The sequence below is a fragment of the Roseateles cavernae genome (assembly GCF_040187885.1).
Classification (GTDB): Bacteria; Pseudomonadota; Gammaproteobacteria; order Burkholderiales; family Burkholderiaceae_C; genus Roseateles_E; species Roseateles_E cavernae.
The window spans coordinates 1-57,384 of sequence record NZ_JBDPLH010000016.1; the positions used below are offsets into that span (position 1 = coordinate 1).

General features: G+C 69.4%; 44 protein-coding genes and 1 tRNA gene (1 of these 45 only partly in view). 21 read left to right on the forward strand and 24 right to left on the reverse strand.

The window, feature by feature from the left end:
* Positions 1-63: 63 nt before the first annotated feature.
* The 3 genes from ABGI63_RS24310 (at position 64) to ABGI63_RS24320 (ending at position 3,143) form a co-directional block, all read left to right on the forward strand.
* Positions 64-1,152 (forward strand): patatin-like phospholipase family protein, encoded by a 1,089-nt coding sequence (locus ABGI63_RS24310; RefSeq protein ID WP_349745144.1) that lies wholly within the window; start codon positions 64-66, stop codon positions 1,150-1,152.
* A 35-nt stretch (positions 1,153-1,187) separates the two neighbouring features.
* Positions 1,188-1,261: transfer RNA gene (locus tag ABGI63_RS24315), tRNA-Gly, on the forward strand.
* Positions 1,262-1,373: 112 nt separating this feature from the next.
* A complete protein-coding gene (locus ABGI63_RS24320) occupies positions 1,374-3,143 on the forward strand; it encodes a bifunctional diguanylate cyclase/phosphodiesterase (RefSeq protein WP_349745145.1) in 1,770 nt (589 codons plus the stop codon).
* A 16-nt stretch (positions 3,144-3,159) separates the two neighbouring features.
* Here ABGI63_RS24320 and ABGI63_RS24325 read toward each other — a convergent pair whose 3' ends face one another.
* Both ABGI63_RS24325 and ABGI63_RS24330 read right to left on the reverse strand, forming a co-directional pair.
* Positions 3,160-4,101 carry a diguanylate cyclase domain-containing protein gene (locus ABGI63_RS24325; protein WP_349745146.1) on the reverse strand — a complete coding sequence of 314 codons (942 nt, stop codon included), beginning with the start codon at positions 4,099-4,101 and terminating at the stop codon, positions 3,160-3,162.
* Positions 4,098-9,314, reverse strand: a complete 5,217-nt coding sequence (locus ABGI63_RS24330) for a PAS domain S-box protein (RefSeq protein WP_349745147.1) — start codon at positions 9,312-9,314, stop codon at positions 4,098-4,100. Before ABGI63_RS24330 ends, ABGI63_RS24325 begins: the two co-directional genes overlap by 4 nt.
* A 154-nt stretch (positions 9,315-9,468) precedes the next feature.
* Here ABGI63_RS24330 and ABGI63_RS24335 point away from each other — a divergent pair, with 154 nt between their 5' ends.
* Positions 9,469-10,398 (forward strand): diguanylate cyclase domain-containing protein, encoded by a 930-nt coding sequence (locus ABGI63_RS24335; protein WP_349745148.1) that lies wholly within the window; start codon positions 9,469-9,471, stop codon positions 10,396-10,398.
* On the opposite strand, the gene ABGI63_RS24340 is transcribed toward ABGI63_RS24335, so the two are convergent.
* Positions 10,399-11,889, reverse strand: a complete 1,491-nt coding sequence (locus tag ABGI63_RS24340) for an NAD-dependent succinate-semialdehyde dehydrogenase (protein ID WP_349745149.1) — start codon at positions 11,887-11,889, stop codon at positions 10,399-10,401.
* Positions 11,890-12,034: 145 nt separating this feature from the next.
* On the opposite strand from ABGI63_RS24340, the gene alaS reads away from it, so the two are divergent.
* Positions 12,035-14,665: an alanine--tRNA ligase gene (alaS, locus tag ABGI63_RS24345; RefSeq protein ID WP_349745150.1), complete on the forward strand. Its 2,631-nt coding sequence runs from the start codon at positions 12,035-12,037 to the stop codon at positions 14,663-14,665.
* Positions 14,666-14,738: 73 nt separating this feature from the next.
* On the forward strand, positions 14,739-15,440 hold the full coding sequence (locus ABGI63_RS24350) for a UPF0149 family protein (RefSeq protein ID WP_171018281.1): 702 nt from the start codon (positions 14,739-14,741) through the stop codon (positions 15,438-15,440).
* A 15-nt stretch (positions 15,441-15,455) separates the two neighbouring features.
* Here the strand turns inward: ABGI63_RS24350 and ABGI63_RS24355 are convergent, their stop codons facing one another.
* Entirely contained in the window at positions 15,456-15,938 is a 483-nt protein-coding gene (locus ABGI63_RS24355; protein WP_269841052.1) for an SET domain-containing protein, read from the reverse strand.
* 263 nt (positions 15,939-16,201) lie between these two features.
* On the opposite strand from ABGI63_RS24355, the gene ABGI63_RS24360 reads away from it, so the two are divergent.
* Positions 16,202-16,723, forward strand: coding sequence for a GNAT family N-acetyltransferase (locus ABGI63_RS24360; RefSeq protein WP_349745151.1), 522 nt, complete (start codon positions 16,202-16,204; stop codon positions 16,721-16,723).
* Here the strand turns inward: ABGI63_RS24360 and ABGI63_RS24365 are convergent, their stop codons facing one another.
* The 4 genes from ABGI63_RS24365 to ABGI63_RS24380 all read right to left on the reverse strand — a co-directional run bounded on the left by ABGI63_RS24365 (position 16,724) and on the right by ABGI63_RS24380 (position 22,221).
* Positions 16,724-19,255 carry a chemotaxis protein CheW gene (locus tag ABGI63_RS24365; protein WP_349745152.1) on the reverse strand — a complete coding sequence of 844 codons (2,532 nt, stop codon included), beginning with the start codon at positions 19,253-19,255 and terminating at the stop codon, positions 16,724-16,726.
* 223 nt (positions 19,256-19,478) lie between these two features.
* Positions 19,479-19,748 carry a hypothetical protein gene (locus ABGI63_RS24370; protein WP_349745153.1) on the reverse strand — a complete coding sequence of 90 codons (270 nt, stop codon included), beginning with the start codon at positions 19,746-19,748 and terminating at the stop codon, positions 19,479-19,481.
* A gap of 128 nt (positions 19,749-19,876) precedes the next feature.
* Entirely contained in the window at positions 19,877-20,872 is a 996-nt protein-coding gene (locus ABGI63_RS24375) for a cytochrome d ubiquinol oxidase subunit II (protein WP_349745154.1), read from the reverse strand.
* Positions 20,869-22,221 (reverse strand): cytochrome ubiquinol oxidase subunit I, encoded by a 1,353-nt coding sequence (locus ABGI63_RS24380; RefSeq protein WP_349745155.1) that lies wholly within the window; start codon positions 22,219-22,221, stop codon positions 20,869-20,871. The genes ABGI63_RS24375 and ABGI63_RS24380 overlap by 4 nt, the downstream gene beginning before the upstream one ends.
* A gap of 171 nt (positions 22,222-22,392) precedes the next feature.
* Here ABGI63_RS24380 and ABGI63_RS24385 point away from each other — a divergent pair, with 171 nt between their 5' ends.
* Genes ABGI63_RS24385 through ABGI63_RS24395 form a run of 3 tightly spaced genes read left to right on the forward strand, consistent with a single transcriptional unit; the run spans position 22,393 to position 24,283 of the window.
* A complete protein-coding gene (locus ABGI63_RS24385; RefSeq protein ID WP_349745156.1) occupies positions 22,393-22,851 on the forward strand; it encodes a carboxymuconolactone decarboxylase family protein in 459 nt (152 codons plus the stop codon).
* Positions 22,848-23,705, forward strand: a complete 858-nt coding sequence (locus ABGI63_RS24390) for a dienelactone hydrolase family protein (protein ID WP_349745157.1) — start codon at positions 22,848-22,850, stop codon at positions 23,703-23,705. The genes ABGI63_RS24385 and ABGI63_RS24390 overlap by 4 nt, the downstream gene beginning before the upstream one ends.
* Positions 23,702-24,283, forward strand: coding sequence for a GNAT family N-acetyltransferase (locus ABGI63_RS24395; RefSeq protein ID WP_349745158.1), 582 nt, complete (start codon positions 23,702-23,704; stop codon positions 24,281-24,283). The genes ABGI63_RS24390 and ABGI63_RS24395 overlap by 4 nt, the downstream gene beginning before the upstream one ends.
* A gap of 4 nt (positions 24,284-24,287) precedes the next feature.
* Here ABGI63_RS24395 and ABGI63_RS24400 read toward each other — a convergent pair whose 3' ends face one another.
* From ABGI63_RS24400 to ABGI63_RS24435, 8 genes are all read right to left on the reverse strand, one after another.
* Positions 24,288-25,238: a 2-hydroxyacid dehydrogenase gene (locus tag ABGI63_RS24400; RefSeq protein WP_349745159.1), complete on the reverse strand. Its 951-nt coding sequence runs from the start codon at positions 25,236-25,238 to the stop codon at positions 24,288-24,290.
* Positions 25,235-26,179, reverse strand: coding sequence for a sugar kinase (locus ABGI63_RS24405; RefSeq protein ID WP_349745160.1), 945 nt, complete (start codon positions 26,177-26,179; stop codon positions 25,235-25,237). The genes ABGI63_RS24400 and ABGI63_RS24405 overlap by 4 nt, the downstream gene beginning before the upstream one ends.
* A complete protein-coding gene (locus ABGI63_RS24410) occupies positions 26,176-26,928 on the reverse strand; it encodes a sugar phosphate isomerase/epimerase family protein (protein ID WP_349745161.1) in 753 nt (250 codons plus the stop codon). Before ABGI63_RS24410 ends, ABGI63_RS24405 begins: the two co-directional genes overlap by 4 nt.
* Complete coding sequence (locus ABGI63_RS24415) at positions 26,928-27,677, reverse strand: amino acid ABC transporter ATP-binding protein (RefSeq protein WP_349745162.1); 750 nt, start codon at positions 27,675-27,677, stop codon at positions 26,928-26,930. The genes ABGI63_RS24410 and ABGI63_RS24415 overlap by 1 nt, the downstream gene beginning before the upstream one ends.
* A gap of 17 nt (positions 27,678-27,694) precedes the next feature.
* Positions 27,695-28,489, reverse strand: a complete 795-nt coding sequence (locus ABGI63_RS24420; protein WP_349745163.1) for a transporter substrate-binding domain-containing protein — start codon at positions 28,487-28,489, stop codon at positions 27,695-27,697.
* A gap of 35 nt (positions 28,490-28,524) precedes the next feature.
* Entirely contained in the window at positions 28,525-29,178 is a 654-nt protein-coding gene (locus ABGI63_RS24425) for an amino acid ABC transporter permease (RefSeq protein ID WP_137943344.1), read from the reverse strand.
* Positions 29,179-29,200: 22 nt separating this feature from the next.
* Positions 29,201-29,872: an amino acid ABC transporter permease gene (locus ABGI63_RS24430; protein ID WP_137943345.1), complete on the reverse strand. Its 672-nt coding sequence runs from the start codon at positions 29,870-29,872 to the stop codon at positions 29,201-29,203.
* A gap of 126 nt (positions 29,873-29,998) precedes the next feature.
* Complete coding sequence (locus tag ABGI63_RS24435) at positions 29,999-31,063, reverse strand: LacI family DNA-binding transcriptional regulator (RefSeq protein WP_349745164.1); 1,065 nt, start codon at positions 31,061-31,063, stop codon at positions 29,999-30,001.
* Between the two features lie 144 nt (positions 31,064-31,207).
* Between ABGI63_RS24435 and ABGI63_RS24440 the strand changes: the two genes are divergently transcribed.
* Both ABGI63_RS24440 and ABGI63_RS24445 read left to right on the forward strand, forming a co-directional pair.
* The gene (locus tag ABGI63_RS24440; RefSeq protein WP_349745165.1) at positions 31,208-33,253 is read left to right on the forward strand and encodes a hypothetical protein; all 2,046 of its coding nucleotides are present in this window, start codon (positions 31,208-31,210) and stop codon (positions 33,251-33,253) included.
* Between the two features lie 122 nt (positions 33,254-33,375).
* Positions 33,376-34,347 (forward strand): MBL fold metallo-hydrolase, encoded by a 972-nt coding sequence (locus tag ABGI63_RS24445; RefSeq protein WP_349745166.1) that lies wholly within the window; start codon positions 33,376-33,378, stop codon positions 34,345-34,347.
* 26 nt (positions 34,348-34,373) lie between these two features.
* On the opposite strand, the gene ABGI63_RS24450 is transcribed toward ABGI63_RS24445, so the two are convergent.
* Positions 34,374-35,084, reverse strand: coding sequence for a response regulator (locus ABGI63_RS24450; protein ID WP_349745167.1), 711 nt, complete (start codon positions 35,082-35,084; stop codon positions 34,374-34,376).
* A 5-nt stretch (positions 35,085-35,089) separates the two neighbouring features.
* The gene (gene baeS, locus ABGI63_RS24455) at positions 35,090-36,487 is read right to left on the reverse strand and encodes a sensor histidine kinase efflux regulator BaeS (RefSeq protein ID WP_349745168.1); all 1,398 of its coding nucleotides are present in this window, start codon (positions 36,485-36,487) and stop codon (positions 35,090-35,092) included.
* Between the two features lie 137 nt (positions 36,488-36,624).
* Here baeS and ABGI63_RS24460 point away from each other — a divergent pair, with 137 nt between their 5' ends.
* The 5 genes from ABGI63_RS24460 to ABGI63_RS24480 all read left to right on the forward strand — a co-directional run bounded on the left by ABGI63_RS24460 (position 36,625) and on the right by ABGI63_RS24480 (position 43,625).
* A complete protein-coding gene (locus tag ABGI63_RS24460; protein ID WP_349745169.1) occupies positions 36,625-37,827 on the forward strand; it encodes an efflux RND transporter periplasmic adaptor subunit in 1,203 nt (400 codons plus the stop codon).
* A gap of 3 nt (positions 37,828-37,830) precedes the next feature.
* Positions 37,831-40,971 carry an efflux RND transporter permease subunit gene (locus ABGI63_RS24465; RefSeq protein WP_349745170.1) on the forward strand — a complete coding sequence of 1,047 codons (3,141 nt, stop codon included), beginning with the start codon at positions 37,831-37,833 and terminating at the stop codon, positions 40,969-40,971.
* Positions 40,968-42,320 (forward strand): efflux transporter outer membrane subunit, encoded by a 1,353-nt coding sequence (locus tag ABGI63_RS24470; protein WP_349745171.1) that lies wholly within the window; start codon positions 40,968-40,970, stop codon positions 42,318-42,320. Before ABGI63_RS24465 ends, ABGI63_RS24470 begins: the two co-directional genes overlap by 4 nt.
* A gap of 77 nt (positions 42,321-42,397) precedes the next feature.
* Positions 42,398-42,880, forward strand: a complete 483-nt coding sequence (locus ABGI63_RS24475) for a DUF456 domain-containing protein (protein ID WP_349745172.1) — start codon at positions 42,398-42,400, stop codon at positions 42,878-42,880.
* Between the two features lie 43 nt (positions 42,881-42,923).
* On the forward strand, positions 42,924-43,625 hold the full coding sequence (locus ABGI63_RS24480; RefSeq protein WP_349745173.1) for a tellurite resistance TerB family protein: 702 nt from the start codon (positions 42,924-42,926) through the stop codon (positions 43,623-43,625).
* A 6-nt stretch (positions 43,626-43,631) separates the two neighbouring features.
* Here ABGI63_RS24480 and ABGI63_RS24485 read toward each other — a convergent pair whose 3' ends face one another.
* Both ABGI63_RS24485 and ABGI63_RS24490 read right to left on the reverse strand, forming a co-directional pair.
* Complete coding sequence (locus ABGI63_RS24485; protein WP_349745174.1) at positions 43,632-43,988, reverse strand: carboxymuconolactone decarboxylase family protein; 357 nt, start codon at positions 43,986-43,988, stop codon at positions 43,632-43,634.
* 11 nt (positions 43,989-43,999) lie between these two features.
* A complete protein-coding gene (locus ABGI63_RS24490) occupies positions 44,000-44,215 on the reverse strand; it encodes a YgaP family membrane protein (RefSeq protein WP_349745175.1) in 216 nt (71 codons plus the stop codon).
* A gap of 143 nt (positions 44,216-44,358) precedes the next feature.
* On the opposite strand from ABGI63_RS24490, the gene ABGI63_RS24495 reads away from it, so the two are divergent.
* A complete protein-coding gene (locus tag ABGI63_RS24495) occupies positions 44,359-44,790 on the forward strand; it encodes a GNAT family N-acetyltransferase (RefSeq protein ID WP_349745176.1) in 432 nt (143 codons plus the stop codon).
* Here ABGI63_RS24495 and ABGI63_RS24500 read toward each other — a convergent pair whose 3' ends face one another.
* Positions 44,791-45,429: a dioxygenase family protein gene (locus ABGI63_RS24500; RefSeq protein WP_349745177.1), complete on the reverse strand. Its 639-nt coding sequence runs from the start codon at positions 45,427-45,429 to the stop codon at positions 44,791-44,793.
* A gap of 27 nt (positions 45,430-45,456) precedes the next feature.
* Positions 45,457-47,025: an ABC transporter substrate-binding protein gene (locus tag ABGI63_RS24505; RefSeq protein WP_349745178.1), complete on the reverse strand. Its 1,569-nt coding sequence runs from the start codon at positions 47,023-47,025 to the stop codon at positions 45,457-45,459.
* Between the two features lie 163 nt (positions 47,026-47,188).
* Here ABGI63_RS24505 and ABGI63_RS24510 point away from each other — a divergent pair, with 163 nt between their 5' ends.
* The 3 genes from ABGI63_RS24510 (at position 47,189) to ABGI63_RS24520 (ending at position 49,746) form a co-directional block, all read left to right on the forward strand.
* On the forward strand, positions 47,189-47,926 hold the full coding sequence (locus tag ABGI63_RS24510; RefSeq protein ID WP_349745179.1) for a GntR family transcriptional regulator: 738 nt from the start codon (positions 47,189-47,191) through the stop codon (positions 47,924-47,926).
* A gap of 82 nt (positions 47,927-48,008) precedes the next feature.
* The gene (locus ABGI63_RS24515; protein WP_349745186.1) at positions 48,009-48,944 is read left to right on the forward strand and encodes a tripartite tricarboxylate transporter substrate binding protein; all 936 of its coding nucleotides are present in this window, start codon (positions 48,009-48,011) and stop codon (positions 48,942-48,944) included.
* Positions 48,937-49,746, forward strand: a complete 810-nt coding sequence (locus ABGI63_RS24520) for an amidohydrolase family protein (RefSeq protein WP_349745180.1) — start codon at positions 48,937-48,939, stop codon at positions 49,744-49,746. Before ABGI63_RS24515 ends, ABGI63_RS24520 begins: the two co-directional genes overlap by 8 nt.
* Here the strand turns inward: ABGI63_RS24520 and pbpC are convergent.
* Entirely contained in the window at positions 49,737-51,845 is a 2,109-nt protein-coding gene (gene pbpC / locus ABGI63_RS24525; protein ID WP_349745181.1) for a penicillin-binding protein 1C, read from the reverse strand. The two genes, ABGI63_RS24520 and pbpC, sit on opposite strands and share 10 nt — an antisense overlap.
* Positions 51,842-57,384 carry the 3' portion of an alpha-2-macroglobulin family protein gene (locus tag ABGI63_RS24530; protein WP_349745182.1) on the reverse strand. Its footprint extends 328 nt past the window's final position, so only the last 5,543 of its 5,871 coding nucleotides appear in the window; its start codon lies off the right edge, out of view — the gene reads right to left on this strand; its stop codon occupies positions 51,842-51,844. Before ABGI63_RS24530 ends, pbpC begins: the two co-directional genes overlap by 4 nt.

Consider the following 57,384-nt stretch of genomic DNA (forward strand, 5'->3'; position numbering starts at 1 on the left):
GATTGCGAAACGGGACTTACGAGCTGAAATTCAACAGCCTGCTAGGCCCGCTATGCTCGGCCGATGAGCCAGAAGCCCGCTGCAATCCCCCGCCCCCCTGGCCAACTTGTCTTGGTCCTGCAAGGCGGCGGCGCGCTGGGGGCCTATCAGCTGGGCGTCTACGAGGCCTTGCATGAGGCCGGGCTGGAGCCCGACTGGGTGGTGGGCACCTCGATAGGCGCGATCAACGGCGCGCTGATCGCCGGCAATGCACCGGAGCTGCGGCTGCAGCGTCTGTGCGAGTTCTGGGACCTGGTCGGCCAGCCAGCGCCCTGGGGGCCGGCCTGGAACAATCTGGCGACCGTGAGCCGGGACATCCCGGGTTTCTTCGAGCCCGGCCCCGGCAGCCTTTACGGCCCGCAGACCCGACTCGGCCTGGAGCGCGCCGCCTACTACAGCACCGCGCCGCTGCAGCAGACCCTCGCGCGACTGCTGGACTTCGAGCGCCTGCAGCAAGCCGCGCCGACCCGGCTGACGGTGGGCTGCGTCAGCGCCCGCAGCGGCCAGATGCATTATTTCGACAGCCGCGACCAGGCGCTGGACGCCCGCCACATCATGGCCTCCGGCGCGCTGCCGCCGGCCTTCCCGGCGGTGCGCATCAATGACGATGAGCCCTTCTGGGATGGCGGCATCTACTCGAACACGCCGCTGGAATGCGTGCTCGACGACAACCCGCGGCGCGACTCGACGATCTTCTCCATCCACCTCTGGAATCCCGAAGGCCCCGAGCCCGAGAGCATCTGGGAGGTCGGCAACCGCCAGAAGGACATCCAGTACGCCAGCCGCATCGACGCGGCGCTGGCCCGCCAGCAGCAGATCCACCACCTGCGCCACATCATCCGCGAGCTGGGCCGCCAGCTGCCGGCCGAGCAGCGCCGCAGCCCTGCCGCGCGCGAGCTGACGGCATGGGGCTGCGGTACCCAGATGCATGTGCTGCGCCTGCTGGCACCACGCCTGCCCGGCGAGGACCAGACCAAGGACATGGACTTCAGCCGCGCCAGCATCGAAGCGCGCCGCGCGGCCGGCCTGGCCGACACCCGCGCCGCGCTCCAGGCCCGACCCTGGACACGCCCGGTCGACCCCAGCGAAGGTGTGCATGTGCATGACTGCTGAGCAGCATCTGGCACTGGGCTAGAATTCGCGCCGACGCGGGTGTAGTTCAATGGTAGAACTTCTGCTTCCCAAGCAGATAGCGTGGGTTCGATTCCCATCACCCGCTCCAACGGCAAAAGCCTGGTGACTCCCAAGTCACCAGGCTTTTGCCGTCTGGGACGAGCATCAGCCCAGGTCCAAGCCCGCTTAATATCGCTCCCATCCCGACTGCGGAGCCCCTCATGCAATTCCCCCTGCCAGCCCAGGAACTCGAACGGCTGAAAGACTTGCAGGCACTGGGCCTGCTGGACAGCGCCCGGGATCCGGCTTTCGACGATCTGGTCAGCCTGGCGGCCGAGTGGTGCGAGGTGCCGATCGCGGCGATCAGCCTGGTCGACGCGAACCGCCAATGGTTCAAGGCCCGCTGCGGGCTTGATGCCGGCGAGACGCCGCGGGACCAGTCCTTCTGCACCCACGCGATCCTGAAACCCGATGAGCTGATGCAGGTTCGCGACGCCCTGCTCGACCCGCGCTTTGCCGACAATCCGCTGGTGACCGGCGAACTCGGCATCCGCTTCTATGCCGGAGCTCCGCTATTGAGCACCAAGGGCTATGCGCTGGGTGCGTTGTGCGTGATCGACCGCAAGCCGCGCGAGCTGACGGCGTCGCAGCAGCGTGCGCTGATCATTCTGGCGCGCCAGGTCGGCATGCTGATCGAGTTGCGCCGCAAGCGCTCTCAGCTAGAACAGCAGGAGAGCTTTTTGCTCACCGTGATCGAGTCGCTGCACGAGGGCGTGGTCATCAGCGACAGCAGCCGCCGGCTGACGCTGGCCAACCAGAGCGCGAGCGAGATCCTGGGCCTGCCGCTGCACAAGGATATCGGCAAGGTGCCGACGCCCGACCCCAGCAGCTGGCGCGATATGGAGGGCCGGCCGCTGCGCCCGGAGGACATGCCGGCCGAACGCACGCTGCGCGGTGGTGAAGTGCTGAGCAAGGTCTATACCCGCTTGCGGCGCCGTGACGGCAGCGATCGGGTGCTTGAGCACAACACCCGGCCGCTGAAGCGCAATGGCGGCATCGACGGCGTGGTCGTGTCCTTCAGCGATGTGACCGACAAACTGACGGCACTGCAGCAGCTGCGCGACAGCGAGGCCCGGCTGCGCGGCATTACCGACAATGTGCCGGCCCTGATCGCCTATGTGGATGGCGCGCAGCGGGTGCGCTTCTGCAACCGCGTGGCACTCGAGTGGGGTCAGCGCAGCGCCGAGCAGGTGCTGGACCATCCGCTGGAATCGATGATGGGCGCCACCGAGTACGCCAGCCACCGCGAGCATGTGCTGGCCGCGCTGGCCGGGCAGCGGCGCGAGTTCGGCTTCTGGTCGGCGGTGCCGGGCGAGCCGCGCTTTCTGCAGTTCAGCTATGTGCCGGACTGCTGCGACAAGGGCAATGTGCAGGGCTTCTTCGTGCTCGCCAGTGATCTGACCGCCATGAAGAACCTGGAGATCCAGCTGGCTGCGGAGGCTCGCTTCGATGCGCTGACCGGTCTGCCGAACCGGCGCCATTTCCACGAACAGCTCGACCAGGGCCTGCTGCGCGCGCAGCGCCACGGCACGCGGCTGGCCCTGGGTTTTCTGGATCTCGACGGCTTCAAGCTGATCAACGACCAGCACGGCCATGCAATCGGCGATGCGGTGCTCAAGGAATTCGGCCGGCGTCTGCGCGCCAGCGTGCGTCAGACCGACTTCGTCGCCCGCCTGGCCGGCGACGAGTTCACCGTGCTGCTGGAGGACGTGCAGCAGGCCCATGAGCTGGCGCCGCTGGCAAGGAAGATCCTGGCCGCGATACGCGCCCCCTTCGAGCTGGCCGGCGGCCTGCAACTGCCGGTGCGCACCAGCCTGGGCCTGGCGCTGGCCGGTTCGGGCGAGCGTGCCGCCGCGCTGGTCGAGCGTGCCGACGCGGCGATGTACCGCGCCAAGTCGCAGGGGCGCGACGACTACGTGATCGTCGGTTAGCGACCGTGGCCAGGCCCTAGATCGCCACGCTGCACACCCGCGCGCGCCCTTCGGCCTTGGCCCGGTAGAGCTGGCGATCGGCCAGCTCCAGCATGCCGGCGACGCTGTGGCGAGCGCCCGGCACGCCGCACACCATGCCCAGGCTGATCGTCAGCACATCGGCCACCTCCGAGGCGGCATGGGGACTGCGCAGGCCGCGCACCGCCTGCTCCAGCATCTGCGCCACACGTTGCGCGCCCTCCATATCGGTCTCGGGCAGCAGCACCGCGAACTCCTCGCCGCCATAGCGGCACAGCAGGTCGCCTGGTCGCTTGAGGCCGCTGCGCAGCGCCACCGCGACGCCGCGCAAGGCATCGTCGCCGGCGAGATGGCCGTAGCAGTCGTTGTAGCGCTTGAAGTAGTCAACGTCCACCAGCAGCATCGCCAGGCTGCTGCCATTGCGCAGCGCGCGCTGGAACTCGGCCTCGCCGCGCTCATCGAAAAAACGCCGGTTGTGCAGTCCTGTCAGCCCGTCGACGAAAGCCTGCTGGCGCAGCAGGTCGGACTGCAGCTTCAGGGTCAGATGGGTCTTGACGCGCGCACGCACCACGGCCGGGTTGAAGGGCTTGCTGATGAAGTCGACCGCCCCGCCTTCCAGGGCCCGCGTCTCGCTGGTGGCGTCCTGGTGGGCGGTGACGAAGATGATGGGCATCGCGGCCAGCTGGGCGTCGGCCTTCAGCCGCCGGCAGACCTCGTAGCCATCCATGCCAGGCATCTGCACATCGAGCAGCAGCAGATCGGGCTGCTGCTCGCGGCACAGCGTCAGCGCCTGCTCGCCCGAGGTGGCCATGAGGACCTGGCAATCGGCCGCGAACACCTGGTGCAGCGCCTGGATATTGAGCGGCTGGTCGTCGACCAAGAGCAGCCGCGGCGGACGGCCCAGCAGGTCCTTCAGGTCGATGGCGATGTCGCTGCTCATGGGGCAAGGTCTCCGATCATGGCTTCGCAGTATTGCAGAGCACGCGGAAAATCCAGCGACGCCATCGCCTCATCGAGTTCATCCAGGCTCAGCGTCATGCCATGGCGGCTGCGCAGCTGCTCCAGTGCGTCGAGCGCGGCCAGATCGGACCGGCGCAGAAGCAGAGCCAGCGCGCCCAGATCCTCCAGCGCCTGCGCACGGTCCAGGGGGCCTGCCGGCGCCGCCGGCGCCGCGCGGGCGCTCAGCACCTCGGACACGCGGGCCATCAGCGCGAGGCTGTCGCGCATGCGCTGCGCCAGCTCGGCCCGCCAGGCCGGCCCGGGCAGACGGCCTTGCTGAAGCTCGGTCTCACCGTGGCGCGCCAATGCGGCCAGCCGGTCCGCACCCAGCGTGGCAGCCAGGCCGCGAAAGCCGTGCAGCGTCGCGGCAGCAGCCGCCCGCTCGCCACGCTGAAGTTGCAGGTCAAGCTGATCCGGCAAGGCCGCAGCGCTGGCGGCGAAGGATGTCAGCATGCGCGCATACAGCTCGGTCTTGCCCATCAGGCGCTGCAGCGCGCCGGTCAGGTCCAGGCCCGCAGCCGCAGCCTGCCGGCCCAGCGTCTCGGGCACGCCAGTGACAACGACCGGGGCCGCCGCAGCGATGGCACTGCGCCCGGTATAGCGGCACAACAGCCGCACCAGCGCCTCGATCTCGAAGGGCTTGCCGACATGCTCGTCCATGCCGGCCGCGTGGCATTCGACCCGGTCGGCATCGCTGGCATTGGCCGTCATCGCAATGATGGGCAGACCGGCATGGGCCTCCTGAGCGCGGATGTGGCGGGTAGCGGTATAGCCGTCCATCACCGGCATCTGCACATCCATCAGTACCGCGTCGATGTGCTTGCCAGCGGCCAGCACATCCAGCGCCTGCCGTCCATCGCCGGCCAACAGCACCTCGGCGCCTTCGTCCTGCAGCAGCTCGCGGGCCACCTGCTGGTTGTTCACATTGTCCTCGACCACCAGCAGGCGCAGGCCGGACAGGCGCTGCGCACCCGACACCTGTCCCTCCACAGCCGGTGTCGGCTCCGGCGCAGGCAGCTCGGTCGGTGCTGGCACCGGCAGGCTCAGCTCGAAGAAGAACTCGCTGCCCTGACCAGGCTGGCTTTGCAGTCTCAGTTGCCCGCCCATCAGCTGAACCAGATGCTGACTGATCGCCAGCCCCAGGCCGGTGCCACCGAAGCGACGCGTCGTCGTCGCTTCGGCCTGGGTGAAACCGGTGAAGATCTTGTCCTGGTGCTCGGGCGCAATGCCGATGCCGGTATCGCTGACACGCAGCTCCAGCCTCTGCAGACCGGCCTCAAGCCCGAGCGCCCGCAAGCTCAAGTGCACCGAGCCGGCAGCGGTGAACTTGATCGCATTGCCGCCCAGATTGACCAGCACCTGCTGCAGGCGCAGGGCATCACCCGTCAGCCAGTCCGGCAGTTTCGGATCAAGCTCGCAGACGAGGCTCAAGGGCTTGCCATCCAGATAGGCCTCGAGAATCACCCGGGTGTCGCGCATCAGCCTTGTCAGATTGAAGGGCTGAAGGTCCAGACCCATCTTGCCGGCCTCGATCTTGGAGAAGTCCAGGATGTCGTTGAGCAAGCCCAGCAGCGAGCGTGCCGCGCCCTCGGTCTTGTCGGCATAGTCGCGCTGGCGTTCATCGAGCCCGGTCTTCTGCAGCAGCTTCAGCATGCCCAGGATGGCATTCATCGGCGTGCGGATCTCGTGGCTCATATTGGCAAGAAACTGGCTCTTGGCGGCGCTGGCTTGCTCGGCCTGCGCCATCGCGTCGCGCAGCGAGGCCTCCTGCTCCTTTTGCCGGGTGACGTCATAGGCGACGCCCAAATAGCCGTACAGCCCTCCGTCGGGGTCGCGCATTTCGGTGACCACGCGCATGGCCGGGAAGCGGCTGCCATCCTTGCGCACATAGCGGCACTCCACCTCCTGACCCAGCTGCGAGGGATGGATCATCGCGGCGAAGCCGCTGAGCTCCTGCCCTACCTGGGCCGACACGGCGCGGCCGTAGCTGGCCAGGTCCTCGGGTACATGCAGGTCCTCGGTGCCGCGCCGGCCGACCAGTTCCTCGGCCGCGTAGCCCAGCAATTGCTCGGCACCGCGATTGAAGACAGTGATCAAGCGCCGGCGGTCGGTCGCGATGATGGCAATCTTGCTGGCCGCGTCCAGCACGGCCTTCAGCATCGCCAGGGTCTGGGCCAACGCGGCGGCAGCACGGCGCTGCTCGCTGACATCGGTATAGGTCGTGACAAAGCCTCCGCCAGGAAGCGGCGCGCTGCGCATCTCCAGCACCAGCCCGCCCGGGCGGTTGCGCTCCCAGTAATGCGGCGCTTGCATCGCGTCGCGGGCACGGGCGAAGGCGGCCTGCAGTGCCTGCTCGGTGTCGAGCTCACCGTACTCGCGCCGACTCTGCATCAAGAGCGCGACTTTTTCCACGGTGACCGGTGAGCTGGCGAAGAAATCATCGTCGAGCTCGTACATGCGGGCATAGCGGCTGTTGTGCAGCATCAGCTGCATCTGCGCATCGAACATCGTCAGACCGCAGGGCAGATTCTCCAGCATCACCTGCATCAGCTCGCTGCTGCGCCGCTGCGCGGCCTCCAGACGCTTGCGCTCGCTGATGTCGATATAGGTGGTGACGAAGCCGCCTCCCGGCATCGGCGCACCGCGCACCTCCAACGCCGTACCGTCCACGCGCACCCGCTCGAACTGATGCACGCTGGGTCGGCGCGCGCGCTCGATGATCTGTTCGACCGTGACCTCGATGTCACTGCTATTGCCATACTCGCCGCGCCGGGCATTGAAACGGATGATGTCTTCGAAGCGTGTGGTCCGGTCGACCACCATCTCGGCGGGGAAACCCAGCAGCGTGACGAACTGTTCGTTGTGGGCGACCAGGCGCAGATCCGCATCGAACACGCTGAGCGCGCAAGGCAGGTTGTCCATCACGCTGCGGAGCACCTCGTTGCTGCGCCGCATCGAGTCCTCCAGCGCCCTGCGTTCGGTGATGTCTTGCAGGGTGCCGTTGATACGAACCACGCGCTCGCCGTCGAACTCAGGTTCGCCGATCGCGCGCACCCAGATCTCGCGGCCCAGCGCCGTCGTCAGGCGCAGCTCCAGATCCGCACTCTCACGCGCCTTGAAGGCGCGCTGCAGCGCTGCGCGTATCGCCAGCCGGCCCGACAGGTCGTAGTACTCCAGCGCTTCCTGCAGATCGGGTTGGCGCTGCGGCTGCAGGTCGTGGATGCGGAAGGTCTGATCGGTCCAGTGCAGACTCATGTCGCTGAACTCGACCTGCCAGCCACCGATGCCGGCGATCCGGCCGGCGCGCTCCAGCACCGCTTCGCTGTCGCGCAGCGCCTGCTCCATGGTCTTGCGCTCGGTGATGTCCAGGTGCGTGCCGGATATCCATAACGGCTCGCCCGACGGCGTGTACGCATAGAGCTTGCCGCGCGTCAGCACCCAGACCCAATGGCCGTTCTTGTGGTGCACCCGCAGCTCGGCCTCGTAATGGTCGATTTCACCGCGCAGATGGCGCTGCAGGAGCAGCTCGGACATCGCCAGGTCGTCCGGATGGGCCAGATGGGACCAGGTGTGATAGCCCAGCGGCTCCAGCTCGGCCAGGGTGTAGCCCAGCATGCCCGCCCAGCGCTCGTTGAAGCGCACCGTGCCGGCTTGCACGTTCCATTCCCAGGTGCCGGCGCCGGTGCCCTCGATGATGTTGGCCAGCCGTTCGCGCTCCTGCCACAGCTGCTCGGCCGCCTGCTTGCGCTCGGTGATGTCCAGCGCGATCTCGATGAAGCCGCTCAGGCGCCCGTGGACGTCGTGCACCGGCTGCAGCTCGGTATCGACCCAGTTGAGCTCGCCGCTCTTGCGGCGGTTCAGGATCTCGACCCGGCAGCCCCGGCCGGAGGCAGCCGCCTCGGCCAGGGTGGCCAGCACCTGCGGGCTGGCCAGGCCGCTGCCCAGCAGCTCGCCCGGCGTGCGGCCCAGGGCCTCGACGGCCTCGTAGCCGGTCACGCGGGTGAAGCCCTCGTTGACCCAGGTGATGCGCAGCTGGGTGTCGGTGGCGATAACCGCATTGGCCGTGGCCCGTGCCACCAGGGCCAGGCGCTCCAGATCGGCCGTCATCGTCCGTGCCAGACGCATGGCCCGCTCGCGCCCCGAGGCCAGCAGCCAGGCAGCCAGCGCCAGCGTCAGACTCAGCAGCCCCCCGCCCAGCGCCAGCCAGCGTGCGCTGCGATGGAAATGCTGGCGTTCGAAGTCCGGGCGCGTCGTGCTGCGCAGCAGCAGGCTGCTGCCGCCGACACTGATCTGGCGCTGCTGCGTGAACAGCGGCGACGCCACGGCGGCATCCAATGAGGTGAACATGGCGGACTGCGGATCCGGCTGCGTCCCGGTGAAAAGCTCCAGCTTCAGCTGCCCGTCGGCCACCCGGTCCAGCCCGGCCAGCACTTCGCGGGCGACGATGGGCGCGTAGACCAGGCCGACCAGGGCCTGCCAGCGCTGCGCGTCGGTGGTGGGATCGCTGCCGGGCCGGTAGATCGGTACCAGCAGCAGAAAGCCCGGCGACTGGGCGGCATCCTGGCGCAGCACGATGCGGCCGCTGAGCGCTGCCTGTCCGCTCAGCACCGCCCGTTCGACGGCCTCGCGCCGCACCGGCTCGCTGCCGACGTCCAACCCCAGCGCGGCGCGATTGGCGGCCAACGGCTCTATGTATTTGATGACGAACAGGTCCTCGGCCTTGCCCTGGGTGAGCAGCTCGAAATCGGGAGCACCGTCCGCCCGTGTCGCGGCCACGAAACGCGCGACATCGGCGCGCATCACGCGCTCGATGAATCCGAAACCGCGGATGCCGGGGAACTCATGATCGAGCTGACGCGAATCCACATAGGCGCGGAACTCGGCGCGCCGCACATCGCTGCTGGCGGCGTAGAGACCGCGCGCACCATTGAGGCCGTAGACGGGCAGTTGCAGACGCCGCACCAGCTCGCGCTCGACACGCTCCGACAGGCGCTCGAACTGGGTGCGAGCGTCCAGCACTTCGCGCTGCGCCAGCCAGTGCCAGGACAACAGGGTCAGCACCAGGCCGCCCAGCAGCACGGCGGCGCCCCAGACTGATGACCCGGCGCCCCGGAACAGCGAAGACCCGCGACCGATGGCAGGCGATGTGTGCATGCGTCCTCCCCGCATCGCTCGATGAGGCAGTCTATCCGCCCGGCGGTGGAATCCCCAGCAGCGCGGCCGGTCGCGATGGCTTCTAATCGCAGGCCATAGCAACAACTACAACAATCACTGCAGCGGCGATCGAGCCGCTGCCGGGAGCCAGGTCTTGAGCCATAGCGTGACGATGAAGGTCTTGTGGGTCGACGAGTACAGCCCGGCGATCCTCGCCGCCGAGCTGACCTCGCCCGAATGGGGACGTTTCTCGCTCGAACGCTGTGCCAGCCTCGAGGAGGCCGCGAAGGCGCTGGGGGAACGCAGCTACGACGCACTGCTGGCGGCCCTGCCCAGCGACCGGGCGGCCGGTCTCTCGGCCTGGGGGGCGCTGTCGCACGCGGTGATCGAGACCGCCGTGTTGGTGCTGAGCCCGGCCTGCCCTGCGCCTGCCGCACTGGAGCTGCTGCAGCGCGGCGTGCAGGACGTCGTGCTGCAGACCCAGTGGGGCCAGCACGGGCTGGCCCGCAGCCTGCGCTGGGCCATCGAGCGCCACCGGCTGGACCGCAGCGCGCGCAAGGCCTACGCCACCGATCTGGACACCGGCCTGCCGACCCGTGCCCAGCTGCTCGAGCACATCCACCATCTGCTGGCGCTGCGCCAGCGCGAACCCTCGCCGATGGCCTTGCTGGTGCTGCGGATCTCAGGGCTGAGCAAGGTGCGCGAGCGGCTGGGGCGCGAGAGCGTCAATGTGCTGCGCCGCCGCATGGCGGTGCGGCTGCGTGCCGGCGTGCGTGCCAGCGATGTTGTCGCGGCGATCGGCAGCGACAGCTTCGGCGTGCTGCTGGCCTCGACCGAGAAACCCGAGGACGCCGAACGGGTGGCGCAGAAACTGGCCGCGGCGCTGCAGAAACCGCTGAACCTGGCCGGTCATTCGATGAGCATCAGCGCCCGTGTCGGCATCGCCCGCTATCCGGCCGACGCCCAGGATGCCGAGACCCTGCTGCGCCTGGCCACCAGCAGCGCGGCCCATGCCCAGTTCGCGCCACCGGCGCCACCGCGCGCGCACAAGAAGGCGGCCAATGACGAGCCGCCCAGCCCCTGACTACTTCAGGATGTCGCCCAGGCAGAGGTACTTCATCTCGACATAGTCCTCGATGCCGTGGCGCGAGCCCTCGCGGCCCAGGCCGCTCTGCTTGACGCCGCCAAACGGCACCTCGGCCACCGAAATCAGGCCGGTGTTGACGCCCACCATGCCGTACTCCAGCGCCTCGCCGACCCGGAAGATGCGACCGATATCGCGGCTGTAGAAGTAGCTGGCCAGGCCGAACTCGGTGTTGTTGGCCTGGGCCACGACCTCGGCCTCGGTCTTGAACCTGAAGACCGGCGCCACCGGGCCGAAGGTCTCCTCGCGCGAGCACAGCATCTGCGCGCTGGCATCGGCCAGCAGGGTCGGCTCGAAGAAGCGCTCGCCCAGATCGGGCCGCTTCCTGCCGCCGGCCACCAGGCGCGCGCCCAGCGCCAGCGCATCGGCCACATGGGTCTCGACCTTGGCGACGGCCAGGTCATCGATCAGCGGGCCCTGGCTGACGCCGGCTTCGAAGCCATTGCCTATCTTGATGCCGGCCACCTTGGCGGCCAGCTTCTCGACGAATTGCTCGTAGACCGACTCCTGCACATAGAGGCGGTTCGCGCAGACGCAGGTCTGGCCGGCGTTGCGGTACTTGCTGGCCATCGCGCCCTCGACGGCGCTGTCGATATCGGCATCGTCGAAGACGATGAAGGGGGCGTTGCCGCCCAGCTCCAGCGAGAGCTTCTTGATCGTCGGCGCGCATTGCCGCATCAGGATGCGGCCGACCTCGGTCGAGCCGGTGAAGGACAGGTGGCGTATCACATCGCTTTCGCACAGCAGCTTGCCGATCGCGATCGAGCCCTCGCCATCGGCCGTCAGCACGTTCAGCACGCCCGAGGGCATGCCGGCGCGCTGGGCCAGCTCGGCCACCGCCAGCGCCGACAGCGGCGTCTGCTCGGCCGGCTTGATGATGACGGTGCAGCCGGCGGCCAGGGCCGGCGCGACCTTGCGGGTGATCATCGCGATCGGGAAATTCCAGGGCGTGATCGCGGCGCAGACGCCCATCGATTGCTTCAGCACCAGGTAGCGCTTGTTGTTGTCGGTGGTCGGGATGGTCTCGCCATAGACCCGCTTGCCCTCCTCGGCGAACCAGTCGATGAAGCTGGCGCCGTACACCACCTCGCCGCGCGCCTCGGCCAGCGGCTTGCCCTGCTCGGCCGTCATGATGCGGGCCAGGTCGTCGGCATGCTTGACCAGCAGCTGCTGCCAGCGCATCAGGATGGCGGCGCGTTCCTTGGCGGTCTTGCCGCGCCAGACCACCCAGGCATTGTTGGCGGCGGCGATGGCGGCCTCGGTCTCGGCCTGGCCCAGGTTGGCGACATCGGCCAGATGGGCGCCGGTGGCCGGGTCATGGACCGCAAACATGCTCTTGCCGCTGACCCATTCGCCATTGATCAGGGCCTGGGTCTTCAGCAGGCTGGCGTCTTCCAGCGCAGCCAGGGGACTGTTGTTGCCATCCGTCATGCGTCCTCCGATATCTATCCGATGGCCCAACTCTAAAGCAGAGCGGCTGCCGGCCCGGGCGGCCCCCGCCCTATAATCGAAATCCCCGAAAAATCAAGCATTTACCGCTGGCATCCCGGCCGGCGGTGCGCAGGAAAGCCCCGGAATGAAAGCAGCTGAGATTCGCCAAACCTTTCTGAAGTTCTTTGAGTCCAAAGGGCATCAGATCGTCTCCTCCAGCCCGGTCGTGCCCGGCGATGACCCGACGCTGCTGTTCACCAATGCGGGCATGAACCAGTTCAAGGACGTGTTCCTGGGCTTCGACAAGCGCGCCTACAGCCGCGCGACGACCAGCCAGAAGTGCATCCGTGCCGGTGGCAAGCACAACGACCTGGACAACGTCGGCTACACCGCGCGCCACCACACCTTCTTCGAGATGCTGGGCAACTTCTCGTTCGGCGACTACTTCAAGCACGATGCGATCCAGTACGCCTGGGAGCTGCTGACGACCAAGTTCAATCTGCCGGCCGAGAAGCTGTGGGTCACCGTCTATGCCGAGGACGACGAGGCTTACGAGATCTGGAACAAGGTGGTGGGCGTGCCCGCCGAGCGCATCGTGCGCATCGGCGACAACAAGGGCGGCCGCTATATGTCCGACAACTTCTGGATGATGGGCGATACCGGCCCCTGCGGCCCCTGCACCGAGATCTTCTACGACCACGGCCCCGAGATCGCTGGCGGCCCCCCGGGCTCACCCAATGAAGACGGCGACCGCTATATCGAGATCTGGAACAACGTCTTCATGCAGTTCAACCGCACCGAAGACGGTGTGATGCACAAGCTGCCCAAGCCTTCGGTCGACACCGGCATGGGCCTGGAGCGCCTGGCGGCCGTGCTGCAACATGTGCACTCGAACTACGAGATCGACACCTTTGTCGGCCTGCTGGCCGCCGCCAAGGCCGCCGTTGACGGTGCAGGAGCCGGCAACTGTGATGCCGACAGCGCCTCGCTGAAGGTCATCGCCGACCACATCCGCGCCTGCTCCTTCACCATCGTCGACGGCGTGATCCCCGGCAACGAGGGCCGCGGCTATGTCTTGCGCCGCATCGCCCGCCGCGCGATCCGCCATGGCTACAAGCTGGGCGCGCGCACCCCCTTCTTCCACAAGATCGTCGCCGAGCTGGTGAACCAGATGGGCGATGCCTACCCCGAGCTGCGCCAGGCCCAGGCCCGCGTGACCGAGGTGCTGAAGCAGGAAGAGGAGCGCTTCTTCCAGACCATTGCCAACGGCATGGAAATCCTGGAAGCCGCGCTGGCCAAGGGCGAGACCGTGTTCGACGGCGAGACCGCCTTCAAGCTGCACGACACCTATGGCTTCCCGGTCGACCTGACCGCCGACGTCTGCCGCGAGCGCGGCGTCACGGTGGACCAGGCCGGCTTCGACGCCGCGATGACGCGCCAGCGCGAGCAGGCCCGTGCGGCCGGCAAGTTCAAGATGGCCGCCGGCCTTGAGTACAAGGGCGCGCCCACGGCCTTCCATGGCTACGAGCACCTGGTCTGTGAAACCTCCAAGGTCACTGCCGTCTATGTGGACGGTGTCTCGGCCGAAGAAGCCAAGGCCGGCGACGATGCCGTGATCGTGCTGGACCACACGCCCTTCTACGCCGAGAGCGGCGGCCAGGCGGGCGATGCCGGCGAGCTGCGCAACAACAGCAGCCGCTTTGCCGTCGAGGACACGATCAAGATCCAGGCCGATGTGTTCGGCCACCATGGCCGCGTGCTGGAAGGCGCGATCAAGGTCGGCGACCAGTTCGTCGCCAAGGTCAACGCCGAGGCCCGTGCCAAGACCGTGCGCAATCACAGCGCCACCCACCTGATGCACAAGGCCTTGCGCGAGGTGCTGGGCGCCCATGTTCAGCAGAAGGGTTCGCTGGTCAACGCCGAGCGCACCCGCTTCGACTTCGCGCACAACGCACCGATGACGGCCGAGCAGATCGCCAAGGTCGAGGCCATCGTCAACGCCGAGATCCTGGCCAACGCCGGGGCGAAGGCCGAGGTCATGGCGCTGGACGACGCCCAGAAGAGCGGCGCGATGATGCTGTTCGGCGAGAAGTACGGCGAGACGGTGCGCGTGCTGAGCATCGGCAGCTCCAAGGAGCTGTGCGGCGGCACCCATGTCAAGGCCACCGGTGATATCGGCCTGTTCAAGATCGTCGCCGAGGGCGGCGTGGCCGCCGGCGTGCGCCGCGTCGAAGCCGTCACCGGCGACAACGCGCTGGCCTATCTGCAGTCGCTGGAAGCCACGGTGCAGGCCGTCGCCGGCAGCCTGAAGACGGCGCCCGCCGAGCTGGAGCAACGCATCCATGCGGTGCTGGACCAGGTCCGGTCGCTGGAGAAGGAGCTGGCCGCCGCCAAGAGCAAGCTGGCCTCGGCCCAGGGCGACGAGCTGCTGGCCCAGGCGGTGGACGTCAAGGGCCTGAAGGTGCTGGCCGCCCTGCTGCCCGGCGCCGATGCGAAAACCCTGCGCGAAACGATGGACAAGCTCAAGGACAAGCTGAAGACCGCCGCCATCGTCTTGGCTGCGGTCGACGGCGACAAGGTCCAGCTGGCCGCCGGCGTCACGGCCGACAGCATTGGCAAGATCAAGGCCGGCGACCTGGTCAACTTCGTCGCGCTGCAGGTCGGCGGCAAGGGCGGCGGCAAGCCCGATCTGGCCATGGCCGGCGGCACCGACGCGAAAGCCCTGCCCGCGGCCCTGGCCGGCGTGCAGGCCTGGATCGGCGAACGCCTGCTCTGAACCCGGCTACGATATTCCACACACGGGGGCCCCTCGGGGCCCCTGTTCTTTTTTGTTTTTTGAGGAGGCGCTTGTGAGCGACACCCTGGACCATGACAACGCCGAGCGCCTGGCCGCCCTGCTGAATATTCTTGCCGCGCAATCGAGCGAGGACGAAGAGGCGGTGCCGATCGACACCTTGGACGGCTATATGACGGCGCTGATCTGCGGCCCCGTCGTCGCCTCGCCGCTGCAGGCCATGGATGCCTTGTTCGGCGAGAACTGGCCCGAGCCGCTGCAGGCGCAGGACCAGCTGGAGGCCTTCACCGACGCGCTGCACGAGCGCTGGAACGAGATCGCCGAGAACCTGGCGCCCGAGCCACTGGCCGAGCAGCCCGACGCGATGCAACTGAGCCCGCTGATCACCGAGTTCGACGAGGCCACCAAGGCCGAGCTGCTGTCGCAAGGCGTGCTGCGCGCCGAGCAGCTGGCCGAGCTGCCGCCCACCGGCGTGATGTGGGTGGAGGGCTTTATGCAGGCGGTGGAAGACAACCAGCAGCACTGGTATGTGCACGACACCGACAGCGAGGCCGGCCAGATGCTGGACGCGATGCTGATGTCGGTGGCCGCCGTCGCGATGCCGGCCGGCGAGCAGCGCGAGGCCTATATCGTCGAGGCCTATGACGAAGGCGAAGAGGTGGACCAGGACGTGCTGATCGACGATGCGCTGTTCTCGGTGCAGGACCTGCGCCTGTTCTGGCTGCAGCACCCGGCACCGGAAGCGCCGCTGCACTGAGCAGCGCCGCTCGGCTCAGAGCCTGCCGCTGCAGTTCGGTGCGCCGCAGCGGCAGCGCAGCCGCCCCTCGTGGTGGCTGTCGCCGTAGTGGCAGGTGATCTCCTCGCCGGGTTCGATATCGCGCAGCGCATAGAACTCGACCCGGCCCTGGCGGATGCGCAGCACCGCGTTGGGCGCGCAGCAATGGTTGATATTGCGCATCGGCTCGGGAGAGTCCGTCGCATCCACCGCGCGAGTCTCCGACACCTCGACGATATGGATGCGCTCGCGCCCCTTGGCGCGGCGGCGCGCCTCGCGCACCGAGATCGACTCGCCGCGCATCTCGCCGATCTTGCGGCGCGCCGGGATCGCCTCCTCGGCGAACACCCCCAGACCGTCGATCGCGCTGGGCCCGGCCCGCAGCGCATAGCGCAGCGCCGGCTGCGGTTGGCCGCGCGGGCGTGGCGCTACTGCTTCGATGACGGGGCTGGGCGGGACGATGGCGGACAGGCGAGGCATGACCTGATTGTCGCCGCGATGCGACGTGCGCCCAGTTGACCTTGTCGCGCCAGGCCCAGCATACTGGGCCCATGTCGTGCCCTTGCCGCCCTCAACATCTGACCCTAGCCATCTGCTCCCAGCAGATGCATCGCTTCGTCTTTGACGATACGCGCCGGGGCCGGTACAGCGGCAGGCCCCCACGCTAGAAACCCACCGAATCCCCCCCGAGCCCGCTGAGACCCAGCGGGCTTTTTTCTTGCCCATCCCACAAGGACGACATCATGGACATCACGATACGACGCAGCCAGACCGCCGACGCCGCCGCCATGGCCCAGCTGATGAGTCACCCCGAGGTGCTGCCGGGCCTGCTGCAACTGCCCCACGCCTCGACCGAGCAATGGGAGCAGCGGCTGAAGAACAATCTGGCGCCCGGTGGCACCGACCTGCCCCTGGTGGCCGTGGCCGGCGGCGAGGTCGTCGGCAGCGCCGGCCTGCACGCGGCCGGTCCGGCGCTGCGCCGCCGCCATGTGATGCATCTGGGCCTGGCGGTCGCCCCGCAGGCCCAGGGGCGCGGTGTCGGCAAGGCCTTGATGGCCGCGCTGATCGACTATGCCGACAACTGGGGCCAGGTCTTGCGCATCGAGCTGGGCGTCTTTGTCGACAACGAGCGCGCGCTGAAGCTCTACCAGCACTTCGGCTTCGAGATCGAGGGCCGCCAGCGCGCCTACGCGCTGCGGGCCGGCCGCTATGTCGACAGCTATGCGATGGCACGGCTGCACCCGAACCCGCCGGGCTGGGGCTGATCAGCCCTCGATCAGGTCCAGGCCACCCGCCAGCCCGCCCGCCAGCTCGCCGCCGGCGAGCTGGCGCCACAGGTCCTCGACATCGAGCAGGGTCAGCATCTGGCCGCCGGTTGCGCCGCGCAGCAGGCGCTCGCGGCCACCGCGCGTCGGGCTGGGCCGGGCGGCCTCGGCGGCGATGCTGAAGACCTGGCCCAGTTCCTGCACGCACAGCGCCAGGCGCTGCCCGCCCTCGCGCTGGCACACCAGCACCGGTGCCTCGGCTGCCGTGCCGGGCCGGCCATAGAGCAGGCAGGCCAGATCCAGCACCGGCAGCATCTGCTCCTGATGGCTCAGCATGCCGAGCAGGGCCGCCGGCGCATTCGGCATGCCGGTGAGGCGGGGGCGCTCCAGCGCCTCCAAGGTCTGCCGGGCCGGCAGGCCCAGCCACTGGCCGTCGACCAGAAAGCTGGCCACATCCAGCATCGGAGCGCCGAGTTCGGCCCGGAATGCCTCGGGCTCGAACGCGGGCGGCAGCCCGGCGGCCGGCGCCAGGCGCTGGCCCAGCGGCATCAGCATCACCGCCGCCACATCCTGCTCGCCGGGCGCGGCGCCGCGCCGGTACTCGCGGTAGCCGCCCGACATCGCGATGCCCACCGCATACACCAGGCCGTCAATCTCCAGCTCGCAGCGACGGGTCTCGCCGGCCGCCAGCGCCAGATCGGTGCTCGCCAGCGGCCCGCCGCCGCCGACCGGCCAGCGCGGGTCGGTCGAGGACACGACACGGCCGTCGCGGCTCAGCAGCAGGGCGCTGGCACCGGGCGGCCGCGCATCGCGCAGCATCGCGGCGAACTGCGGCTCGCCATCGAACACCACGGCGATGCCGCCCAGCACCCGGCTGCCATCATCGGGCGCCGGCAGCGCGGCGGCATAGACATAGGTGGGCCGCTCGCCATGCGGGCCGTAGAGCCCGCAGGCCGCGTGCGGCGAGACCGCGTAGCGCTCGCGATCGCGCAGCGCCAGGGTGGCGGCCACCCAGGGCGCGTCCAGCAGCCGCCCCTGCTGATGGGCCTGGGCCGGGTCGGACACCGCGAGCACCCGGCCCTCGGCGTCAAACACCAGCAGCAGTGCATAGACCGTGTAGAGGCTGTTGATATGGCGCAGGCGCTCGCCGGCCTGGGCCACCGTGATCTCGCCGCTCGGCAGCCGCTGCAGCTCGGCGTCCAGCGCCCACCAGCGGCAGTCATTGGCGCGCTCGTAGAGATTGCGGTCCATGATGTCGATGGCCAGCCGGGCATGGAAGACCGCGCTGTCGAACACCGCCGCCAGCGCCGAATGCTGCAGATTGGCGATCGCCTGCTCGAACACCAGGCGCAGCCGCTGGCCGGTGCGCTCGACCTCGCCCAGCAAGGTGATCGCAAAGCCGGCCGCCTCGGTCCGTGCGCGGCTGCGCAGGCTGCCGTTCCACAGCGAGCGCGACAGATCGCGCTGGATGCGCGAGGCCTCCAGCGGAATGCCGTGCAGCTCGGCATCGAACAGATCGCGGGTGTCGAGCCCGGCCGTCAGCGCTTCGCCGGCGCCCGGCTGCGCCGCCTGATCCATATCGAAAGCCTGCTCGACCGGCACCAGCGCCACGGCCGACCAGCCCGGCCCGGCATAGCCCTCGTAGGCATTGGCCGGTGCCGCGACGGCCAGATAGTCGCGCCCGGCAAACACCAGGCGTTGCCGCGACACGGCCGGCAGCCGGGCGCCGGGCGGGATCTGCCAGGCATCCGAACTCTGCAAGACCTGACCCTCGGCATCGACCAGGGCCAGCACCGTGCGCTCGCCGGCCGGCAGCAGCTGGGCGAACACGCTGCGCATCTCGTCGGCCAGGCGGAAGGACAGGCACAGCACCCCGCAGGCTCCGCCCTCCTCGCCCCGCACCGCGCTGGCGAAGATCAGGCCCGTGCGCCCGTCCAGCAGATCGGTGGCGCCATGACGCTGGGCATAGGGCACGCCGGGCCGCAGCGCCTGCGCGACCAGCGGGTCGGCGCTGTGCGTGGCCGCGACGCTGCGGTCCAGCCGCGCAAGCACCAGGCCCTGGGGCGAGAGCAGGACGATGTCGTCATAGACCGAGTACTTGGCCACATAGGCCCTGAAGCGAGCCTCCAGCGCGGCCCGCGCCTCGGCCGCCTTGTCGTCGCCGCCGGCGGCCAGCGCGCGCAAGGGCGCATCGGCGGCCAGAAAGCTGACGTCGGCCGTGCGCTCGAACAGATTGCGCACCAGGATGTCGATCGCCACCTGGGCCTGCCCCTGCAGGCGCTGGCGGGCGTTGTCCAGCAGGCGCCGCGCCAGGTTGTCCAGCAGCCGCGCGGTCAACGCCTCGAAGGCCGCCCGGGTGTGGGCAATATCGGCGGCCGCCCCGCTCATCTGGCCCAGCAGGGCCAGGCTGTCCCAGACGGCTTGCAGGCGCAGCAGGTTCTCGCGGTACTCGTCGACCTGGGGCATATGGCGCACCCAGGGCGCCACATCGGCATGAAAGGGCACGCCCTTGCGCCACTGCTTGCTGCTCATCTCTGGTCCTCGATCGCTGGCGGGCTTGTTGCCGCCCTGGAAGACCAGGGGCCCGCAAAGCCGCGCAGTGTGAGCGCAAACGCGGCAGCGCGGGAGGGGGTAAATCAGTGCCGCAGCGGGGCTTGCGCGACTGACGCACAAGGATTGACGGCCGCGCCAGAAGATGGTGCGCCGGCGCCCGGCCGTGGGGATGAAAGCAGGCCCAGCACACCACCCTGGTGCGTCACAAGGCCTTGGGCAAGCCGCGCGGCTGGGCCGCGACCTGCAGGCCGTCGGTGCTGCGCCGGCCCTCGATCAGCACCGGTGGCAGCTGCTGGATGCGGGCCCGCTCGGCGGCGGTCGGCTCGGGGCTCAGGCGCTTGCCGGTGACGACCAGCCGCGCCAGCTTGACCAGCTCGCTGGCCTGCACCGGCGCCGCCGGCGCCAGCAGGGCCACCAGGACCAGGGGCGCCAGCAGGGCATGGTAGATGGCGGACGCCACATTCTTGTTCATTGTCTCCCCTTCACCGCCAGATTCGCGATGGAGGGAGTATCGAAAGTCAGGCGCCCCGCCACCAGCGCCAGGCGACGAATTGCGATCTGCTCGGCATGACTTGCGGCAGCGGCGGATGAGCTCAGCCCTCATCCATAGCGCAGATCGCCGGCCTTGCCCCAGAACACCCGGTAGGCGAACACCGTGTAGGCCAGGATCACCGGCACGGTGATCGCGCAGCCGACGAGGATGAACTGCAGTGACTTCGGCGCGGCGGCCGCCTGCCAGATCGTCATCCTGTCCATCATCACGAAGGGATAGAGGCTGTAGGCCAGGCCGAAAAAACCCAGCAGCATCACCAGCACCATCAGCGCGAACGGCAGCCAGCACAGCTTGCCCAGCACCCGGTGCGAGTTCAGCAGCGCCCGCAAGGCCAGCAAGGCCAGGACGCTGATCAGCGGAATCGGCAGCAGCGCGATCAGCTCGGGCAGCGCGAACCAGCGCGCGCGCACCGTCGGGCTGATCCAGGGCGTGGCCAGCGAGATCAGGGCCAGGCCCAGCACCACGGCCGGCCAGGCGTATTTGGCGCTGCGCAGCGCGCGGGCCTGCAGCTCGCCCTCGGTCTTCATCAGCAGCCAGCCGGCGCCCAGCAGGGCATAGGCGGCCGACAGCGCCAGCGCGATCACGGCGGCAAACAGCGTGTAGGCGCCCCCCTCGGCGAAGCCGCTGATATAGCGGCCCAGCATCCAGCCCTGGGCCAGCGAGGCCAGCAGCGATCCCGCGATGAAGGCGCGGTTCCACAGCGGCTTCCACTGCGCCTGCACCTTGACGCGGAAGTCGAAGGCCACACCGCGCAGCATCAGGCCCAAGAGCATCACGGCCACCGGCAGGTACAGGGCCTGCAGAATCGGGCCATGGGCCTTGGGGAAGGCGATCAGCAGAATGCCCACGCCCAGCACCAGCCAGGTCTCGTTGGCATCCCAGAACGGGCCTATCGAGGCCACCATGCGGTCCTTGTGCGCGTCCGGGGCGCCGGCCATCAGCAGGCCCACGCCCAGGTCATAGCCGTCCAGCACCACATAGATCAGCAGGGCCAGGCCCATCAAACCCATGAAGACCAGGGGCATCCAGATATCGGCGTTCATGCGGCAGTCCTCAGATGGATGGCGCCCTGCCCGGGCAGAGAGGCGTCGACCGGCTTCTCGGCCATGGTCTTGATCACCGCCACATAGGCCACCAGCAAGGCCAGGTACAGGCTCAGATAGCCGGCCAGCGTGACGGCAATCAGCGGCGCCGGCGTCGTCGAGACAACCTCGGCGGTGCGCAGCAGGCCGTAGACGATGAAGGGCTGGCGGCCGATCTCGGTCACATACCAGCCGGCCACCGTCGCGATCCAGCCGGAAAAACTCATCAGCACCAGCAGGCGCAGCAGCGGCCGCGGCAGGCGCTCGGCCTGCCAGCCGCGGCGTCGGTAGAGCCACAGCCCCAGCCAGCTGGCCGCCAGCATCAGCAGGCCCAGGCCCACCATGATGCGAAAGCCGAAGAACAGCGGCGCCACCGGCGGATGCACGCCCTTGAACTCGTCCAGGCCGCGGATCTCGCCGTCGGCGCGGTGGGTCAGCACCAGGCTGGCGCCGTTCGGGATGCCGATCGCAAAGTCATTGCTGCGGGTCTTCTCGTTGGGCCAGGCGAACAGCAGCAGCGGCGCACCCCGCTCGGTCTGCCAGACGCCCTCCATCGCGGCGATCTTGGCCGGCTGGTGCATCAAGGTGTTCAGGCCATGCAGATCGCCGACCAGGATCTGCAGCGGGATCAGCAGGGCTGCGAGGCTCAGGCCGACACGCAGCACCCGCGCGGTATGGGGCTGGACCTTGCCCTTCAGCAGCTGCCAGGCGCTGACGCCGGCCAGGATGAAGGCGACGGTCAGGCCCGAGGCCAGCAGCTTGTGCGCCAGGCGATAGGGGAAGGAAGGGTTGAAGATCACCGCCATCCAGCTCAGCGCGTGGAACTCGCCGTTGATGATCTCGAAGCCCTGCGGCGTCTGCATCCAGGAGTTCAGGCTCAGGATCCAGAAGGCACTGAGCGTGGTGCCGAAGGCCACCATCAAGGTGGCGCCCAGGTGCACGCGCTCGCTGATCCGGCCATGGCCGAACAGCATCACGCCGAGGAAACCGGCTTCGAGGAAGAAGGCCGTCAGCACCTCGTAGCCCAGCAGCGGCCCGGCGATATTGCCGGCCCGCTCCATGAAGCCGGGCCAGTTGGTGCCGAACTGGAAACTCATCGTGATGCCGGACACCACGCCCAGCGCAAAGGTCAGCGCAAACACCTTGGTCCAGAAGCGGTAGGCCGTCAGCCAGGCGAGCGCGCCGCTCTTCAGCCAGCGCCAGCGGAAGAACAGCAGCACCCAGCCCAGCGCGATGCTGATGGTCGGAAACAGGATGTGGAAGGTGATATTGGCCGCGAACTGCATGCGGGCCAGCATGAAAGCATCCATGAAAATCCTTGCGGCCGCGCAAGCCAACGGGATTGCGGGCTTGCGCTGGCTCAACAGAGGGCCATTTTTCGGGCTTTGCCGGCCGCGCGCGATTGGACAAATTGCCTTTGGACAAATTGCCCCAGCCCCGCCGCCGATAATCCCGCCATCCTTGTTGAACCGCCTTCACCCATGACCGCAGCCCGTATCGACCGTCCCGAGTTCGCCGCCCTGACGCCCGGCGTCAGCGAAGCCCTGATCGCGCTGGGCAAGGCCGTCAACGCCTCGGGCCTGCCCAAGGATCTGCAGGAGCTGATCAAGATCCGCGCCTCGCAGCTCAATGGCTGCGCCTTCTGCCTGCAGTTCCATCTGAACGTGGCCCGCGATCTGCAAGTGCCGGCGGCCAAGCTGGACCTGCTGGCCACCTGGCGCGAGGCGCCGGTCTACAGCGAGCGCGAACGCCTCGCGCTGGCCTGGACCGAGGCGCTGACCCTGGCACCCCAGGGCGGCGCCGACGACGCGCTGTACGAGCGGGCACTGGCCGAGTTCGGCGCCGCCAGCTTGAGCTTTCTGACCGCCGCCGTGGCCGGCATCAATGCCTGGAACCGCATTGCGATGGCGCTGCGCTTCGCGCCGCCGCTGCGCCCATGAGCGCCCGCTGGCGCGCCCGGGTCAGCTGCGCCGTGCTGGCGCTGAGCGCCGGCCTGCTGCAGGCGCAGACCCGCGTGGAGCTGCCCAGCCTCGACCGGCACGAAGGCCGGGCACTGAGCCTGAACGGCCACTGGTTCGCCGCTGCGGCCGGCGCCGGGCCACTCCCGACCATCCTGCTGCTGCACGGCTGCGGCGGCCCCTACAACGGCCGAGGCCAGCTCGATGCCCGCATGCGGAGCTATAGCGCCCTGCTGAATGCCGAGGGCTGGCATGCGCTGGTGCTGGACTCGCTGACCCCGCGCGGCGAGACCGAGCTCTGCACGCAGAAGCTTGGCAGCCGTGCCGTCACGATGACGAACCGCCGCCGCGACGCGCTCGGCGCACTGCAATGGCTGGCCGCGCGGCCCGAGGTCGATCCCGCTCGCATCGCGCTGCTGGGCTGGTCCAATGGCGGCAGCACGGTGCTGGCCGCCACCAATCTGTCGGTGGCCGAGGTCGCGGCCGAGCCGCTGCGGCCGCGCGCGGCAGTGGCCTTCTATCCCGGCTGCGAGAACGATCTGAAGCGCGGCTATGCACCCAGCGCGCCGCTGCTGATGCTGGTCGGCGGGGCCGACGACTGGACGCCGGCCGCCCCTTGCGAAGCCCTGGCCAAGGCCTCGGCCGCACCGCGCCCGCAGCTGACCGTCTACCCCGGTGCCTATCACGGCTTCGACGGCACGGCCCCGCTGCGCCTGCGCCTGGACGTGCCCAATGGCACGCGGCCCGGCGCCGGCGTGCATGTGGGCGGCCAGGCCGAGGCGCGGGCGCAGTCGCGCGCGCAACTGCTGGCGTTTCTGCGCGAGGCTCTGCGATGAGCACGGCCGCCCAGGTCTTGCATACCGAGCGCCTGCTGCTGCGCGCGCCCTCGGTGGCGCTGACCGCCGCCGTCGGCGACTACCAGCAGCGCAACCAATCCCATTTCGCCCGCTGGGACCCGCCCTACCCGGCCGACTTCTTCGCGCCCGAGGCGGTGGCCGAACGCCTTGCCCAGGGTGAGCAGGCCTTCGCCGCCGGCAGCGCCTATCGCTACTGGTTCAGCCGGCGCGAGGACCCGGCCCGGCTGATCGGCCAGGTTCATCTGTCCCAGGTCGCCCGAGGCGCTTTTCAGAACGCCATCCTCGGCTACAGCCTCGACGAGCAGGCCCAGGGCCAGGGCCTGATGCAGGAAGCGCTGCGCGCCGTGATCGCCGAGATGTTCGGCGCCCAGGTCCGCCTGCACCGCATCCAGGCTGCCGTACGCCCCGAGAACCAGCGCAGCCGCGCCGTGCTGCAAGCCCTGGGCTTCGCCCAGGAGGGCCTCAGCCGGCGCTATCTCTTCATAGACGGCCAGTGGCGCGACCATGAGGTGTATGCGCTGCTGAATCCGGCGTGGGCGCAAGACCTGGCACCGTGAGGTCTTACAAGGAATAAACCGCCGGCGGCGTGCGCCCGGCCAGTGCCGCCAGCAGATTGTCCGTGGCCAGCACCGCCATGCGGTGCCGGGTTTCGTGCGTGGCCGAGCCGATATGGGGCAGCGGCGTGAGCCTGGGGTGGCTGCGCAGCGGCGAATCCAGCGGCAGCGGTTCGGTGGCGAACACGTCCAGGCCGGCAGCGCGCAGATGGCCGCTGTCCAGCGCCGCCAGCAGCGCGTCCTCCTGCACGATGGCGCCGCGGGCGCCGTTGACGAAGATCGCGCCGGGCTTCATCAGCGCGAACTCGCGCGCGCCGATCAGGCCGCGGGTGTCCTCGGACAGCGGCAGGGTCAGCGCGATGATGTCGGAGCCGGTCAGCACCTCGTCGAGGCCGCCATGCCGGGCCTTGCCCTCAAGACCGGGTACGTCGGCGGGCCTGCGGCTGTAGTAGCGCACCGGCATGCCAAAGCCCAGCGCCGCGCGACGTGCAAGCGCCTGGCCGATGCGGCCGAAGCCGAGGATGCCCAAGGTCTTGCCGTGCACATCCCAGCCGAACAGGTCCTCACCGACGTTCTTGTCCCAGCGGCCTTCGCGCACATGCTGGGCCAGTTCCACCAGGCGGCGGCTCGTGGCCATGATCAGCGCAAAGAGGGTGTCGGCCGTGGTCTCGGTCAGCACGCCGGGCGTGTGGCACAGCAGGATGCCGCGCGCCTTCAAGGCCGCCAGATCGTAGTTGTCGACACCGACCGAGATGCTGGACACCACCTTGAGCCGGGGCGCCTGCGCGATATCGATCTTGAAGCTGGAGCCGATCAGGCCCTCGGCCTCGGGCAGCGCCGCGTCATAGGCGGCGCGCTGATCCGGCTTGCGCGGGTCGGCGACGGTGACTTCGTGGACGGCCTGCAGCCGCGCCAGTTGGTCCGGCGGCAGATCACGGAAGACAAGGACTCGGCTCACAGGCCCGCCGCTTCGAGTTCGGTCTGGGTCGGCAAGCCCTCGGTATCACCCAGCACCTGCACCGCGCGCGCGCCGATCCAGCAGCCGCGCTTGACGGCCTCGGGCACGCTGCGACCGGCCAGCAAGGCGCTGATGACGCCGGCCGCGAAGCCGTCGCCGGCACCCACGGTGTCGACCACGGTCTCGACCGGGAAGCCGGCCACATGGCCGCTGCCCACGGTGTCGCTATCGTAGTAGGCGCCGTCCGCGCCCAGCTTGACGATCACCAGCCTGGCACCGAGGCCGCGGTAGAAGCGCGCGATCGCCACGGGGTCGTCCGAGCCCATCAGGATCTTGCCTTCCTCGATACCGGGCAGCACCCAGTCGGCCTTGGCGGCCAAGGCATTGATGCCGGCGACCATGGCCTCGCGGCTGGACCACAGCGTGGGTCGCAGATTCGGATCGAAGGAGATTGTGCGGCCGGCCGCGCGCATCAGGGCCAGCGTGCGTTCGGCGGCGGCATAGGTGTTGGCGTTCAGCGCCGGAAACACGCCGGTGGCATGCAGATGGCGGGCCGAGGTGAGCCAGGCCGCGTCGATATCGCCGGGGCCTATCAGGCTGGCGGCCGAGCCCTTGCGGTGGTACTCAATCGGTGGGTCGCTGCCGTCGCTGACCCGGCCCTTGATCAGGAAGCCGGTGCGCTGGGCCGCATCGCAGACCACATGCGAGCAATCGATGCCCTCGGCCTGCATCGCCCCCAGCAGATAGCGCGCCATCGAGTCGGCGCCCAGGCGGCTGGCCCAGCCGACCCGCAGACCCAGCCGGGCCAGGCCGATCGCGACATTGGTTTCGGCCCCAGCGGTGCGCTTGGAGAAGGTCTCGGCCCGTTCCAGCGGCCCCGGCCGGTCGGCGACCAGCATCATCATGGCCTCGCCGAAGGTGATCACATCCAGACTGCTCATGCTTGTTGCTCTCTTGCGTCTTGCAGCAAGCCCAGCTCGCTGCGGGTGGTGGCCTGCAGGTCTGCGCCCTGCAGCGGATATTCGATGGCCCAGGGCAGCGCGCGCGGCAAGGCCCGCAACACGGCGCGCCAGGGCGCGGCCGAGTCGGCCATCGGCACGGCGATCCAGCGCAAGCGCTCGCGCTGCACGCCCTTGCAATGCACATAGCGCACGCGGGCGCCGAGCGCGGCGGCGGCCTGCTGCGGGCATTCGCCCAGCCAGTGCCAGTTGCCCATGTCGAAGACCATGCCCAGATCCAGTCCCGCCGCGTCAGCGGTGGCGAAGAAGCGCTGCAGCGCGACGACCGTGCCGGCCGACGGCGTCTGGTCGTTCTCGATCACCAGTTCGATCTCGCTGTGTGCCAGGTGCTCGCGCAGGGCCGGCAGTTCGTCGGGGCCGGCGAAACCCCCGATGGCCATCTTCAGCCGGGCGGCGCCGAGTTGGCGTGCCGTGGCCAGGCCCTGCTCCAGCGCCGCCAGGTCGAGCCGCCCCTCATCGGTCCACAGCCCGGCCGGGCTGGAGAACACCTTGACCATGCCGGTCGCGGCCAGCGCCGGCAGCTCGGCCTCGCTGGCCAGCAGCTCGCCACGCACCTCGACGCCATCGGCACCGGCCGCCTGGGCCAGCCGCGTGTAGTGCAGCTGGCCGTGCTGGAGCACCTCGCTGGCGCCGAAGGACGACAGCGAGATCAATGTCGGTGCTGCACTCATCAGTGCGCCGAGCTCAGGATCTGGCCAAGGAACTGCCGGGTCTTCTCATGCCTGGGGGCAGCGAAGAACTCGGCGGGCGGGGCCTGCTCGATGATCCTGCCATCGGCCATGAAGATCACACGGTCGGCGACGCTGCGCGCAAAGCCCATCTCGTGGGTGACGCACAACATGGTCATGCCGTCCTCGGCCAGGGTGATCATCGTGTCCAGCACCTCCTTGACCATCTCGGGATCGAGCGCCGAGGTGGGCTCGTCGAACAGCATGATCTTGGGCGTCATGCACAAGGCCCGCGCGATCGCGACGCGCTGCTGCTGGCCGCCGGACAGCTGGCTGGGGTACTTCAGCGCCTGCTCGGGGATGCGCACGCGCTTCAGGTACTTCATCGCGATCTCCTCGGCCTCGGCCTGAGACAGGCCGCGCGAACGCATCGGTGCCAGCGTGCAGTTCTGCAGCACCGTCATGTGCGGAAACAGATTGAACTGCTGGAACACCATGCCCACTTCCTGGCGCACCGCTTCGACCTGCTTGCCGCCCGCCGTGAGCTCGATGCCGTCCACCGTGATGCGGCCCTGCTGCACCGCCTCCAGCCGGTTGATGCAGCGTATCAGCGTGGATTTGCCCGAGCCCGAAGGCCCGCAGACGACGATGCGCTCACCCGGCGCCACGCTCAGATCAATGTCGGTCAAGACCTGGAACTGGCCGTACCACTTGTTGACGCCTTCGATGCGGATGATGGGCTCGGTGCTCATGAGGTGCTGCTCGCTGCTCAGTTGGCCGTCATCGCCGGGAAATCGGTGCCCAGCCACTTCTTGTAGAGCGTGTTCAGCTCGCCGGCGCGGTGCTTGTCGATGAAGGCGTCGACGGTCTTCAGCAACTCCTCCTGGCCCGGCCGCATCGCGACGGCCATCTGCTGCTGGCGCAGCACGAATTTGTTCTCGAACGCGGCACCGGCGCGCTGGGCGATCTGGGCGGCCACGGTGGTCGAGCAGCCGATCGCGTCGACCTGGCCCGACATCAGCGCCTGCATCGCCGAGGCGTCGTCGTCGAAGCGGCGGATCTCGGTGCCGGCCGGCGCGGCGGCGGTCAGCGAGATGTCCTGGGTGCTGGCGCGGGCCACGCCGATACGGAAGTTCTTCAGATCGGCGGCCGACTTGATCGTGGCCTTGGCAGCGCCATAGACCACGATGGTGGCGGCCGCATAGGGCTTGGAGAACTGCACCTGCTTGGCGCGCTCCGGCGTCACCGCCAGCGAGGCCACCAGCAGATCGACCTTGTTGGTCAGCAGGAAGGGAATGCGGTTCGGGCCGGTCACCGGCACGATATTGACCTTGACGCCCAGCTCCTTGGCCAACAGCTTGGCGACATCAGCGTCATAGCCGTCGGGCTGATTGGCGCTGTTGAGTGTGCCGTAGGGCGGAAAGTCCACCAGCATGCCCACGGTCAGCTCGCCCTTCTTCTTCAGATCGGCGACGCTCTGGGCCGACGCCGACAGCGAGGCGCCCAGGCTCAGCACCGCAACAGCGGCCAGCAGAAGGCGGCGGGTTTGGATAGCTTTGTTCATCGGTCTTGTCTCCAGGGGTGGGTCGAAAGAATCAATCAGCGCGCCAGCGCTCGGGCCTGGCGGCGCTCCATGCGCGCCGCCAGCAGCGACAGCGGCCAGCACAGCGCGAAGTAGATGGCGGCCACGACGCTGAACACCAGCAGCGGCTGGAAGGTCGCGTTATTGATGATCTGGCCGGCGCGTGTGAGCTCGGTGAAGCCGATGATGGCGGCCAGCGAGGTGCCCTTGATGATCTGCACCATATAGCCGACGGTGGGCGGCACCGCGATCTTGAAGGCCTGCGGCAGCACCACATCGCGCATGCGCGACACATAGCTGAGGCTCAAGGCCTCGGCCGCCTCCCACTGCCCACGCGGGATCGCCTGGATGCAGCCGCGCCAGATCTCGCCGAGAAAGGCACTGCTGTTCAGTATCAGCGCGGCACCGGCCGCAACCCAGGGATTGATGTCCAGGCCTATCACCGGCGCGCCGAAGAAGATCAGGAACAGCTGCAGCAGCAGCGGCGTGCCCTGGAAGATCTGGATGAAGAGGCCGGCGGCGCGCTGCGCCCAGCGGCTCTCGGCCGTGCGGCCCAGCGCCACCAGCAGGCCACCGACCGCGCCGCCGGCAAAGGCGATCAGCGACAGCGCGATGGTCCACTTCGCGGCTTCAAGAATGAAGAGGAACTCGGCAAATCCGAAGGTACGCATGATGGGTGTCCGCCTTCGTCGCTCAGCGGCGGTCGGGGTAGTTGAGCGTGCGGCGGTAGATCAGCCGGAACAGCAGCGAGAAGCTCATCGCCAGTGCCAGGTAGATCAGCGCGACGACGATATAGATCTCGAAGCTGCGGAAGGTCTGCGACTGCAGGTTCGCCGCCACCGAGGTCAGGTCGTCGGCCGAGATCACCGAGACCACGCTGGAGCTGAGCATCAAGAGGATGAACTGGCTGGTCAGCGCCGGGTAGATGGCCTTCAGCGCCGGCTTCAGGATCACGAAGCGGAAGATCTCGTGGCGCTTCAGATTCAGCGCCAGACCGGCCTCGATCTGGCCCTTCGGAATCGCCTCGATGCCGGCGCGGATGATCTCGGTCGCATAGGCGCCGAGGTTGACGACCATGGCCGTCAGCGCCGCCGTGTGGGCGCTCCAGCGCAGGCCCAGGGCCGGCAGTGCGAAGAAGAAGAAAAACAGCTGGACCAGGAAGGGCGTGTTGCGGATCAGCTCGATATAGCTGTTGATCGCGAAGCGCAGCGGCGCCGGGCCGGCCGTCTTGCCCCAGGCACAGGCGATCGCAACGAGCAGGCCCAGCACCATCGCCAGAAAGGACAACTCGATGGTCGTCCAGGTGCCCTGCAAGAGCAGCGGCCAGGCGGCGAACACCGCACCGAACTGAAACTCGTAGTTCACGCTTGCTTGTCTCGCTTGTCGTTCTTGTCGGGGTGGCATGCCCGCTCGGCACCACCGTGAACGCAGTTTATGAAACCGGTTTCAGACTGAATACACGGGTTTACCCGTAAATTTCAGACGCTTCGCTCAAGCCCTTTGGGAGGAGCCGCGCACCACGAGCTGGCCCGGCAACAGGATCTGCCGGGGTGGCAGTGCCTGGCCTTCGAGCCGCTCCAGCAGGCAGCGCGCGGCGATATGGCCGAGGTCGTCGGTGGGCTGGGCGATCGCGCTCAGGCCCGGGCCCACATGGGGCGCCCAGGCGGTGTCATCGAAGCCGATGAAGCCGATATCGCTGCCAAAGCGCCAGCCCAGCCGGGCCAGCGCCGCCGACACCCGCAGGGTCACGACCGCATTGCTGGACAGCAGGGCCACAGGCTTCTTGCCGGCACGCTTGCGCAGCGCGCGCAAGGCCTGGTCGAGGTCCTCGCCCTGCGCCTCCCGGCTCTCGAAGGCGCTGCCGCCCAGCCCCTCGCTGCCCAGGCCGGCATGGGCAGCAATGAAGTTGTTGAAGGCCTGCAGCCGCTCCAACCGCGAGCTGACGCCGGCACTGGGCTCGGAGACAAAGAGCAGCTCGCGCCAGCCCTGCTCCAGCAGATGCTGGGCCGCCAGCTGCACCGCGCCGGCATTGTCCAGCGAGACAAAATCCGACTGCATGCCGGCATGGCGCCGGTCCACCAGCACCACCGGCTTGTGCAGACGCGCCGCGGCGGCCAGGGCCTGCGGGTCGCTGCCCAGCGTGTTCAGGATGAAGCCCTCGACCTGGTAGGAGGACAGCGCCTCGATGGCCTCACGCTCGCGCGAGCCGTCATTGCCGAGATTGAACAGCATCACCAGATAGCCGGCCTGCTGGCAGGCCCGCTCGGCGCCGCGCAGCACCGCCACCGAGAAGGGGTTGGTGACATCGGCAACCACCAGGCCGATCAGGCGCGAGCGCCCGCGCTTGAGCGCCTGCGCCATCGGGCTGGGACTGTAGCCCAGCTGGGCGATGGCGGCCTCGACCTTGGCGGCGATGTCGCGGGTCAGCAGCTCGGCCTGGTTCAGAAAACGCGAGACCGTGGCCTTGGAAACGCCGGCGGCGGCCGCCACATCGGCAATCGTGGCGCGGCTGCTGGGCGGCTGGACGGCAGCCGGCTTGGCGGGACGGGGCGGCATGAGCGATAGCAGGTGAGTAAGAGGTGTTGAGAGCAGCAGCTGAAACCAGTTTCAGGCTATTGAACGAATAGTAGCCGCTGCGTGCGGCGGTTTGCAGCGGTGCTATGTCTATAGTCAGCCCATCGACCAACCGGAGGCCGGCCCATGTTTGATCGTTCTTCTGCGCCGCCGGGCGTCTACCCGCCACAGTTCGGGCCGGCCCAGGCCTATAGCCTGGGCCCGGGCGCCGAGCTGCACGGCCGCAGCCCGGCGATGCGCCGCCGCATCAAGGTCTTTTTCGGCGTGTTCCTGCTGGCCCTGCTGATCGGCCAGGGCGCCAACTGGCTGCGCGCGCCGGTCTACCGCGCCCAGGCGCTGCTGCAGATCACGCCGGCCGGCACGCCCGCAGCCACCGCTGCGCCGGCCGACAACGCCAGGCAGGCGATGTTGCGCGAGGGCGAGTTGCTCGGCAGCCGCCCGCTGCTGGAGAAAGCACTGACCCGCTTGCTGCCGCAGGGCTTCTTCACGCAGACCACGCCCGAGGCGGCGCTGAGCGCGATGCGCGAGATGCTGACGATCACCGAGCAGCCCGGATCGCAGCTGCTGCAGGTCCAGGCCCAGGCCGGCGATGCGGTGCTGGCGGCGCGCCTGGTCAACACCCTGGTCGAGGTCTATCGCGAGGAGCAGGGCCAGATCGGCCAGGCGGTGTCGGCCGCCCAGCTGAGCGATGCACGCGAGGCGCTGCGTGTGATCAGCGAGCGGGTCGAAGAAAAACGGCGGGCGCTGGAGGCTTACCGGCAGCGCAGCCAGATCAGTTCGGGCGCGCGCGACGAGAGCCCGACGCTGTCGCGGCTCAAGGGACTGAACCAGTCACTGAGCAGCGCCACCGAGCGCGAGGCCAGCGCGGCCGGCCGCGTGCGGGCGATCGAGCGCGCCCTTGCCGAGGGCCAGCGCCTGCCGCTGGGTCGCAACGGCGCCGCCCTCGCGGCCATCGAGCAGCGCCTGTCGCAGCAGCAGGAGAATCTGCGTGCACTGGAGCGCCAGTTCACGCCGCAGTTCCTGGCGATGGACCCGGGCGCCCGGGCGCTGAAGACCCGCATCGCCGATCTGCAACAGCAGCTCGAGACCGAGAGCGCGCGGGCGCAGCAGACCGCGCTGGCCGAGGCGCGCGAAGAGCAGTCCAGCAGCGCTGCGATGGTCGAACGCCTGCGCCAGCAACTGGCCAGCGACCAGCGCCAGGTGCAGACCCTGAACGTCCAGCTCGAGACCGCACAGTCGATGACGGCCGAGCTGAACGGCCTGCAGCGCATGCAGCAGGAGGCGCAGCAGCAACTGCTCGCGCTGCAGGCCAGCCAGACGGCCCGCCAACCCCGCCTGCTGGTGCTGGAGCCCGCCGCCTTGCCCGTCAAACCCTGGCAGCCGCACTACGGCCGCGACGCCGGCATCGCGGCGGGCGCGGCCCTGCTGCTGAGCTTTCTGGCGGTCTGGTTCGTCGAGTTCTTCAACCGCGCGCCGCCGATGCCGGCGGCCTCGCCGACCGTGGTGCTGAATCAACCCTGGATGGGCCTGTCCGCCGCCGAACCGCCACCGACGCTGAGCGCGGCGGCCCCGCCGCTGGCGCTGGAAACCGGCAGCACGCCCCTGCCTCGCGAACTCGCGCCGCACGAGGTCGCCGGCCTGCTGGAGAACGCCTCGACCGAGCAGCGCGCCCTGCTCAGCGCGCTGCTGACCGGCCTCAGCAGCGCCGAGACGGCCGCGCTGCAGCTGGTCCATATCGAGCTCGATGCCGACCTGCTGCATGTACCCGGCGAGCAGGGCCGCAGCCTGCCGCTGCCGACCCAGCTGCGGCAGTTCGCTGAAGCGCGCCGCGCCGCCGCCGACGCGCCGAGCGCGGCCGGCCATGCGGCCTTGTTCATGACGCCCGAGGGCTGGCCGCTGGGAGCCGCCGCCATCGAGGCCGCCGCCATCGCCGCCGCCCACGACGCCCAGCTGGCGCGGCCGCAGACCGTCACGGCCGACTGCCTGCGCCACAGCTATATCGCCTTCATCGTGCGCCAGGGCCTGCGCTTCGCCGAGCTGCCCCAGGTGGTCGGTCGGCTCAGCCCCGAGCTCTTGAATGCGCTGTCCGAGCTGCTGCCCGACGGGCGGCGCGTCCCGCTGGAGGCCATCGAGCGGCTGATGCCGCAGGTCCGCCCGCGCCAGCTGGCCTGATCAGCCCGCCGCCGCCAATAACCCCAGGCTTTGCACTGCTTAAGGCGCGGCAGCCGGCGCGCATCCAGGCCCGCCGCGATCATGGCGACCGTTTCGTTCACCAACCAGACTGGAGAGTTTTCATGCTGAATCGGCGATCTTTTCTCGGGGCAGGCCTGGCCACCACGGCGGTCTACAGCACCGGCTCGTTCATCCCCGTCTGGGCCCAGAACGCGCCGAACCTCGGCATGCCCGGCATCGCCAATCCCGGCTTTCTGAAGACCAAGCTCGGTGACGTCGAGGTGATCGCGCTGCTGGACGGCGTGACCCGCCGCCCGCTGGGCGAGGAGTTCGTCAAGAACGCGCCGCTGGCCGAGGTGCGCGCCCTGCTGGCCTCGCAAGGCCTGGCCACCGACTACATCGATGTGCCCTACACGCCCTTCCTGATCGTGGCCGGCGGCCGCCGCATCCTGATGGACACCGGCCTGGGCGAATTCGGCGGACCGACCACCGGCAAGCTGCTGGAGCAGCTGCGCGCCGCCGGCTTCCAGCCCGGCGATATCGACACGGTGCTGATCTCGCATTACCACGGCGACCATATCAACGGCCTGCGCAACAAGGCCGGTGACTACGTCTTCCCCAAGGCCAAGGTGCTGGTGCCGGCCGCCGAGCATGCCTTCTGGATGGACGATGCCAAGATGGCCGCCGCCCCCGAGGGCATGAAGGGGGCGTTCAACAATGTGCGCCGCACCTTCGCCCAGATGCCCGCCGAGATGCTGCAGCGCTTCGAGGCCGGCACCGAGGTCGCGCCGGGCATACGCTCGATCGCCGCCTACGGCCACACGCCCGGCCACACGCTGTTTCAGCTGCAGTCCGCCGGCCAGAGCTTCTTCTATGTGGCCGACCTGACCAATGTGCCGGCGCTGTTCGCCCGCAACCCGGACTGGGCCGTCACCTTCGATATGGACGCCGAGGCCGCCCGCAAGGTGCGCCGCGAGATGTTCCAGCGCATTGTCGACAACAAGGCCCTGCTGGGCGGCTTCCACTTCCCCTTCCCCGCGCTGGGCCGCATGGCCGCCAGCGGCAAGGGCTATGCCTTCCAGCCGATCGCCTGAGCTCGGCGGCCGTCAACCGCCGTCGCTCAACCGTCGTAGCGGTAGCCGACGCCGTAGATCGCCCGGATGCAGTCGGGCTCGGCCTCGGCCTGCTCCAGCTTGCGGCGCAGGTTCTTGATGTGGCTGTCGACCGCGCGGTCGGTGACCGCGCGCTGCTCGTCATGCAGGCGGTCCAGCAGAGCCTCGCGCGTGAACACCCGGCCCGGCGCGCTGGACAGGGTCTTCAGCAGGCGGAACTCGATCGGTGTCAGGTCCAGCAAGCGGCCCTTGAACCAGGCGCGGTAGCCCTCGTCGTCGATCTGCAGCGCGGCCGCCGGCCCGGCGTCGCCGGGATGGCTGCGAACGCGGCTGCGGCGCAGGATGGCCTTGACGCGGGCGACGATCTCGCGCGGGCTGAACGGGGTCTTGCTGATGTAGTCGTCGGCGCCCAGCTCCAGGCCCAGCAGGCGATCGGCCTCCTCGACCCGCGCGGTCAGCATCACGATGGGCACATCGCTGAACGTGCGCAGCTCGCGGCAGATGTCCAGCCCGTCGCGGCCCGGCAGCATCAGGTCGAGCAGGATCAGATCATGGCGCCGCGCCTGGTAGGCCGGCACCGCCTCGCGGCCGTCGGCCAGGCACTCGGGCAGATGGCCGGCGGCGCGCAGATAGTCGCTGAGCAGGGCCGCCATCTTGGGCTCGTCCTCGACCACCAGGATGCGGGCGGCGTCGGCAGGCAGCCAGGGCTTGTTGTCCATCGCCGTTATCCGGCCGTGGCCTGCGGCAGGCGTATCGTCATCCACAAGCCGCCCAGTGGCGAGGGCTTCGCGTCGATGCGCCCGTCATGCGCCTCGACGATGCGCCGGCAGATGGTCAGGCCCAGGCCGGCGCCGCCGCTGTTGCGGTTGCGCGAGGGATCGACACGAAAGAAACGGTCGAAGATGCGCGTCAGATGCTCGGCCCCGACACCCGGTGCCGAGTCCATCACATCGATCAAGACCTGACCCTCTTCGGCGCGCGCCGCGATGCGCAGCAGGCCACCGGCCTCGGTGTAGCGGCAGCTGTTCTCCAGCAGATTGTTGAACAGCTGCTGCAGCCGGCGCTCGTCGGCAAACACCGTCAGCGGCGCTTCGGGCAGCTCCAGCTGCAGCTTCAGGCCGCTGGCCGCCAGGCGCTCGCCGAAGGCACCGGCCGTCTGCTGCAGCGGCCCGGCCAGGTCGACATCGGCCTTGCGGTAGGCCAGCGCGCCGACATCGGCCAGCGAGAGTTCGTAGAGATCGTTGACCAGCTTGTTCAGCGTCGCGACCTCGGCCTGCAGCGAGCGCAGCGAGGCCTGGTCCAGCGTGCGCACGCCGTCCTCCAGCGCCTCCAGCTCGCCGTGCAGCACACCCAGCGGCGTGCGCAGCTCATGCGAGACATCGGCCATGAACTCGCGCCGCATCTGCTCATTGCGCTGCAGCGTATGGGCCAGGCGGTTGAAGTCGGCCGCCAGCTGGCCGACCTCGTCGCGCGAGCGCACATCGACCCGGGTCTCGTAGTCGCCGGCCGCCAGCCGGTGGGTGGCCGCGGCGACGCGCTTGACCGGCGTCAGCAGCCGGCGCGAGGCCCAGGCCGCGATGGCGGCGGCCATCAGCGTGGCGCCCAGGCCCACGGCCCAGCTGGCGCGGGTCTGACCATCCTCGAAGCGCCGCTCGGCCGCCGAGCTGGCATTCTCGAAGGGCGCCATCGCCAGCCAGCCCACGGTGGCACCGTCGACCACGATGGCGCGCTCCACCGCATTGATGGCCGGCCCGGGAAAGCCGGCCAGGCGCCGGCGCTGGGCGTCATACAGCGTGAAGCGGCGTGTCGCGCCGGTCAGGTCGGAGACGGTCGGGGGCGGCTTGCCCTGGGCCGGCCGCGTGCCGTCATCGCCCGGCAAGGGCCGCAGCAGCCGATGCCAGAGATCGGGCTGCCTGATCAGGAACTCCCAGCTGCCGTGGGTCCGGTAGCCGGCCGCGACACTGGGCACGGCCTGGTCCAGGCGCAGCAGCGCCTGCTCGTTCAGATAGCCCAGAAAGCCGCGGTTCAGATTGATGTGCGCGGCCACGCCCATCGCGATCGCGACGGCGACGGCCGTCGTCAGCACGGCGGCAAACAGCTTGGCGGTGATGCTCAGGGACATGGAGAAGCGGCTCGGGAGCGCCAAGCTTAGCGCCTCAGGGGCGCTGCGGCGGGAGATGCCAGTCCCGCCACGGCGGTCTTCAAGCTCTCTCCACATTTGCAGTGCATCATCGGCGCAACCGCTATTGCTGGACGCTCATGACCTTCAAGCTTCGCGCCGCCGGCGCAGCCCTCGCCACCCTGTTGCTGGCCGCCGGCTGCGGCAAGAACGACAAGCCCGCCACCACCGCGCCGCCGCCCCAGGTCGGCGTGCATCAGGTCCAGGCCCAACGCCATGTCTTCAGCACCGAGCTGCCGGGCCGCACCAGCGCGCGCCAGACCGCCGAGATCCGGCCCCAGGTCGGCGGCCTGCTGCAGCGCCGCCTGTTCGAGGAGGGCGCGACGGTCAAGGCCGGCCAGCCGCTCTACCAGATCGACCCGGCCAGCTACCAGGCCGCCGTCGCCAGCGCCCAGGCCACGCTGGCCAAGGCCGAGGCCAGCCTGAACTCGGCCCGCGTGACCGCCCAGCGCAATAGCGAGCTGGCCAAGCTCGGCGCCCTGAGCCAGCAGCTCAGCGACGACAGCCAGGCCGCGTTGCAGCAGGCCGAGGCCGAGCTGGCCGTGGCCCGCGCTACGCTGCAGAGTGCTCGCATCAATCTCGAACGCACCCGCATCACCGCGCCGATCGCCGGCCGCGTCGAGCTCTCCAGCGTGACCCCCGGCTCCCTGCTGACCGCCAACCAGGCCGAGGCGCTGACCACGGTGCAGCAGCTCGATCCGCTCTATGTCGATATCGTCCAGTCCAGCGCCGAGCTGCTGCGCCTGAAGCGCGAGCTGGCCGACGGCAGCCAGCAGGCCGCAGGCAAGGCCGGCGAAGCGCCGATCCGGCTGCTGCTGGAGGACGGCAGCACCTATCCGCATGCCGGCCGCCTGCAGTTCAGCGGCGTCACGGTCAACCGCAGCACCGGCGCGGTGACACTGCGCGCGCTGGTGCCCAATCCCGAGGGCTTGCTGATGCCCGGCATGTATGTGCGCGCGCTGCTGCAGACCGGTATCAATGAGCAGGCGATCCTGGTGCCGCAGCAAGGCATTGCCCGCGCGCCCAATGGCGAGGCCTCGGCCCTGGTGGTGGGCGCCGACAACAAGGTCGAGCGCCGCGCTGTCACGGTGGACCGCGCGGTGGGCAACCGCTGGCAGGTCACCGCAGGACTGAAGGCCGGCGAGCAGCTCATTGTCGAGGGCCTGCAAAACGCCAAGGTCGGCGCGCCGGTGCGGCCGGTGCCGGCCGGCAGCAAGCCGGCCCGGGGTGCGGGCAAGGCAGCAGCAGCATCGGCGGCCTCGGCCCCGGCGTCGGGCCGCTGAGCCATGGCCCGCTTCTTCATCGACCGGCCCATCTTCGCCTGGGTCATCGCCATCGTCATCATGCTGGCGGGGGCGCTGTCCATCCACCTGCTGCCGCTGGAACAGTATCCCGATATCGCGCCGACCCGCGTCTCGATCAACGCCAGCTACAACGGCGCCTCGGCCCAGACCATCGAGGATTCGGTCACCCAAATCATCGAACAGCGCCTGAAGGGGCTGGACCGGCTGGTGTCGATGGAATCGACCAGCAGCAGCTCCGGCTCGGCCAATGTGCAGCTGAGCTTCGAGGCCGGCACCGATCCCGATGTGGCCCAGATGCAGGTGCAGAACAAGCTGCAGCAGGCGCTGTCGCAGCTGCCGCAGGCGGTGCAGGACCGCGGCGTCTCGGTCACCAAGGCCGGCACCGATCTGCTGATGGTGGTGTCACTGATCTCGGAAGACGGCCGGCTGACGGCCACCGATCTGGGCGACTACATCGCCTCCAGCCTGCAGGACGTGATCAGCCGGGTCGACGGCGTCGGCGATGTCAATATCCAGGGCACCGGCTATGCGATGCGGGTCTGGCTGGACCCGGCCAAGCTGAACCAGTATGCGCTGATGCCCTCGGATGTGCGCGCCGCGCTGATCGCGCAGAACACCGAGGTGTCGGCCGGCCAGATCGGCGCGCTGCCGGCCCCGCCCGGACAGCAGCTCAATGCGACGATCACCGCGCGCAGCAAGCTGCAGACGGTGGAACAGTTCCGCAATGTCGTGCTGAAGGCCAGCGGCGACGGCGCGGTGGTGCGGCTGGGCGATGTGGCCCGGGTCGAGCTGGGCAGCGACAGCTACAACACCCGCGCCCGGCTGGCCGGACAGAACGCCGCCGGCATGCAGATCTTTCTGGCCACCGGTGCCAATGCGCTGGGCACGGCCGAGGCGGTGCGCAAGAAGCTCGATGAGCTGGCACCGTTCTTCCCCAGCGGCATCAAGGCGGTCGTCAGCTTCGACACCACGCCCTTCGTCAAGGTCTCGATCGAGGGCGTCGTCGAGACCCTGATCGAGGCCATGGTGCTGGTCGTGGCCATCATGTATCTGTTCATGCAGAACCTGCGCGCGACGCTGATCCCGGCGATCGCGGTGCCGGTGGTGCTGCTGGGCACCTTCGGCATCCTGGCGGCCTTCGGCTACTCGATCAACACCTTGACGATGTTCGGCCTGGTGCTGGCAATCGGCCTGCTGGTCGACGACGCCATCGTCGTGGTCGAGAACGTCGAGCGGCTGATGAGCGAGGAAGGCCTGAGCCCGCTGGAGGCGACCCGCCAGTCGATGGGCGAGATCACCGGCGCGCTGGTGGGCATCGCGCTGGTGCTGTCGGCGGTATTCATCCCGATGGCCTTCTTCGGCGGCTCGACCGGCGTGATCTACCGCCAGTTCTCGATCACCATCGTCTCGGCGATGCTGCTGTCGGTGCTGGTGGCCGTGACCCTGACGCCGGCGCTGTGCGCGACCCTGCTGAAGCCGGTCGCCAAGGGCGAGCATCATCACCCGGGCGGCCTGCTCGGCCCTGTGCTGGGCCGCTTCTTCGACGGCTTCAACCGCCTGTTCGACCGCAGCGCCGATCGCTACCGCAGCGGCGTCGCCGGCCTGTTCAAGCGCAGCGGGCGCAGCCTGCTGGTCTATGCCCTGCTGCTGGGCGCGGCCGCCCTGCTCTACCGCAATCTGCCGACCTCCTTCCTGCCCGAGGAGGACCAGGGCACCTTGCAGATCCAGGTGCGCATGCCGCCGGGTGCCACCAACGAAAGGCTGCGCGCCTCGATGGACATCGTCGAGGCCTATCTGGCCCAGCAGGACGATGTGCTGTTCTACAACCTGGTCACCGGCCAGGGCGGCGACCAGGGCAGCGGCCAGGGCTTCATCCGACTCAAGGACTGGTCGCTGCGCGCCGGCGCCGGCCAAGGCGCGGCCGAGCTGGCGCGCCGCTTCGGCCGCGAGCTGCAGGCCCAGGTGCGTGATGCCCAGGTCTTCATCCTGCTGCCGCCGGCGGTGCGCGGCCTGGGTGCGAACGCCGGCTTCGCGGTGCAACTGCAGGATGTCGGCGGCCTCGGGCCCCAGGCGCTGGCCGAGGCGCGCGAGCGCTTCCTCGAGCTGGCCAATGCCCGGCCCGAGCTCTCGCGGGTGCGCAACAACAATCTCGGCGACACGCCGCAGTTCAATATCCAGATCGACGACCGCAAGGCCGGCGCGCTGGGCCTGTCCACCGCCAGCATCAACGACACCCTGGCCAGCGCGATGGGCGGCGCCTATGTCAATGACTTCATCGACCGCGGCCGTGTCAAGCGCGTCTACATCCAGGGCGATGCCGCGTTCCGCATGGAGCCGGAGAGCATCAAGCACTGGTATGTGCGCAATAACGCCGGCGAGATGGTGCCGTTCTCGGCCTTCGCCAGCGCGTCCTGGCAGTCCGGGCCGCGCCAGCTCAAGCGCTACAACGGCATGTCGGCCTACGAGCTGATCGGCGATGCGGCGCCAGGCGTCAGCTCCGGCACCGCGATGGCCATCATCGAGGAGATCATGGCCGAGATGCCCAAGGGCATAGGCTTCGAATGGGCCGGTCGTTCTTACCAGGAGCGGCTGTCGGGCTCGCAGGCGCCGGCCCTGTACGCGATCTCCATCCTGTTCGTGTTCCTGTGCCTGGCCGCCTTGTACGAGAGCTGGTCGGTGCCCTTCTCGGTGATGCTGGTCGTGCCGCTGGGCATCCTGGGTGCGCTGATCGCCAGCACCCTGGGCGGGCAGAGCAACGATGTCTATTTCCAGGTCGGGCTGCTGACCACCGTGGGCCTGTCGGCCAAGAACGCGATCCTGATCGTCGAGTTCGCGAAGACGCTGCAGGAGCAGGGCATGGGTCTGATCGAGGCGACCTTGAAGGCGGCGCGCCAGCGCCTGCGCCCCATCCTGATGACCTCGCTGGCCTTTATGTTCGGCGTGCTGCCCCTGGCCCTGGCCAGCGGCGCGGGCTCGGGCAGCCAGCGCTCGATCGGCTTTGGCGTGCTGGGCGGCATGGCCAGCGCCACCGTGCTGGGTATCTTCTTCGTGCCCATCTTCTATGTGCTGATACGCGGCTTCTTCGCGCGCCGCGCGGCTGCGCGTCAGGGAGCACAGGCATGAGGGCGCGTCTGACTCTGATGACAGCGGCCCTGCTGCTGGCTGGCTGCGCCAGCCTGGCACCCGAACCGCAGCACCCCGTGCCGGCGCTGCCCGACTGGCCCAGCCTAGGCGCGGGCGAGTCGGCTGCCGCGATCGACTGGCGCGAGTTCATCACCGAGCCGCGGCTGCGCCAGACCATAGACCAAAGCCTCGCCAACAACCGCGATCTGCGCATCGCGGTGCTCAATATCGAACGGGCCCGCGCGCTCTACCGCATCGAGCGCGCCGACCAGTGGCCGACCGTCAACGCGACGGCCGCGAACACCCGCCAGGGCGAGCCGGCCAGCGGCCAGTACAGCGTGCGCCTGGGCCTGGCCAGCTATGAGCTGGACTTCTTCGGCCGTGTGCGCAATCTGAGCGAGGCCGCGCTGCAGAGCTTCTTCGCGGTCGAGGAGAACCGCCGCAGCAGCCAGATCAGCCTGGTCGCCGAGGTGGCCAACGCCTGGCTGAACCTGGCGGCCGATGCCGAGCGCCTGAAGGTGGCCCGCGAGACCTTGCACAGCCAGCAGGCCTCGCTGCGCCTGACCGAGCGCGCGCTGGCGCTGGGCGCCGTCTCCGAGCTGGGCCTGGCCCAGGCCCGCGCCACGGTGGAGAGCGCTCGCGTCGACGTGGCGCGCTATACCAGCCAGCTGTCCCAGGACCGCAATGCGCTGGAGCTGCTGGTCGGTGGCCCGCTGGCGCCCGAGCTGCTGCCGGCCGAGGGCAGCCTGCAGGGGCCGACCAGCCTGCTGCTGGCGCTGCCGGCAGGCCTGCCCTCGGAGGTCTTGCAGCGCCGCCCCGATGTGCGCGCCGCCGAACATCGGCTGCGTGCGGCCGAGGCCGATATCGGCGCTGCCCGCGCCGCCTTCTTCCCCAGCATCTCGCTGACGGCCTCGGCCGGCACGCAGAGCGCCAGCCTGGGCGGTTTGTTCAGCGGCGGCAGCGGGGTCTGGAGCTTTGTGCCGCAGATCAATCTGCCCCTTTTCGACGCCGGCCGGCGCCGCGCAGCGCTGCAGCTCAGCGAGGCCGACCGCGACCTCGCGGTGGCCGGCTACGAGAAGACCGTGCAGACCGCCTTCCGCGAGGTGGCCGATGCACTGGCCGAGCGCGGCAGCCTGGCCGAGCAACTCGACGCCCAGCAGGCGCTGACCGCCGCCAATGAGCGCCGCTTCGCGCTGTCGGACACGCTCTACCAGCGCGGCGCCAGCAGCTATCTGGAGGTGCTCGACGCGCAGCGCTCGCTCTACACGGCCCGCCAGGGCCTGGTTTCGGTGCGACTGAGCGAGCAGCTCAACCGCATCGCGCTGTACCGGGCGCTGGGCGGCGGCTGACAAGACCTGGCCCCCGGCTTGAAATCCGCCGCCCAGCCCCCAGCTGCCGGAATTCAAACACTGCGGAGCAGGCCAGCGTGAATCCCACCCTGTTGTGGATCTTGAGTGTCGTGTTGATCGTCGTCGGCCTGGCCGGCACCATCTTGCCGGCCCTGCCCGGCACGGCCCTGGTGCTGGCCGGCATCGTGCTGGGCGCCTGGATCGACAACTTCGCCCACGTCGGCTGGCCCAGCCTGACGCTGATCAGCCTGCTGGCCGTGCTGGCCTGGGTGCTGGAATATGTGGCCGGCCTGATGGGCGCGCGGCGCGCCGGCGCCAGCCGCCAAGCCCTGGTCGGCGCGGCGTTGGGCACCGTCGCGGGCCTGTTCATGGGCCTGATCGGCGTGCTCTTCATGCCACTGGTCGGCGCCGCCGTCGGCGAATACCTGGCGCGCCGTGACCAGCAGCGTGCCGTCTCGGTCGGCTTGTCCACCTGGCTGGGCCTGATGGCCGGGCTGCTGGCCAAGGTTGTGCTGGCCTTCACGATGGTGGGCATCTTCATCGTGGCGCTGCTGGTCTGAGGCAAGCCACTCCTTTTCTTCTTTCACTCACCAAGGACGAGCGATGAGCGCACAGTCGACATTGGAACAACTGCTGAAATCCGGTCTGGCGATGCTGGACGGCAAGGCCGGCGGCGGGCTGGGTAATCTGGGCGGCAGCCTCGGTGGCGGCGGCAAAGGTCTGGGCCAGCTGGGGCTGGGCGCGGCGGCCGGTGGGGCCCTGGGCCTGCTGCTGGGCAGCAAGCGCGGTCGCAGCTACGGCGGCAAGGCCTTGAAGTACGGCAGCATCGCGGCGCTGGGCCTGATGGCCTACAAGGCCTACAGCAATTGGCAGGCGCAGCAGAGCCAGCCAGCGGGCCAGCCAGCAACACCGGCCCCGGCGGCGCGCACCGTCGACCGCCTGCCCGCGCCCGAGCGGGAGCAGCACAGCCGCGCGATGCTCAAGGCCATGATTGCCGCAGCCAAGTCCGACGGCCATCTGGACGAGCGCGAGCGCGGCCTGGTCGAGGCCGAGTTGAACCGGCTGGAGGCCGACCCCACGCTGCGCCTGTGGTTCGAGGCCGAGCTGCGCCGCCCGCTGGACCCGGCCGAGGTGGCCCAGGCCGCCGCGACGCCCGAATTGGCCGCCGAGATGTATCTGGCCAGCCTGCTGGTGGCCGACGAGACCACGTTCATGGAGCGCGCCTACCTGGACGAGCTGGCCAAGCAGCTGAAGCTGCCGGCCGGGCTGAAGACCGAGCTGGAAGCGCAGGCACTGGCGGCCTGAGCAGGCCTATCCCTTGGCGCTGAATTCCTCGAAGGCGGTGATCGCGCTGGCGGCATACATCAGCGAGGGGCCGCCGCCCATATAGGTGGCCACGCCCAGGGTCTCGTCGAGCTCCTGGCGCGTCGTGCCCAGCTTGACCAGAGCCTGGGTGTGATAGCCGATGCAGGGATCGCAGCGCACCGCCACGCTCAAGGCCAGCGCGATCAGCTCCTTGGTTTTCTTGTCCAGCGAGCCCTCGGCCATGGCCGCACGACCCAGCTCACCGAAGGCCTGCATCACGCCCGGCGTGCTCTGCCTCAGCCCAGCCAGCTGGGCGGAGACATGCTGGGTCAGATGGCGGTAGCCATTTGCTGCGGTGGACATGATCAAGCTCCTCAGCGCTTGTTGTTACTGCCGCTGCCGCTTTTCAAGGCACAGGTCGACAGGCCAAACGGCAGATAGGCCGGACAGATCCGGACCAGGCCGGTGGCCAGCGGCAGCAAGCCGATCCAGCCCCAGGGACCGATGGCGCCATAGAGCGTGGCGCCGATCAGAGCCAGCCCAAGAGTGATGCGCAGCACGCGATCAATGCCGCCGACATTGGTGTTCATCCATCTCTCCTCGCGGGGCCATGGGCACGCCGCCCCCCCTGTGGCTCACTGTGAGGCCGATGCGCAGGGCGCAGCTTGATACAGGACAGGAAGTCAGCAGGCTTTATGCTGGCGGCCGGCCTGATACCCAAGAAGGAGCCGCCGTGTCACTGCAATGGTCGGACAACATCGAGGAGCTGGACTGGGAAGAACTGGCGGCGCTGTACCGCGCCGCGCCGCTGGGCACGAAGAACGCCGCCGATCTGAAGACGGCGTTCAGCAACAGCCGCTATCGCTGCCTGGTGCGCGAGCAGGGCCGCCTGGTCGGCGCCGGTCGGGTGCTGGCCGACGGGGTCGACTGCGCCTATGTCTGCGATGTCGCGCTGCTGCCCAGCCATCAGGGCCTGGGGCTGGGGCGCGAGATCGTGCAGCACCTGGTCCGCCTGTCCCAGGGCCACAAGAAGATCATCCTGTATTCGGTGCCGGGCAAAGAGCCCTTCTACCGCAAGCTGGGCTTTCGGCGCCTGCTGACCGCGATGGCCATCTTCGAGAACGAGGCCCAGGCGATCGCGCGCGGCCATCTGGCCGAGGACTGATCAGCTCAGTGCCACAACCAGCGGGAACTGCGCCCGCAGCTCGCCGCCGTCTGCGGATTCGAAGGGCCGGGTCAGCGCCGCGCGGTCGCGGGCATCGCGCAGGCTGCGCCACAGAAAGTCGCGCTCATTGCCCGGATCGCCCTCGACATAGAGCTGGGTGGTCAGCAGCGTTCGCGCGCCGCGCTTGAGCTTCAGATGGATATGCGGCGTGCGCCCCTCATAGGCCACCGGCCGCAGCGTGCGGAAGCGGTAGCGGCCCTCGGCATCGGTGGCGACACGGCCGAAGGCCTGGAAGGCCGGATCGGCGCGGCCGCCATCGTGCGGATGGCGGTAATGGCCGTCGGCATCGCACTGCCAGATCTCGACCAGGGCGCCGGCCAGCGGCCGCCCCGCGGTGTCGCGCACCTGGCCTTCGAGCCAGGCCGCCCGGCCGCGCGTGTAGCGGGCCGCGCCCTGACGCAGCAGATCGAAGTCGGTATCGGCGGGCAGCTCGGTCGGGTAGAACGGCCCCTCGGTCTGGGCCGGGGTGGTGCGCAGCGGCTGGGCACGCGCCAGGCCGGGCAGCAAGGACAGCACGGCCGGCAGGGCCAGCCGGCTCAGCGCAAGGCGGCGGGTGTCGCTGACGGGGACTGGTGACATGCGGCCCTCCTCGCTTGGGATGACGGATCAGTCGATTCTGACCCAGCGCAGCTCCAGCACGCTATTGGGCCATTGCGCCGCCTGCACCTGGGGCCGCATCACCCAGCTGTGCTTGATGCGGTAGAGCGGCAGCAGCGGCAGATCGGCGCGCATCAGGTTCAGCGCCTCGCCGACCCGCTGGCGGCGCAGCGCCAGATCGGGCTCGGTGGCAATCGCGTCGATCAAGGCGTCGAGCCGGCTGTTGCTGTAGCGGCCGGCATTGAAGGCGCCGGCCGACGGGCCGTGGCTGCGTACCAGCGAGTTCAGCACATTCCAGGCGTCGCCGCCGGGCGTCCAGCCATACTCGATCAGGCTGCCGGTGGCCTGGCTCAGCTTGGGGAAGAACAGGCTGCTGGGCGAGGCGAGCAGGCTGGCCTTGATGCCCACCTTCTCCAGCATCGCGGTGATGGCCTGGCAGACCGCCTGGCGGTAGGAGACGTTGACGCAGTCCATGCTGGTCGAGAAGCCCTGCGGGTAGCCGGCCTCCGTCAGCAGCGCACGGGCCGCCGCCGGGTCGGCCGCCGGGCGCTTCTCCAGCGCCGGCAGATAGCCGTCGACCAGGCTGGAGACGGGGCTGCCGGTGGACACCGCCTGGCCGCGCAAGACCTGGCGCGCGATCAAGTCCATATCGATGGCCAGATAGACGGCGCGGCGCACCCGCAGGTCCTTGAAGGGATTGCGCCCCTTGATATTGCTGCCGGCCAGTTCCTCGCGGTGCTGGTCGAAGGCGAGGTACTGCGTGCCGATATCGGCGGTCTCCAGCAGCTTCAGCCCCGGGTCCTGGCGCAGCCGGGCCACGTCCTGGAAGGGCGGATCGATGACGAAATCGACCTGGCCCGAGCGCAGCGCGGCCAGCCGCGTGGCGTCGGACTGGATCACCTGGTACTGGGCCTCGTCCAGATTGCCCTGGTGCGTGGCCCGGCCCCACCAGGCCGGATGGGCAGCCAGCGTGGTGCGCACATCGGCCTCGTACTGCTTGAGCATGAAGGGGCCAGTGCCCATCGCATGGCGCACCGCATGGGTCTCCTGCTTGGCGTTGTAGTCCTGCGGCTTCGTGACCTGGTGCTTCTCGCTCCAGGACTTGCTCATCATCGCGATCAGCCAGAGCTTCTCGGGCAGGATGGCATCGGGATCGGAGAGCTGCAGATCGACCGTCAGCGCGTCGACCTTGCGCGCGCCGAGCACACCGCGCAGCTGGGCGGCGCGCTGCGAGGTCGGCGCCAGCGCACGCGCTATCGAGAACACCACATCGTCGGCGCTGAAGGCGCTGCCATCATGGAACTTGACGCCGGGCCGCAGCTTGAAGCGCCAGGTCTTGGCATCGAGCGGGGCCCAGGACAGGGCCAGCGAGGGTTCGAGCCGGAATTGCTGATCGCGGTTGACCAGGCCCTCATAGATCTGCGTCACCACCCGCGAGTGGTACTGCAGGGTCAGCGCATGGGGGTCCATGGTCTGCGGATCGAAGGCGCTGGCGTAGCGCAGCAGCTTGGGCTGGGCCGAGGACAGCCCCGGCAGCAGGGCCAGGGCGGCCAGGCCGACCGCGGCCATCCATCGCATCGCATTGCATCGCATCCGGCATCCCCTGTTGTTGATGGTGGGGGAGTATGCCCAGCGCCGCCGGGGGCGGGCAATGATCGCTTTCCTGTGGGCGTGCCTCGCGCTTGACGGCGCCTGCCGAGACGCGCTACATTGATCTACACCTCTATAGGACTAGATCAACATGCCAGCCTATACCGCCGCGCCCATCGAGCAGCCACCCGGCCTGAGCCGCTATGGCGCGCTGGCGGCAGCGCTGCGCAGCCGCATCGTGGCGGGCGAATGGCCGCCCGGCAGCGCACTGCCGGCCGAGCAGACGCTGGCTGGCCAGCATGGCGTCGCGCTGGGCACGATGCGCCAAGCGCTGGCCCTGCTGGTCGAGCAGGGCTTGATCGAACGCATCCATGGCCGCGGCACTTTTGTGCGCGCCGGCCTGAGCGGCGCGCCGATGCTGCGTTTCTTCCGCTTCGGCGACGGCACCGAGACACCGAAGTCCCGCATCGTCTCGCGCCAGACGCTGGCGGCGCCGGCGGCCGTCGCCCATATGCTGGACCTCACGGCGGGCGATGCGGTGCTGCGGCTGCGGCGGCTGCGGCTGCTGGACGGGCTGCCGCGGCTGGCCGAGGAGATCTGGCTGCCCTTGCCGCTGTGCGCGGCGCTGCAGCACAGCGATACCGCCGGCTGGGGCGACCTGCTCTATCCGCATCTGGCGGCGGCCTGCGGCGTCCATGTGCACCGCGCGGTCGACCAGATCAGCTTCGGCCAGCTCGGCGCCGCCGATGCGAAAGCCCTGCAGCTGCCCACGGCTCATCCCTGCGCCATCGTGCAGCGCCAGGCCTTCGACATCAGCGGGCGCTGCATCGAGTGGCGCAGCTCGCGCGGCGATGCCCACGCCTTCCACTACACCGTCTCCATCTCCTGACCCCCGACCGAAAGGCCCCGCCGTGAGCTACTCCCCCTCTTCCAAGACCCGCCGCCGGCTGCTCGGTGCCGCCGGCGCGTCCATGCTGGCCCCCTGGGCCATCAGGCCCGCTGCGGCAGCCATCGCCGGCGGCAAACCGGTGACCCTGGTCGTCAGCTACCCGCCCGGCGGCGGCGCCGACATCATCGCCCGCCTGATCGCGCCAAAGCTGGCCGAGGCACTGGGCCAGCCCGTCGTGGTCGAGAACAAGCCCGGCGCCAGCGGCACGATTGCCGCCAACCAGGTGGCACGGGCAACGGCGGACGGCACGAGCTTGCTGGTCGACGCCTCGTCCTTCGCGGTCAACCCGGCGCTATTCCCCAAGCTGCCTTATGACACCGCGACCGCCTTCACCCCGTTGGGCCTGGTCGCGCAGTTCCCCAATGTGCTGGTCTGCACGCCCAGTTTCGAGGCCAAGAGCGTGGCCGATGTGCTGCGTCTGGCGCGCGCCAAGCCGGGCCATATCGCCTATGCCTCCTCGGGCAATGGCTCGGCCCAGCATTTGGCCGGCGCGCTGTTCGAGGACCTGGCCAAGGTCAAGCTGATCCATGTGCCCTACCGTGGCGGCGGCCCGGCCCTGACCGATGTGATGGGCGGCCAGGTGCCGTTGTTCTTCGCCAATGTGGCGTCCTCGCTGGGGCATATCCAGTCGGGCAAGCTGCGCGCGCTGGCGGTCACCGCAAGCGTACGCTCGCGCAGCCTGCCCGAGGTGCCGACGATGGCCGAGGCCGGCGTCAAGGGTCATGAGGTGCTGGAGTGGAACCCGGTGCTGGCGCCGGCCGGCCTGCCGAGCGAGCTGCGAGCGACCTTGATCGCGGCGCTGCAGAAAGCCAAGTCCGACCCCGAGGTGCTGGGCCGCATCCGCGCGCTGGGCGGCGATGTCTTCGCCGGCAATGATCAGCAGGCTGCGGCCTTCCTGAAGCAGCAGCAAATCTTGTGGGGCCGCGTGGTCAAAGAGCGTGGCATCACCCGTGAATAAGAACAGGCTTGACGGCGGCTGGGACTGCCATGTCCATGTGTTCTCGGCCGCGGCGGCCACACTCGCGGGGCACTACCGCCCCGCCACCCGCGATCTGGCCGAGATAGAAACCCATGCAGCACCGGCCGGTGTCGGCCATCTGGTGCTGGTGCAGCCCAGCGTCTATGGCTGCGACAACGCGGTGATGCTGCAGGCGCTGCAGGCCGCACCGGGGAGGCATCGCGGCATTGCCGTCGTCGCGCCCGAGGTCGGCGATGCCGAGCTGGACCTGCTGCACGCCGCCGGCGTGCGCGGCATCCGCTTCAACCGGGTCTCGCCGGTGGGGCGCAGCGCCGATCCCGCCGAAGCCTTGCTGAGCCTGGCGCCCCGGCTGCGCGAGCGCGGCTGGCATGTGCAGTGGTATGTGGACCGCGCCGAGCTGCCGCAGCTGGCCCGGCTGCAGGCCGAGACCGGCCTGGTCTTTGTGCTCGACCATCTGGCCGGGCTGATGGCCGGCACACCCGACAGCGATCCGGCCTGGCCCGAGCTGGAAGCTCTGGCACGGGGTGGCGCCTGGATCAAGCTCTCGGGCTGGTACCGGCTCAATGCCCGGCAACCCTATGTGGCGATGCAGCCGCTGATCGCACGGGTGGCAACGCTCTTCGACACCCGCATGGTCTGGGGTTCGGACTGGCCGCATACCAGCCTGGACCCGACCGACCCGCTGCCCTATGACGCGACCTGGACTCCGGTGCGGCAGGCGCTGGGTGGCGAGCGCGCCGAGGCCGTTCGCAACGACTATCCGCAGACGCTCTACCGCTGAGCGGTCGCGGCGCTGGCGGTCTTCGGCGTCGCCCCGCGCACCTCGAACTTGATCGCCTGCAAGACCTGACCCCGCGAGCCCAGCAGCTTCAGCTCATGCCGGCCCGGCCAGGGCGCCCAGCTGAGACGGGCGCCGCGCCCCAGGCGCTTGCCGTCCAGCACCCAGACACCGGGCTCGCCCTCGAAGCGGATCTTCTGCGCGGCCGGCGGGATGTCGGGGTCCAGCGCATAGATCGCGCCGTCGCGCGGGTTGGCGATGCCGGCCATCTGCGCCCCCCCCTGCTGGGCGCTGGCGCGCATACGGGCCTGCTCGGTGCCGCGCACAAACCACTCCGGGCGCGCCGGCTCGCCACCGGGCTCGAAGGCCACGGTCTGGCGCAGCAGGCCCGACGGTGCGGCCGGCGGCTTCGAGAGCTGGTCGCGGTGCAGATAAGCCATCAGCGCCTGCCAGACCGGTGCGGCCCCGCTGATGCCGCTGACGCCGTGCATGGGCTCGCCGCCGGCATTGCCGACCCAGACGCCCACCGTGTAGCGCTCGCTGAAGCCGACGCACCAGTTGTCGCGCAGGTCCTTGCTGGTGCCGGTCTTGACGGCCGCGAAGCCGCGCGTGGCCAGCTCGCTGTCCAGGCCGAAGCTCAGCGCCCTTGCGCTGTTGTCGGCCAGCATGTCGGCGACGATGAAGGCGCTGGCCGCATCGGCGACGCGGCGCTGCGGGCGGCCGGGTACCGGGCCCCAGCGCCCGCCATTGGCCAGCGCGCGGTAGGCATTGCTCAGGGCCAGCAGGCTCACATCGGGGCTGCCCAGGGCCAGCGAATCACCGTAATAGCCGCCGCTCTCGGGCAGGGCCAGGCCCCAGGCATTGAGGCGTTCGAACAGGGCGTCGGCGCCCAGCATCGCGCCCAGGCGCACGGCCGGCACGTTCAGGCTGTTGCCCAGGGCGGCACGGGCGCTGACCCAGCCGCGAAAACTGCGGTCGTAGTTCTGCGGCAGATAAAGCCCATGCCCGGTGCTGAGCTGGGCCGGTGAATCGTCCAGCAGGCTGGCGGCGGTGATCAGGCGCTTCTCCAGCGCCAGCTGGTAGACAAAGGGCTTCAGGGTCGAGCCGGGCTGGCGCCTTGCCAGCACGAAGTCCAGCTCGGGCGCCGTCGACAGGCTGCCGCCGCTGGAGCCGACCCAGGCCAGCACCGCGCCGCTGGCGTTGTCCAGCACCAGCACCGCGCCGTCCTCGACATTGCGCCCGCCCAGCTCGGCCAGCTGGCGCTTCAGGGTCGCGACGGCCAGGCGCTGCAGGCGGCCGTCCAGGCTGCTGCGCTGCGCGGCCGGGCCATCGGCGCGCAAGACCTGGCGCGCGTAGTGCGGCGCCAGCTGCTCGCCCAGCGGCATGCCAGCACGGCGCTGCAGCGCGGCGGTCAGCTGCCCCTCGACACCCATGCAGCCCAGGCCCTGCTCCTTCAATACCGCGCAGGCGCGCTGGGCCACGACGGCGGGCTTGGCGTTCGGCGCGCGCAGCAGGGCTGCGGCGATCGCGCCCTCCTGCGCGTCCAGCCCGGCCGGCTGCTTGCCGAACAGGGTTTGCGTCAGCGCCGCGATGCCGACCAGCTCGCCGCGAAAGGGCGCGCTGTTCAGATAGGCCTCGAGAATCTGCGCCTTGCTCCAGCGCGCTTCCAGGCGCTTGGCACTGATGGCCTGGCCCAGTTTCTGGGTCGCGCTGCGGCCCGCGGCCGGCCGTGCCAGGTCCGCATCCATCAGGCCGGCCAGCTGCATCGTCAGGGTCGAGGCGCCACGCGTGCGCTCGTTCCACAGATTGCCCCAGGCACTGGCGGCCACCGCGCCCCAGTCGACGCCGCTGTGCTCGTAGAAGCGCCGGTCCTCGCTGAGCAGCAGGGCCTGCAGCAGCGCCGGCGACATCTGCGCCAGCGGCACCCAGGGCAGCGCGCGCCGGGTCTTGTCCAGGCGCAGGCTCTGCAGCGGCTCGCCGTGGCGGTCCAGCAAGAGATAGTCCGAGACCTTGTGCGCGCTGCGGAATTCGGCAAAGCCGGGCAGGGCCTGGGCCGCCGAGCCGCAGGCCAGCAGCGCGGCGAGCAGCCAGCTCGGTTTCAAGGTCCGACCTCCAGCGCGGCATTGGGCAGCTCGCCAAAGCTGTCGGGCGCGTACATGGCCTCGACCCGGGTCGGCGGCAGCTGGAAGCGGCCGGCGTTGTTGAGCCTGAGCGTGTACTCGATCACATGCTTGCCGCGCGGCAGAAACTCGTAGTAGCCGCGCCAGGCCTCGAAGCCGCGCTCCTCGTAGGCGGTCCAGGCTGTGCCTTCCCGCTTCTCACCCTGGACCGCGATGCCCGACTGTCCGCCCAGGCCCGAACCGAGAATCGTCGCGCCGCCGGGCACCGGATCGGACAGCACCACCCAGCTCATATCGGCCTGGGCCTCCAGCTCCAGCCGCACCCGCACGACATCGCCCCGGCTCCACTGGCCCTTGGTCTTCTGCTCGATGGCCTGCAGCGAGCGGCTGATACGGTAGCCCGAGTTCAGCGCCGCCTTCAAGGGAATCGCGGCCAGGCTTTGCACCGTCATCCAGGGCTTGCCGCTGCCCTGCTGCTCGACGTTCAGCGTGGCGGCCGGCTCGGCCGGCCAGGGCAGCAGCAGCGCCCCACCCTCGGCACGCGCGGCCCAGTCCAGGCTCAGGCTCTTGCCGCCCAGGCTGGCCACCGTCTTGCCGGAAGGCTTGCCGGCCTCGAAGCGCGCGGCGAACTTCTCCAGCGCCAGCACGCCCCAGAGATTGGCCGTGGTGGTGGACCAGGCGCCGCGCTGCTGGCGGCCCAGCGCGCCCTGCAGCAGGCGCGGCAGCTCTTCCTTCCAGCCCGGCTCATTGAGCACGGCCAGGATCAGCCGCGCCGCATTGCCGTCCGCGCTGTCCATCAGCCACCAGGCATCGCTCTCCTCGTTGCTGAACTTCAGCGTGCTGCCGGCATAGCTGAGGCGGCCGCGCAGCTGGGCCTGGGCCTCGGCCAGGCGCTTGTCGCGCTCGGGCGCGGCGCTGAGGCGCTGGTGGATCAGCAGCCAGTCGATCAGCGCGGCGGTCGGCCAGGTCGACACATTGCGCGCGTCCACCGTGGCCAGCATGCGCGCATGGGCGCGGCCGTGGCGCGACAAGGCCTCCAGCGCGGCCAGGCGGCGCAGCTCCAGATCCGGCTTGGGCGACCAGGTCTGGCGCGTGATGCGGCCCTCGACGAAGGCCGTCAGCCCGTCCAGCATCGCCGTGCGCGCCGGCTCGGGCAAGACCTGACCCGCCTCATGGCTGGCGGACAGCAGATAGGCCGTCAGCCGGTCGCTGCCGCGCGGCGCCGCGTCGGCGCTGGGCGGGAAGTAGCTGGCCAGGCCCTCGGCGTCCAGATAGGTCGGCAGCCGCGCCATCAGCGCCTGCCACTGCTTGTCGTCCTGCAGGCCCAAGGCCTTGGAGCTCAGCTGCTCCAGGCAGGTGTAGGGATAGCTCTCGAAGAAGCGGCGCAGGCCCGGCAGGGCGCCGGTCAGGCGTGGCTGCAGCGCGATATTGAGACCGCCCTGCTTGATGCCGCTTGCCGGCAAGGCATCGCCCGGTGCGGCCACCGGCAGGCTGAAGCGCCCCTCCAGCTGCGCCAGGCTGGCCTGCAGCACCCGCACCGGCACGGCCGGCACCACCGCCTGGGTGAACTTCATGCGGTCGCGCGCGCCCGCCCCTGCACTCGCGCCCTGCTCTGACACCTCGGCCTCCCAAGCCAGGCTGAAGGCGCCGGCGGGTACGGTGACCGCCCACTGCAGCTCGCGCGCGGCGCCGGCAGCGAGGGTCAGGTCTTGCGGCGGCAGGGCCAGCGGCGTGCGCGTGATGGCCTCCGCGCCGCTGTTGGCCGTGCCAGCCAGGCTGGCGCGCAGCTTCATCTCCCGGCCGGTGCTGTTGCGCACCGTCAGCATGGCCTGGAACTGATCGCCCTCGCGCACCAGCGGCGGCAGACCGGACAAGAGCTGCAGGTCCTGCGTGACCCGCACCGTCGCCGCGCCGCTGCCGAACTTCTGCGCGCCGGCATCGGCAATAGCCACCAGGCGGAAGCTGCTCAGCGAGTCGTTCAGCGGCACCTCGATCAAGGCCTCGCCCTTGGCATCGAGCTGGACCCTGGGCTGCCACAGCAGCAAGGTGTCGAACAGCTCGCGCGTGCCGCCGCGCCCGCCACCGCCGCCGGCCGCCACGGCCTTGCGGCCATAGTGGCGCCGGCCGATGATCTCGCTCTGCGCGCTGGCGGTCTCCACGCCCCAGCTGCGCTGCTGCAGCATCGCCGTGAGCAGATCCCAGCTGCCGTTGGGGCGCAGCGCCAGCAGGCCTTCGTCCACCGCGGCAAAAGCCAGCTCGGCGCCGGCCAGTGGCTTGCCGTCCTGGCTGACCTTGATGCGGGCCTGCACGGTCTGGCGCACGCCGTACTGCGGCTTGTCGGTCGTCACCGCGACCTGCAGCTGGTGCTCGGCCAGGCCGACCTGCAGGCTGGCGACGCCGAGCTTGAAGGCCGGCTTGGACAGATCGACCATGGCCGTGGGCGCCTGATAGTCGCGGCTGGCGCGCCAGTCGCGCCACCAGTCGCGTGGCGCCTTCCAGCCCCAGCTGAAGAAGGAGTACCAGGGCACATCGCGGATGCGGCCGCGCAGCGCCAGCACCGAGACATAGACGTTCGGCGCCCAGGCCTTGCTGATCTTGACCTCGACGGTCGGATCGTCGCCGCGCAGCTGCACCACCTGGGTGTCGAGAATGCCCTCGCGCTCGATGGCCACCAAGGCAGTGGCCTCGCGGAAGGGCATGCGCACCTGCAGCCGCGCGGTCTCGCCGGGCGCATAGGCCCGCTTCTCGGGCAGCACATCGATGCGGTCGTCGTTGTCCTGCGCAAACCAGAGCTCGCCCTGGCCGGTGATCCAGACGCCGGTGGCGGCCTGGGCGGGGCGACCGTCGCCGTCCTTCGCGGCGGCGATCAGATCGATCTGGCCGGCTGTATCCAGCGCGGCCTCGCACTGCAGCAGGCCCTTGGCATCGCTGGTGCCGCTGCAGACCTCGCCCAGGTCCTTCAGCTCAGTGCGGTTGTCATAGGCATAGAAGCCGCCGACCATGCGCTTGCGGCTGCTGAGGGTCTGCGTCAGGCGTGCGCGCACCGCGATCTTCTGGCCGGCGACGGGCTTGCCGGCCGTGTCGAGCGCGACGACTTTGAAGGCCACCTTGCCGCGGTTGCTGGCCCAGGAACTCGCTTTCAGGCCCAGCACCAGCTTGGACGGCCACAGCGGCAGCAACTGGGCGGCGGTCTGCAGCTCGCCGTTGGGGTCGTTGAAGCTCACCTCGGTCAGCAGCTCGCTGGGCCGCTCCAGCTTGGGCAGGGCCTTCAGCACGATGCTGGCCGCACCCTGGCGGTCGGTCGTGAAGGCCAGCTTGTCGGCCACCAGTTTGCTATCGCGCGGGGCCGAGGCTTCGGCGTCCTCGTCGGCATCGGGCTGCGAGGGGTCACCAGGCGGCTGGAAGTTGAAGTCCTCATAGCCCGCGAACGCGACGCCGCGCGGCCTCAGCATCGCGCTCACGCGCAGCGGCGTGGCCGCCATGCCGCCGCCCGAAAGATAGTTCAGTTGCGCGCCGATCTGCAGCTCCGCAGGCGCCACCAGAACGCCTTTCGGCGCGGACAGACGCGCCTCGACCAGGGGCACGCGGAACTCCTCGACGCGGAAGTCCCCGGCCGGCCAGCTGCGCCGCTGGCTGCTGTCCGCGCCCTCGCGCTCCAGCTCCAGCCGGTAGACGCCCAGCTTGGCGGCGGGCGGGATGTTCCAGCTGGAGGCCGCGCTGCGGCTGCCCTCCCATTGCAGCGGCTGGACGAACTCCTGGCCGCTGCCTTCGTGCGTGATCTTCAGCCGGGTGGGCAGCTGCTCGGGCTTGGCCAGGCTCAGGCCCAGCCCGGTCTCGATGCGGAAGAAGTGCTTCATCGACACGGTTTCGCCGGCGCGCAGCAGGCTGCGGTCCAGCACCGTGTGGGCCCGGGCATCGGCGGCGGCGCCGCGCGCGGTCGGTACATTGAAGCGCCAGGACTCGATGCCGCGGTTCCAGTTGCTGAACACAAAAGCCATGTCCTCGGCCTTGCGGGCCGTGACGAAGAAGCCATATTCGCCCTCGCAACGCTGCCCGCGCGGCATCTCCAGCGCCTGCGGCACTGTGGCCAGGCCTTGTCCATCGGTCTTGCCCGCCCACAGGCGCTGACCACGGCAGTCGTTCACGGCCACCTCGACGCCGGCGACCGGGCGGCCGCGGTCCAGGCTGGTGACCCAGACCAGGCTGTTCTCGCGGCCCCACTTGAAATGCACGCCCAGATTGGTCACCAGCACGCCGGTGCGCACATACATGGGCGCGGCCTTGTCCAGCAAGGCCCGGCCCAGGCGCGGCGAACTCAGCTCCACCAGGTGGTAGCCGGCGGTGCTGATCGGCAGCGCGATCACCTCGAAAGGGCGCTCGCCCTGCGCCAGCACCGGCAGATCCAGACGCTGGGCGCTGGCGTCCTTGTCCAGCATCGCGACCTCGCGGGTGGCGACATAGCGATCGACCTTGCGGCTGATGGTCTGGCCCCGGCTATTGGTCTCGCTGTGGGTCTCGGTCCATTGCGAGGACGGCAGGCCCAGCTCGCGCGCCGGCAGCTGGGTCTCGTGCCAGCGCTTGACGCGCAAATAGGCGGCCAGCACCTCGGCGTCGCTGCCCAGGCGCTTGATGCGGACCTGGCCGGCCGTCTTGCCCGGCGTTGGTCCAGGTGCTTGTCCGGGGGCCAGGTCTTGCTGCACATGGCGCAGCGTGATCGGCAGCAGGGCCGGCCCCTCGGCCTCGCGTTCGATCACGCCAAAGGGCGCGGCCGCGAACTTGGCGATCGGCGGCGCACCACCGGTGGCAACCTTGAGCGGAAAGCTGGCCGCATTGCTGAGGCTGCGGCCGCTGGCATCCTTCAGGCCGGCGGGCAACTCCAGTGTGAAGCTGGCATTCTCGGCCAAGGGGGTCGGGAAGCGTAGCTCGCTGGTCTCGGGCGATTTGTCGTCCTTGTCGACTTGCGGGGCAATGGCCGCACCGCTGGCGGGCTTGAGCCGGGCCTGCATCGCCAGCGCGCGCGGCACCGGCTCGCTGAAACGCAGCGACAAAGGCCGTATCGGCAGGCAGGGCGCACCGGCACGCTCGCGCTCGCAGCTGAACTCGGCCGTCAGCGGCTCGCGCACCCGATAGTCGAAGCGCTGCTCGGCACGGGTCAGCAGCTGCGGGTTCAGCGCCGAGGCAATACCTGGCCCCCAGACCAGCTGCACCTTGGCGCCGGGCGGCAGCGGTCGCTGGCAGGCCAGCAGCAACCAGCGCTCCGCGGCCTTGGCAGCGATGCGCCTAGCCTTGAGCAAGGCCTCGCGCGGCGCGCCGCCGACGACCTTGACCGGCAGGCGCTCGCCGATGCCCTCGGCCTCGCACCAGGCCTGGCGATTCACACTGGCCTCGGTGACCGGGCCGGTCAGCTGCAGCAGGAAGTGCTGCTCTTCCTCGATCTGGCTGCCGCTCCAGGGCTCGGTCTGCACGATGCTGGGTGCACCGGTGTTGAAGCCGAACTCGCGCGGGCCGCTCAGCTCGCCGC

What these genes read in the sequence shown, in the direction of transcription:
- ABGI63_RS24310 (WP_349745144.1), top strand. Translation starts at nt 64, where the DNA reads ATGAGCCAGAAGCCCGCTGCAATCCCCCGCCCCCCTGGCCAACTTGTC.
- ABGI63_RS24320 (WP_349745145.1), top strand. Translation starts at nt 1,374, where the DNA reads ATGCAATTCCCCCTGCCAGCCCAGGAACTCGAACGGCTGAAAGACTTG.
- ABGI63_RS24325 (WP_349745146.1), bottom strand. Translation starts at nt 4,101, where the DNA reads ATGAGCAGCGACATCGCCATCGACCTGAAGGACCTGCTGGGCCGTCCG.
- ABGI63_RS24330 (WP_349745147.1), bottom strand. Translation starts at nt 9,314, where the DNA reads ATGCACACATCGCCTGCCATCGGTCGCGGGTCTTCGCTGTTCCGGGGC.
- ABGI63_RS24340 (WP_349745149.1), bottom strand. Translation starts at nt 11,889, where the DNA reads ATGACGGATGGCAACAACAGTCCCCTGGCTGCGCTGGAAGACGCCAGC.
- alaS (WP_349745150.1), top strand. Translation starts at nt 12,035, where the DNA reads ATGAAAGCAGCTGAGATTCGCCAAACCTTTCTGAAGTTCTTTGAGTCC.
- ABGI63_RS24355 (WP_269841052.1), bottom strand. Translation starts at nt 15,938, where the DNA reads ATGCCTCGCCTGTCCGCCATCGTCCCGCCCAGCCCCGTCATCGAAGCA.
- ABGI63_RS24360 (WP_349745151.1), top strand. Translation starts at nt 16,202, where the DNA reads ATGGACATCACGATACGACGCAGCCAGACCGCCGACGCCGCCGCCATG.
- ABGI63_RS24365 (WP_349745152.1), bottom strand. Translation starts at nt 19,255, where the DNA reads ATGAGCAGCAAGCAGTGGCGCAAGGGCGTGCCCTTTCATGCCGATGTG.
- ABGI63_RS24370 (WP_349745153.1), bottom strand. Translation starts at nt 19,748, where the DNA reads ATGAACAAGAATGTGGCGTCCGCCATCTACCATGCCCTGCTGGCGCCC.
- ABGI63_RS24375 (WP_349745154.1), bottom strand. Translation starts at nt 20,872, where the DNA reads ATGAACGCCGATATCTGGATGCCCCTGGTCTTCATGGGTTTGATGGGC.
- ABGI63_RS24380 (WP_349745155.1), bottom strand. Translation starts at nt 22,221, where the DNA reads ATGGATGCTTTCATGCTGGCCCGCATGCAGTTCGCGGCCAATATCACC.
- ABGI63_RS24385 (WP_349745156.1), top strand. Translation starts at nt 22,393, where the DNA reads ATGACCGCAGCCCGTATCGACCGTCCCGAGTTCGCCGCCCTGACGCCC.
- ABGI63_RS24390 (WP_349745157.1), top strand. Translation starts at nt 22,848, where the DNA reads ATGAGCGCCCGCTGGCGCGCCCGGGTCAGCTGCGCCGTGCTGGCGCTG.
- ABGI63_RS24395 (WP_349745158.1), top strand. Translation starts at nt 23,702, where the DNA reads ATGAGCACGGCCGCCCAGGTCTTGCATACCGAGCGCCTGCTGCTGCGC.
- ABGI63_RS24405 (WP_349745160.1), bottom strand. Translation starts at nt 26,179, where the DNA reads ATGAGCAGTCTGGATGTGATCACCTTCGGCGAGGCCATGATGATGCTG.
- ABGI63_RS24410 (WP_349745161.1), bottom strand. Translation starts at nt 26,928, where the DNA reads ATGAGTGCAGCACCGACATTGATCTCGCTGTCGTCCTTCGGCGCCAGC.
- ABGI63_RS24415 (WP_349745162.1), bottom strand. Translation starts at nt 27,677, where the DNA reads ATGAGCACCGAGCCCATCATCCGCATCGAAGGCGTCAACAAGTGGTAC.
- ABGI63_RS24420 (WP_349745163.1), bottom strand. Translation starts at nt 28,489, where the DNA reads ATGAACAAAGCTATCCAAACCCGCCGCCTTCTGCTGGCCGCTGTTGCG.
- ABGI63_RS24425 (WP_137943344.1), bottom strand. Translation starts at nt 29,178, where the DNA reads ATGCGTACCTTCGGATTTGCCGAGTTCCTCTTCATTCTTGAAGCCGCG.
- ABGI63_RS24435 (WP_349745164.1), bottom strand. Translation starts at nt 31,063, where the DNA reads ATGCCGCCCCGTCCCGCCAAGCCGGCTGCCGTCCAGCCGCCCAGCAGC.
- ABGI63_RS24440 (WP_349745165.1), top strand. Translation starts at nt 31,208, where the DNA reads ATGTTTGATCGTTCTTCTGCGCCGCCGGGCGTCTACCCGCCACAGTTC.
- ABGI63_RS24445 (WP_349745166.1), top strand. Translation starts at nt 33,376, where the DNA reads ATGCTGAATCGGCGATCTTTTCTCGGGGCAGGCCTGGCCACCACGGCG.
- ABGI63_RS24450 (WP_349745167.1), bottom strand. Translation starts at nt 35,084, where the DNA reads ATGGACAACAAGCCCTGGCTGCCTGCCGACGCCGCCCGCATCCTGGTG.
- baeS (WP_349745168.1), bottom strand. Translation starts at nt 36,487, where the DNA reads ATGTCCCTGAGCATCACCGCCAAGCTGTTTGCCGCCGTGCTGACGACG.
- ABGI63_RS24460 (WP_349745169.1), top strand. Translation starts at nt 36,625, where the DNA reads ATGACCTTCAAGCTTCGCGCCGCCGGCGCAGCCCTCGCCACCCTGTTG.
- ABGI63_RS24465 (WP_349745170.1), top strand. Translation starts at nt 37,831, where the DNA reads ATGGCCCGCTTCTTCATCGACCGGCCCATCTTCGCCTGGGTCATCGCC.
- ABGI63_RS24470 (WP_349745171.1), top strand. Translation starts at nt 40,968, where the DNA reads ATGAGGGCGCGTCTGACTCTGATGACAGCGGCCCTGCTGCTGGCTGGC.
- ABGI63_RS24480 (WP_349745173.1), top strand. Translation starts at nt 42,924, where the DNA reads ATGAGCGCACAGTCGACATTGGAACAACTGCTGAAATCCGGTCTGGCG.
- ABGI63_RS24485 (WP_349745174.1), bottom strand. Translation starts at nt 43,988, where the DNA reads ATGTCCACCGCAGCAAATGGCTACCGCCATCTGACCCAGCATGTCTCC.
- ABGI63_RS24490 (WP_349745175.1), bottom strand. Translation starts at nt 44,215, where the DNA reads ATGAACACCAATGTCGGCGGCATTGATCGCGTGCTGCGCATCACTCTT.
- ABGI63_RS24500 (WP_349745177.1), bottom strand. Translation starts at nt 45,429, where the DNA reads ATGTCACCAGTCCCCGTCAGCGACACCCGCCGCCTTGCGCTGAGCCGG.
- ABGI63_RS24505 (WP_349745178.1), bottom strand. Translation starts at nt 47,025, where the DNA reads ATGCGATGGATGGCCGCGGTCGGCCTGGCCGCCCTGGCCCTGCTGCCG.
- ABGI63_RS24510 (WP_349745179.1), top strand. Translation starts at nt 47,189, where the DNA reads ATGCCAGCCTATACCGCCGCGCCCATCGAGCAGCCACCCGGCCTGAGC.
- ABGI63_RS24515 (WP_349745186.1), top strand. Translation starts at nt 48,009, where the DNA reads ATGCTGGCCCCCTGGGCCATCAGGCCCGCTGCGGCAGCCATCGCCGGC.